Source organism: Geodermatophilus sabuli (genome assembly GCF_010686765.1).
Classification (GTDB): Bacteria; Actinomycetota; Actinomycetes; order Mycobacteriales; family Geodermatophilaceae; genus Geodermatophilus; species Geodermatophilus sabuli_A.
The window spans coordinates 56,911-113,890 of the sequence record NZ_JAAGWF010000007.1 but is presented as its reverse complement, the minus strand read 5'-3'; the positions used below and the strand labels follow the sequence as shown (position 1 = coordinate 113,890).

The 56,980-nt window shown below is 75.6% G+C and carries 54 protein-coding genes and 2 tRNA genes (2 of these 56 running past the window's edge); 20 read left to right on the top strand and 36 right to left on the bottom strand.

Annotated elements, in window-relative coordinates:
• The 3 genes from GCU56_RS05470 to GCU56_RS05460 form a co-directional block, all read left to right on the top strand.
• A protein-coding gene (locus tag GCU56_RS05470; protein ID WP_163480505.1) for an alcohol dehydrogenase catalytic domain-containing protein crosses the window boundary here: on the top strand, window positions 1–527 show its 3' portion. Its footprint begins 646 nt before the window's first position; 527 of the gene's 1,173 nt are visible here — the last part of the coding sequence; the start codon falls outside the window, past its left edge; the stop codon is at window positions 525–527.
• Between the two features lie 75 nt (window positions 528–602).
• Complete coding sequence (locus GCU56_RS05465) at window positions 603–1,997, top strand: cystathionine beta-synthase (protein ID WP_163480504.1); 1,395 nt, start codon at window positions 603–605, stop codon at window positions 1,995–1,997.
• Entirely contained in the window at window positions 1,994–3,217 is a 1,224-nt protein-coding gene (locus tag GCU56_RS05460) for a cystathionine gamma-synthase (protein ID WP_239521815.1), read from the top strand. Before GCU56_RS05465 ends, GCU56_RS05460 begins: the two co-directional genes overlap by 4 nt.
• 61 nt (window positions 3,218–3,278) lie before the next feature.
• On the opposite strand, the gene GCU56_RS05455 is transcribed toward GCU56_RS05460, so the two are convergent.
• Window positions 3,279–4,148, bottom strand: coding sequence for a polysaccharide pyruvyl transferase family protein (locus GCU56_RS05455; protein ID WP_163480503.1), 870 nt, complete (start codon window positions 4,146–4,148; stop codon window positions 3,279–3,281).
• Between the two features lie 104 nt (window positions 4,149–4,252).
• Between GCU56_RS05455 and GCU56_RS05450 the strand changes: the two genes are divergently transcribed.
• A complete protein-coding gene (locus GCU56_RS05450) occupies window positions 4,253–4,762 on the top strand; it encodes a VOC family protein (RefSeq protein ID WP_163480502.1) in 510 nt (169 codons plus the stop codon).
• Window positions 4,763–4,846: 84 nt separating this feature from the next.
• Here GCU56_RS05450 and GCU56_RS05445 read toward each other — a convergent pair whose 3' ends face one another.
• The 4 genes from GCU56_RS05445 to GCU56_RS05430 form a co-directional block, all read right to left on the bottom strand.
• Window positions 4,847–5,131 (bottom strand): GNAT family N-acetyltransferase, encoded by a 285-nt coding sequence (locus GCU56_RS05445; RefSeq protein WP_163480501.1) that lies wholly within the window; start codon window positions 5,129–5,131, stop codon window positions 4,847–4,849.
• A gap of 10 nt (window positions 5,132–5,141) precedes the next feature.
• On the bottom strand, window positions 5,142–5,354 hold the full coding sequence (locus tag GCU56_RS05440) for a ferredoxin (protein WP_163480500.1): 213 nt from the start codon (window positions 5,352–5,354) through the stop codon (window positions 5,142–5,144).
• Window positions 5,354–6,679 carry a cytochrome P450 gene (locus tag GCU56_RS25030; RefSeq protein ID WP_345771652.1) on the bottom strand — a complete coding sequence of 442 codons (1,326 nt, stop codon included), beginning with the start codon at window positions 6,677–6,679 and terminating at the stop codon, window positions 5,354–5,356. The genes GCU56_RS05440 and GCU56_RS25030 overlap by 1 nt, the downstream gene beginning before the upstream one ends.
• An 85-nt stretch (window positions 6,680–6,764) precedes the next feature.
• Window positions 6,765–6,841, bottom strand: a tRNA-Met gene (locus tag GCU56_RS05430).
• Between the two features lie 97 nt (window positions 6,842–6,938).
• Between GCU56_RS05430 and GCU56_RS05425 the strand changes: the two genes are divergently transcribed.
• Entirely contained in the window at window positions 6,939–7,277 is a 339-nt protein-coding gene (locus GCU56_RS05425) for a hypothetical protein (protein WP_163480499.1), read from the top strand.
• A 51-nt stretch (window positions 7,278–7,328) separates the two neighbouring features.
• Here the strand turns inward: GCU56_RS05425 and GCU56_RS05420 are convergent.
• The 3 genes from GCU56_RS05420 to GCU56_RS05410 form a co-directional block, all read right to left on the bottom strand.
• Window positions 7,329–7,405 (bottom strand) — tRNA-Met (locus tag GCU56_RS05420).
• Window positions 7,406–7,507: 102 nt separating this feature from the next.
• Window positions 7,508–10,438, bottom strand: coding sequence for a UPF0182 family membrane protein (locus tag GCU56_RS05415; RefSeq protein WP_204331534.1), 2,931 nt, complete (start codon window positions 10,436–10,438; stop codon window positions 7,508–7,510).
• Window positions 10,439–10,665: 227 nt separating this feature from the next.
• Window positions 10,666–11,688 (bottom strand): YlbL family protein, encoded by a 1,023-nt coding sequence (locus GCU56_RS05410; RefSeq protein ID WP_345771651.1) that lies wholly within the window; start codon window positions 11,686–11,688, stop codon window positions 10,666–10,668.
• A 98-nt stretch (window positions 11,689–11,786) separates the two neighbouring features.
• Here GCU56_RS05410 and GCU56_RS05405 point away from each other — a divergent pair, with 98 nt between their 5' ends.
• Window positions 11,787–13,136: a zinc-dependent metalloprotease gene (locus GCU56_RS05405; protein WP_163480497.1), complete on the top strand. Its 1,350-nt coding sequence runs from the start codon at window positions 11,787–11,789 to the stop codon at window positions 13,134–13,136.
• A gap of 2 nt (window positions 13,137–13,138) precedes the next feature.
• Here the strand turns inward: GCU56_RS05405 and GCU56_RS24445 are convergent, their stop codons facing one another.
• Entirely contained in the window at window positions 13,139–13,837 is a 699-nt protein-coding gene (locus GCU56_RS24445) for a M48 metallopeptidase family protein (protein ID WP_345771650.1), read from the bottom strand.
• Between the two features lie 389 nt (window positions 13,838–14,226).
• On the opposite strand from GCU56_RS24445, the gene GCU56_RS23360 reads away from it, so the two are divergent.
• The 3 genes from GCU56_RS23360 to GCU56_RS24440 all read left to right on the top strand — a co-directional run bounded on the left by GCU56_RS23360 (window position 14,227) and on the right by GCU56_RS24440 (window position 17,118).
• Window positions 14,227–14,379: a DUF5679 domain-containing protein gene (locus GCU56_RS23360; protein WP_012950213.1), complete on the top strand. Its 153-nt coding sequence runs from the start codon at window positions 14,227–14,229 to the stop codon at window positions 14,377–14,379.
• A 204-nt stretch (window positions 14,380–14,583) separates the two neighbouring features.
• Window positions 14,584–15,672 carry a ThiF family adenylyltransferase gene (locus GCU56_RS05395; protein WP_163480496.1) on the top strand — a complete coding sequence of 363 codons (1,089 nt, stop codon included), beginning with the start codon at window positions 14,584–14,586 and terminating at the stop codon, window positions 15,670–15,672.
• A gap of 123 nt (window positions 15,673–15,795) precedes the next feature.
• Window positions 15,796–17,118: an ABC1 kinase family protein gene (locus GCU56_RS24440; RefSeq protein ID WP_345771649.1), complete on the top strand. Its 1,323-nt coding sequence runs from the start codon at window positions 15,796–15,798 to the stop codon at window positions 17,116–17,118.
• A gap of 133 nt (window positions 17,119–17,251) precedes the next feature.
• Here the strand turns inward: GCU56_RS24440 and GCU56_RS23355 are convergent, their stop codons facing one another.
• The 4 genes from GCU56_RS23355 to GCU56_RS05375 form a co-directional block, all read right to left on the bottom strand.
• Window positions 17,252–17,416 carry a hypothetical protein gene (locus tag GCU56_RS23355; protein ID WP_204331633.1) on the bottom strand — a complete coding sequence of 55 codons (165 nt, stop codon included), beginning with the start codon at window positions 17,414–17,416 and terminating at the stop codon, window positions 17,252–17,254.
• 82 nt (window positions 17,417–17,498) lie between these two features.
• Complete coding sequence (locus tag GCU56_RS25025; RefSeq protein WP_440588732.1) at window positions 17,499–17,840, bottom strand: WhiB family transcriptional regulator; 342 nt, start codon at window positions 17,838–17,840, stop codon at window positions 17,499–17,501.
• A gap of 138 nt (window positions 17,841–17,978) precedes the next feature.
• Window positions 17,979–18,236 (bottom strand): hypothetical protein, encoded by a 258-nt coding sequence (locus tag GCU56_RS05380; protein WP_163480495.1) that lies wholly within the window; start codon window positions 18,234–18,236, stop codon window positions 17,979–17,981.
• 187 nt (window positions 18,237–18,423) lie between these two features.
• The gene (locus GCU56_RS05375) at window positions 18,424–20,448 is read right to left on the bottom strand and encodes an ATP-dependent helicase (RefSeq protein ID WP_163480494.1); all 2,025 of its coding nucleotides are present in this window, start codon (window positions 20,446–20,448) and stop codon (window positions 18,424–18,426) included.
• 150 nt (window positions 20,449–20,598) lie between these two features.
• Between GCU56_RS05375 and GCU56_RS05370 the strand changes: the two genes are divergently transcribed.
• From GCU56_RS05370 to GCU56_RS05360, 3 genes are all read left to right on the top strand, one after another.
• Window positions 20,599–20,862 (top strand): mycoredoxin, encoded by a 264-nt coding sequence (locus GCU56_RS05370; RefSeq protein WP_163480493.1) that lies wholly within the window; start codon window positions 20,599–20,601, stop codon window positions 20,860–20,862.
• 168 nt (window positions 20,863–21,030) lie between these two features.
• Complete coding sequence (locus tag GCU56_RS05365; protein WP_345771648.1) at window positions 21,031–21,663, top strand: ANTAR domain-containing protein; 633 nt, start codon at window positions 21,031–21,033, stop codon at window positions 21,661–21,663.
• 146 nt (window positions 21,664–21,809) lie between these two features.
• On the top strand, window positions 21,810–22,310 hold the full coding sequence (locus GCU56_RS05360) for a uridine kinase (protein WP_345771647.1): 501 nt from the start codon (window positions 21,810–21,812) through the stop codon (window positions 22,308–22,310).
• Between the two features lie 63 nt (window positions 22,311–22,373).
• Here GCU56_RS05360 and nudC read toward each other — a convergent pair whose 3' ends face one another.
• The 7 genes from nudC to GCU56_RS05325 form a co-directional block, all read right to left on the bottom strand.
• Window positions 22,374–23,339: an NAD(+) diphosphatase gene (nudC, locus tag GCU56_RS05355; RefSeq protein WP_163480492.1), complete on the bottom strand. Its 966-nt coding sequence runs from the start codon at window positions 23,337–23,339 to the stop codon at window positions 22,374–22,376.
• Complete coding sequence (locus tag GCU56_RS05350; protein WP_163480491.1) at window positions 23,336–24,706, bottom strand: M16 family metallopeptidase; 1,371 nt, start codon at window positions 24,704–24,706, stop codon at window positions 23,336–23,338. Before GCU56_RS05350 ends, nudC begins: the two co-directional genes overlap by 4 nt.
• Window positions 24,703–26,013 carry an insulinase family protein gene (locus GCU56_RS05345; RefSeq protein WP_163480490.1) on the bottom strand — a complete coding sequence of 437 codons (1,311 nt, stop codon included), beginning with the start codon at window positions 26,011–26,013 and terminating at the stop codon, window positions 24,703–24,705. Before GCU56_RS05345 ends, GCU56_RS05350 begins: the two co-directional genes overlap by 4 nt.
• A gap of 158 nt (window positions 26,014–26,171) precedes the next feature.
• On the bottom strand, window positions 26,172–26,816 hold the full coding sequence (locus GCU56_RS05340; protein ID WP_163480489.1) for a hypothetical protein: 645 nt from the start codon (window positions 26,814–26,816) through the stop codon (window positions 26,172–26,174).
• A 78-nt stretch (window positions 26,817–26,894) separates the two neighbouring features.
• Window positions 26,895–27,800 carry a DUF2510 domain-containing protein gene (locus GCU56_RS05335; RefSeq protein WP_163480488.1) on the bottom strand — a complete coding sequence of 302 codons (906 nt, stop codon included), beginning with the start codon at window positions 27,798–27,800 and terminating at the stop codon, window positions 26,895–26,897.
• A gap of 36 nt (window positions 27,801–27,836) precedes the next feature.
• The gene (locus GCU56_RS05330; RefSeq protein ID WP_204331487.1) at window positions 27,837–29,468 is read right to left on the bottom strand and encodes a protein kinase domain-containing protein; all 1,632 of its coding nucleotides are present in this window, start codon (window positions 29,466–29,468) and stop codon (window positions 27,837–27,839) included.
• Complete coding sequence (locus tag GCU56_RS05325) at window positions 29,465–30,883, bottom strand: M20/M25/M40 family metallo-hydrolase (RefSeq protein WP_163480487.1); 1,419 nt, start codon at window positions 30,881–30,883, stop codon at window positions 29,465–29,467. The genes GCU56_RS05330 and GCU56_RS05325 overlap by 4 nt, the downstream gene beginning before the upstream one ends.
• Before the next feature lie 56 nt (window positions 30,884–30,939).
• Here GCU56_RS05325 and GCU56_RS05320 point away from each other — a divergent pair, with 56 nt between their 5' ends.
• Window positions 30,940–31,776, top strand: coding sequence for an alpha/beta fold hydrolase (locus tag GCU56_RS05320; RefSeq protein WP_163480486.1), 837 nt, complete (start codon window positions 30,940–30,942; stop codon window positions 31,774–31,776).
• A 73-nt stretch (window positions 31,777–31,849) separates the two neighbouring features.
• Here GCU56_RS05320 and GCU56_RS05315 read toward each other — a convergent pair whose 3' ends face one another.
• From GCU56_RS05315 to GCU56_RS05275, 9 genes are all read right to left on the bottom strand, one after another.
• Window positions 31,850–35,161 (bottom strand): UvrD-helicase domain-containing protein, encoded by a 3,312-nt coding sequence (locus tag GCU56_RS05315; RefSeq protein WP_163480485.1) that lies wholly within the window; start codon window positions 35,159–35,161, stop codon window positions 31,850–31,852.
• Window positions 35,158–38,340 (bottom strand): UvrD-helicase domain-containing protein, encoded by a 3,183-nt coding sequence (locus tag GCU56_RS05310; protein ID WP_163480484.1) that lies wholly within the window; start codon window positions 38,338–38,340, stop codon window positions 35,158–35,160. Before GCU56_RS05310 ends, GCU56_RS05315 begins: the two co-directional genes overlap by 4 nt.
• A gap of 59 nt (window positions 38,341–38,399) precedes the next feature.
• Window positions 38,400–38,726, bottom strand: coding sequence for an MGMT family protein (locus tag GCU56_RS05305; RefSeq protein ID WP_163480483.1), 327 nt, complete (start codon window positions 38,724–38,726; stop codon window positions 38,400–38,402).
• Complete coding sequence (locus GCU56_RS05300) at window positions 38,726–39,730, bottom strand: collagen-like protein (RefSeq protein ID WP_163480482.1); 1,005 nt, start codon at window positions 39,728–39,730, stop codon at window positions 38,726–38,728. Before GCU56_RS05300 ends, GCU56_RS05305 begins: the two co-directional genes overlap by 1 nt.
• Before the next feature lie 95 nt (window positions 39,731–39,825).
• The gene (locus GCU56_RS05295; RefSeq protein ID WP_163480481.1) at window positions 39,826–40,410 is read right to left on the bottom strand and encodes a TIGR03086 family metal-binding protein; all 585 of its coding nucleotides are present in this window, start codon (window positions 40,408–40,410) and stop codon (window positions 39,826–39,828) included.
• Window positions 40,411–40,530: 120 nt separating this feature from the next.
• A complete protein-coding gene (gene moeZ / locus GCU56_RS05290; RefSeq protein ID WP_163480480.1) occupies window positions 40,531–41,691 on the bottom strand; it encodes an adenylyltransferase/sulfurtransferase MoeZ in 1,161 nt (386 codons plus the stop codon).
• A 100-nt stretch (window positions 41,692–41,791) separates the two neighbouring features.
• Window positions 41,792–43,129, bottom strand: a complete 1,338-nt coding sequence (locus GCU56_RS05285) for a hypothetical protein (RefSeq protein ID WP_163480479.1) — start codon at window positions 43,127–43,129, stop codon at window positions 41,792–41,794.
• A gap of 140 nt (window positions 43,130–43,269) precedes the next feature.
• On the bottom strand, window positions 43,270–44,058 hold the full coding sequence (locus GCU56_RS05280; RefSeq protein WP_345771646.1) for a DUF3152 domain-containing protein: 789 nt from the start codon (window positions 44,056–44,058) through the stop codon (window positions 43,270–43,272).
• Window positions 44,059–44,540: 482 nt separating this feature from the next.
• Window positions 44,541–45,587: an alpha/beta fold hydrolase gene (locus tag GCU56_RS05275; RefSeq protein WP_163480477.1), complete on the bottom strand. Its 1,047-nt coding sequence runs from the start codon at window positions 45,585–45,587 to the stop codon at window positions 44,541–44,543.
• 68 nt (window positions 45,588–45,655) lie between these two features.
• On the opposite strand from GCU56_RS05275, the gene GCU56_RS05270 reads away from it, so the two are divergent.
• Together GCU56_RS05270 and GCU56_RS24430 are read left to right on the top strand one after the other, a co-directional pair.
• Entirely contained in the window at window positions 45,656–46,282 is a 627-nt protein-coding gene (locus tag GCU56_RS05270; RefSeq protein WP_163480476.1) for a TetR/AcrR family transcriptional regulator, read from the top strand.
• 173 nt (window positions 46,283–46,455) lie between these two features.
• The gene (locus GCU56_RS24430; protein WP_012950239.1) at window positions 46,456–46,692 is read left to right on the top strand and encodes a DUF3107 domain-containing protein; all 237 of its coding nucleotides are present in this window, start codon (window positions 46,456–46,458) and stop codon (window positions 46,690–46,692) included.
• Window positions 46,693–46,781: 89 nt separating this feature from the next.
• On the opposite strand, the gene GCU56_RS05260 is transcribed toward GCU56_RS24430, so the two are convergent.
• Together GCU56_RS05260 and GCU56_RS05255 are read right to left on the bottom strand one after the other, a co-directional pair.
• Window positions 46,782–47,447: an SDR family NAD(P)-dependent oxidoreductase gene (locus tag GCU56_RS05260; RefSeq protein ID WP_163480475.1), complete on the bottom strand. Its 666-nt coding sequence runs from the start codon at window positions 47,445–47,447 to the stop codon at window positions 46,782–46,784.
• 11 nt (window positions 47,448–47,458) lie between these two features.
• Complete coding sequence (locus tag GCU56_RS05255) at window positions 47,459–48,133, bottom strand: ferritin-like fold-containing protein (protein ID WP_163480474.1); 675 nt, start codon at window positions 48,131–48,133, stop codon at window positions 47,459–47,461.
• A gap of 228 nt (window positions 48,134–48,361) precedes the next feature.
• Here GCU56_RS05255 and GCU56_RS05250 point away from each other — a divergent pair, with 228 nt between their 5' ends.
• The 4 genes from GCU56_RS05250 to GCU56_RS05235 all read left to right on the top strand — a co-directional run bounded on the left by GCU56_RS05250 (window position 48,362) and on the right by GCU56_RS05235 (window position 53,289).
• Complete coding sequence (locus GCU56_RS05250) at window positions 48,362–50,152, top strand: DEAD/DEAH box helicase (protein ID WP_239521814.1); 1,791 nt, start codon at window positions 48,362–48,364, stop codon at window positions 50,150–50,152.
• 114 nt (window positions 50,153–50,266) lie between these two features.
• A complete protein-coding gene (locus GCU56_RS05245) occupies window positions 50,267–51,400 on the top strand; it encodes an outer membrane protein assembly factor BamB family protein (protein ID WP_163480473.1) in 1,134 nt (377 codons plus the stop codon).
• A gap of 81 nt (window positions 51,401–51,481) precedes the next feature.
• Window positions 51,482–52,429, top strand: a complete 948-nt coding sequence (locus tag GCU56_RS05240) for an alpha/beta fold hydrolase (protein WP_204331485.1) — start codon at window positions 51,482–51,484, stop codon at window positions 52,427–52,429.
• A complete protein-coding gene (locus GCU56_RS05235) occupies window positions 52,426–53,289 on the top strand; it encodes an oxygenase MpaB family protein (RefSeq protein WP_163480472.1) in 864 nt (287 codons plus the stop codon). The genes GCU56_RS05240 and GCU56_RS05235 overlap by 4 nt, the downstream gene beginning before the upstream one ends.
• A gap of 11 nt (window positions 53,290–53,300) precedes the next feature.
• Here GCU56_RS05235 and GCU56_RS05230 read toward each other — a convergent pair whose 3' ends face one another.
• From GCU56_RS05230 to GCU56_RS05215, 5 genes are all read right to left on the bottom strand, one after another.
• Window positions 53,301–54,143 carry a RecB family exonuclease gene (locus GCU56_RS05230; RefSeq protein WP_163480471.1) on the bottom strand — a complete coding sequence of 281 codons (843 nt, stop codon included), beginning with the start codon at window positions 54,141–54,143 and terminating at the stop codon, window positions 53,301–53,303.
• 10 nt (window positions 54,144–54,153) lie between these two features.
• Window positions 54,154–55,038: a PHP domain-containing protein gene (locus tag GCU56_RS05225; RefSeq protein WP_163480470.1), complete on the bottom strand. Its 885-nt coding sequence runs from the start codon at window positions 55,036–55,038 to the stop codon at window positions 54,154–54,156.
• Complete coding sequence (locus tag GCU56_RS05220) at window positions 55,038–55,679, bottom strand: PH domain-containing protein (RefSeq protein ID WP_163480469.1); 642 nt, start codon at window positions 55,677–55,679, stop codon at window positions 55,038–55,040. The genes GCU56_RS05225 and GCU56_RS05220 overlap by 1 nt, the downstream gene beginning before the upstream one ends.
• 37 nt (window positions 55,680–55,716) lie before the next feature.
• Window positions 55,717–55,875, bottom strand: coding sequence for a hypothetical protein (locus GCU56_RS23350; protein ID WP_204331632.1), 159 nt, complete (start codon window positions 55,873–55,875; stop codon window positions 55,717–55,719).
• 133 nt (window positions 55,876–56,008) lie between these two features.
• Window positions 56,009–56,632, bottom strand: coding sequence for a DUF6758 family protein (locus tag GCU56_RS05215; protein WP_163480468.1), 624 nt, complete (start codon window positions 56,630–56,632; stop codon window positions 56,009–56,011).
• 75 nt (window positions 56,633–56,707) lie between these two features.
• On the opposite strand from GCU56_RS05215, the gene GCU56_RS05210 reads away from it, so the two are divergent.
• Window positions 56,708–56,980: the 5' portion of an NUDIX domain-containing protein gene (locus GCU56_RS05210; RefSeq protein ID WP_163480467.1), read on the top strand. It continues 213 nt past the right edge of the window; only the first 273 of its 486 coding nucleotides appear in the window; its start codon is at window positions 56,708–56,710; the stop codon falls past the right edge of the window.

Below are 56,980 nucleotides of genomic sequence, written 5' to 3'. Positions count from 1 at the left end.
TCGACCGGTTCGACTACCGGCTGGCGAAGGCCCGGGAGGCCGGCGCGACCGACGTCCTCGACTACGAGGAGGTCGACGTCACCGAGGCGCTCAAGGAGATGACGGCCGGACGGGGACCCGACGGCTGCATCGACGCCGTCGGCATGGAGGCCCACCACCCGACCACGGCGGTGCACGCCTACGACCGGGCCAAGCAGGCGACGATGTCGGAGACCGAGCGGCCGCACGCGCTGCGCGAGGCGATCACGTCGGTGGCGAACGGCGGCACCGTCTCCATCATCGGCGTCTACGGCGGGCTGATGGACAAGTTCCCGATCGGCTCGCTGATGAACCGGTCGATCACCGTGCGCACCGGTCAGACGCCGGTGCAGAAGTACATCCGGCCGCTGTACGAGCGCATCCGCAACGGGGACATCGACCCGAGCTTCGTCGTCTCGCACACGATGCCGCTGACGAAGGCACCGAAGGCCTACCGGATGTTCCGCGACAAGAAGGACGGCGCGAACAAGATCGTGCTCAAGCCCTGAGGGTGGGGCCCGCCCGTCTGGTGGGATGGGCGGGTCTTCGGGCGCCGGTGGTCGGCGCCCGCCGAGGAGGGCCCCGTGCAGTACGCCGAGTCCGTCGTCGACCTGGTCGGCAACACCCCGCTGGTGCGGCTGACCTCGGTCACCCGCGACCTGGGGCCGGACGCACCCCTGGTGCTGGCCAAGGTCGAGTACCTCAACCCGGGCGGCTCGGTGAAGGACCGGATCGCCGTGCGGATGGTCGACGCGGCCGAGGCCAGCGGGGCGCTGCGGCCCGGCGGCACCATCGTGGAGCCGACCAGCGGGAACACCGGCGTCGGGCTGGCCCTGGTCGCGCAGCAGCGCGGCTACCGGTGCGTCTTCGTCTGCCCCGACAAGGTGGGCCAGGACAAGGTCAACGTGCTGCGGGCGTACGGGGCGGAGGTCGTCGTCTGCCCCACGGCGGTCGACCCGGCCGACCCGCGCTCCTACTACTCGGTCTCCGACCGGCTGGCTCGCGAGCTCCCGGGTGGCTGGAAGCCCGACCAGTACTCCAACCCGGCCAACCCGCGATCGCACTACGAGACCACCGGCCCGGAGATCTGGGCGCAGACCGAGGGCCGGGTCACCTGCTTCGTGACCGGCGTGGGCACCGGCGGCACGATCAGTGGCACCGGCAGGTACCTCAAGGAGGCCTCGGGCGGGCGGGTCCGCGTCGTCGGCGCCGACCCGGAGGGCTCGGTGTACTCCGGCGGTACCGGCCGCCCCTACCTGGTCGAGGGCGTGGGCGAGGACTTCTGGCCGTCGGCCTACGACCGCTCCGTGGCCGACGACATCATCGCGGTCAGCGACGGCGACTCCTTCGCGATGACCCGGCGGCTGGCCCGCGAGGAGGGACTGCTGGTCGGCGGCTCCTGCGGGATGGCGGTGGCCGCCGCGCTGCGCGCCGCGGAGGGGCTGACCGCGGACGACGTCCTGGTGGTCCTGCTGCCCGACGGCGGCCGCGGCTACCTCGGCAAGATCTTCAACGACGACTGGATGGCCGACTACGGCTTCCTCGAGGAGAGCGCCGGGGAGACCGTCGCCGAGCTGCTCACCGCCAAGTTCGGGTCCACGCCCCAGCTGGTGCACGCGCACCCGAACGAGACCGTCCGCGAGGCGATCGACATCCTCCGCGAGTACGGCGTCAGCCAGCTGCCCGTCGTCCGTGCCGAGCCGCCCGTCACCGCCGGTGAGGTGGTCGGGTCGGTCGGCGAGAAGACGCTGCTGGACGCCCTGTTCGCCGGCCGGGCCAGCCTGGCCGACCGGCTGGAGGCGCACATGTCGCCGCCGCTGCCGATCATCGGCTCCGGCGAGCCGGTCAGCGCCGCGGTGGCGGCCCTCGGCTCGGCCGACGCACTCCTGGTGCACGAGGACGGCAAGCCCGCCGGCGTGGTCACCCGGCAGGACGTGCTGGGCCACCTGGTCGGCCGGCCGCCTACGGTCCAGGCATGACGCCCGCCGAAGACGACGCCCGAGCGACCATCGCAGCGAGCGCCAGCGAGCGGGGAGCGGAACGAGGTCGGAGTCGGGCCATGGATGGCGGCTTCAACACCCGGGCGATCCACGCCGGGCAGGACCCCGACCCGGCCACCGGCGCGGTGATCCCCCCGCTGCACCTCACGACGACCTACAAGCAGGACGGCGTCGGCGGTCTGCGCGGTGGCTACGAGTACAGCCGCAGCGGCAACCCCACCCGGACGGCACTCCAGGAGGCCCTGGCCGCGCTCGAGGAGGGCACCACCGGGCTGGCCTTCGCCTCCGGCCTGGCCGCGGAGGACACCCTGCTGCGGACCGTGTGCGAGCCGGGCAGCCACGTCGTCCTGGGCGGGGACGCCTACGGGGGCACCTTCCGCCTGATCTCGAGGGTCGCCGCCCCGTGGGGCGTCGAGCACTCCCCGGCCGACCTCAACGACCTCGACGCCCTGCGGTCGGTCATGCGGCCCACGACCCGCGTCATCTGGTGCGAGACGCCGACCAACCCGCTGCTCAACATCGCCGACATCGCCCGCCTGGCGGAGTTCGCGCACGAGCACGGCGCGCTGCTGGTCGTCGACAACACCTTCGCCTCGCCCTACCTGCAGCGGCCGCTCACCCTGGGCGCCGACGTGGTCGTGCACTCGACGACCAAGTACCTGGGCGGCCACTCCGACGTGGTGGGCGGCGCCCTCGTGGTCGGTGACGACGAGCTGGCCGACCGGCTGGCCTACCACCAGAACGCCATGGGCGCGGTGAACGGGCCGTTCGACGCCTGGCTCGTGCTGCGCGGGATCAAGACCCTCGGCGTCCGGATGGACCGGCACGGCGCGAACGCCGCCTGCATCGCCGAGTTCCTGCTCGGCCACCCCGCCGTCGGCTCGGTGCTCTACCCCGGCCTCCCCGACCACCCCGGCCACGACGTCGCCGCACGGCAGATGTCCGGCTTCGGCGGCATGCTCTCCTTCCGGCTGACCGGCGGGGAGGAGGCGGCGCTGCGGGTCTGCGAGCGGGCGCGGGTGTTCACCCTCGCCGAGTCCCTCGGCGGCGTGGAGTCGCTCATCGAGCACCCGGCGCGGATGACCCACGCCAGTGCCGCGGGCTCGCCGCTGGAGGTGCCGGCCGACCTCGTGCGGCTCTCGGTCGGCATCGAGGACGCCGAGGACCTGCTGGCCGACCTGGACCAGGCACTGGCCTGAACGGCCCCCTCCCGGGCACCGCCCCGAGCGTGCGAGGGGTGGGGAGGAGGGGGTCGTTGTCTCAGCCGGCGAGCTGCTCGGCGAACCAGGCCCGCGCCCGGGCGTTGCCGGCCGCGCCCCGGTCCGCGGCGGCGCCGACCCGGCCGGTCAGCAGGCCGGACAGGCACCGGTCCAGCGCCGCGTCCAGCGCCGCGGTGGTGACCTCCTCGGCGGACAGCACCTCCGGCCAGTCCAGCGCGGCCGCCTGCGCGGTGACCTTCGCTCCGCCGGCGATCGGGTCGCAGGCGATGACCGGCCGGCCGTGCCTGAGGCCCAGCACGAGGGCGTGCAGCCGCATGCTGACGACGACGTCCGCCCGGCGGAGCAGGGCCTCGACCTGCACCGGCCGCCGCGGGTGCGGCTTCTCGTAGAGGTCCATGTCCACCTCGAACCACGGCAGGGCGCGGACGGCGAGCCACTCCTCGATCGCCCCACGCACCCGGTCGGCCTCGCTCCGCTCCCCGTACTCCCCTTGGGCCGGGGTGAACGCCACGGCGATCACCGGCGCCTCGGGCACGGAGCCCTCGACCGCGAGGTCGGGGCGGGCGACCCCCGACGCGTCGCGCTCCCAGACGCGGTCGAACAGCGCCCGCGCGGTGTCCTCGACCACCGACACGTTGACCGCCCACCGCCGGCTCCCGGCGAAGGCCGCGCTCAGCTCCCGCAGCAGCGGCCGGTCGGCGAGCGGGCCGCTGACGAAGACCAGATGGGTGTACGCGGACGGGTCGACGTCGCGCCAGTGCACCCCCCGCTCGAGGTAGGGCGCCCAGGCCACGTCGTGGTCGACCCCCAGCTCGTGCAGCCAGCCGGTCACCACGTCGGCGCCCAGCTCGTCGCCGACGGTGGCGATCACCTCGTCGAAGCTGAACCACCCGGTCACGAGCACACGCACGGTCACCACCATCGCAGCCGCAGGTGGCCGGGACCTGGCCAGCAGGCGAGATCCTCGTCGCAGTGGGTGTGCCCTCCGCCGCCCGACCCGTGCAGGATGCGCTCATGAGCACCACCGACAGCGACACCGACCCGACCGCGATCGAGCGGGAGCGGGCCCGCATCCGGGAAGCGCACCTGCGCCCGGCCGGCGACCGGCCGGCCTCGACCGCCCGTGGCCTGCACCACACCGCGCTGATCAGCAGTGACGTCGAGCGGACCGTCCGCTTCTACCAGGACGTGCTGGGCTTCCCGCTGACCGAGCTGATCGAGAACCGCGACTACCCCGGCTCGTCGCACTTCTTCTTCGACATCGGCCACGGCAACCTGCTGGCCTTCTTCGACTTCCCCGGCCTGGACGTCGGCCCGTACGCCGAGGTGCTGGGCGGGCTGCACCACTGCGCGATCAGCGTCGACCCCGACCGCTGGGCCGAGCTGGTCGAGCGGCTCACCGACGCCGGCGTGGAGCACGCCGTGCACAGCGGCGTCTCCGTCTACTTCCGCGACCCCGACGGCGCCCGCATCGAGCTCATCGCCGACCCGCTCGGGGAGATGTACGGCCACCACGTGCTCTGAGAGAGGACCCCCTGCCCCACCGCTCGCAGGCTCGCGTCGGGACCCTGCAGGCGGTCGCACTGCCAGGTGGAACGGGGCCGCCCCTCAGCGGGCCTGGACGAGGTCGGCGTACTCCTCGTGCTTCTCGATGTAGCCGCGGACGAAGGAGCACTGCGGAACGACGGCCCCGCCGCGGGCGCGCACGTCGTCGAGGGCCGCGCGGACCAGCGTGCTGCCGAGCCCCGTACGGCCGGAGTCCTGGTCGACCTCGGTGTGCGTGAACACCACCGTGTCCCCCCGCCGCTGGTAGTCGGCGTGGCCGAGCAACTGCTCGCCGTCGCGGATCTCGTACCGGTTGGCCTCCGGGGCGTCGTGCACAGTGGGCTCCATGACCCGGGCCCTACCCCGCCGGGCCGTCCCCCTCACTCGCCAGTGCGAGCGCGCCGGTGGGGCACTGCGCGACGGCGTCACGGACCTCGTCCGCCACGTCCGGGTCCACCTCGGGCCGGAGCACGGTCACCACACCGTCGTCCCCCACCTCGAAGACGTCGGGCAGCAGCGCCTCGCAGGCGCCCGAACCGATGCAGAGCTCGCGGTCGACGGTGATGCGCATCAGCGGACGCCGGTCAGCCGGGCCGGCAGCCGCTTGATGCCGTTGACGAACGACGAGTGCAGCCGGTCGGGCTCGGCGGTCACCTCGAGGTCGGGCAGCTGGTCGAGCAGGGCCCGGAACGTCACGGCGATCTCCCGACGGGCGAGGTGCGCGCCCAGGCAGAAGTGCGGCCCCCGGGCGCCGAAGCCGACGTGCGGGTTGGGGTCGCGGCCGAGGTCGAACACCTCGGGGTCGCGGAACACCGCGGGGTCGCGGTTGGCCGACCCGTAGAGCAGCAGGAACTTGTCCCCCTCGGCGAACCGGTGGCCGTTCACCTCGCCGTCCCGGGTGGCGGTGCGCCGCATCCAGGTGACCGGACTGGCCCAGCGCACGACCTCCTCCACCGCGGTGCGGTCCAGGCCCGGGTCGCCGGCCCATCGCGCCCGCTGCTCCGGGTGCTCGGCCAGCGCGAGCACGCCCTGGGAGATCGCGTTCCGGGTCGTCTCGTTCCCGGCCACGAGCAGCAGGATGAAGAACGAGGCGATCTCCTGGTGGGAGAGCCGCTCCCCGTCGACGTCGGTCGTGACCAGCGCGGTCGTGAGGTCCTCGCGCGGCCGCTCCAGCCGCTCGGCGGCCAGCGCCTCCATCAGCGCGGCGAGCTCCATCCCCGCCTGCAGGAAGACGGTGAGCTGCTGCTCCTGGTCCTCGATGAGCTCCGGGTCCCCGCCGGACAGGATCACGGTCGAGTGCGCGAGCACCATCGCCCGGTGCTCCTCGGGGATGCCCATCATGTCGCAGATGACCCGCAGCGGGACGGGCGCGGCCAGGTCCGCCACGACGTCGACGTGCCCGCCCTGCGCCGCCGCCGTCTGCCGGGCCCGCGCCAGGACGTCGTCCACGACGGCTCGCACGGAGTCCACGGTCCGCTCGAGCATCCGCGGGGTGAAGGTCTTCGACACGATCCGGCGGATCTTGGCGTGCCGCGGGTCGTCCATGCTGATCAGCGAGCCGTAGAACTCGTTGAGGTCGGCCGGGATGTCCTGGATGGACACCGCGCCCCGCCCGGAGCAGAAGACGGCGGGCTGGGAGCTGATGGCCTCGACGTCCGCATAGCGGGTCACCGCCCAGTAGCCAGGCCCCGACGGCAACATCGGGATCTCGGGTTCGGCGTAGAAGGCGAACGGCCGCTCCTCCCGCAGCCGGGCGAAGGTCGCGTACCGCCGCGCGGGCGGGCCGGCCCACCAGTCGCGGTCGGAGAGGTCCACCGCGTCGAGGTCGATGCTGGCGGGTGGGAGCGCGTCGACGGTCACGATGGCCTCCGGACGGCAGTCAGCGGTGACCGTCACGCTAGAGAGGCGGAGCGTGCCGGACAACACACCGCTGCCCCGACGACGGAGGGCCCGGTCACCGTGGTGACCGGGCCCTCCGTGTTGGTAGCGGGGGCAGGATTCGAACCTGCGACCTCTGGGTTATGAGCCCAGCGAGCTACCGAGCTGCTCCACCCCGCGTTGCAGGTCCACCATACACGCCACCACGTCCGCCCCTCGCCCGCCCCGGACAGCGCGCCTCACTCAGCGTGCTTGTCACGGCACTTACAGTGCCCGCGTGCGAGCGGAGGTGGCGACGAGCAGCTTCGCCGGCCCGCCGCAGGCCGTGGAGGTGTTCCACGCGGGCCGCTGGTTCCCGGGCGAGCTGCTGGGCTGGCGGCACGACGAGGCCGGGTGCTGCCGCGTCCGGGTGCGCTGCGTCGTCGGCGGTCTGCGGCACACCGCCTGGACCGACCTCGCCCAGCTCCGGCTGCCCGCCCCGGTCCGCCCGCCCGTCCCCGACGTCGCGCGGGTCGCCGGCCCACCCCCGGCCCGGGACCGGCACGCCCTGGGCGCCCCGGCCGACCTCCCGCGGCCGCGCCGCGCCGGGCTCGTGGAGTGGCTCCGCAGCACCTGACCCAGGAACGCCGGAACCCCGGCCCTCCGAGGAGGACCGGGGTTCCGGTGGTGGTAGCGGGGGCAGGATTCGAACCTGCGACCTCTGGGTTATGAGCCCAGCGAGCTACCGAGCTGCTCCACCCCGCGCCGGTAGAGACCAGCCTACCCCGTCGCCGTGGCGGCGCGCACCCGGGTCGGGGTGCGCCCCGCCACACGGCGGGCCGGGACGTGCCCGGCCCGCCCGTGGCCTCAGCCGCCGGGGGACGCGGCGGCGGCCTGCGCCGCCTGGTAGGCCTCGACGGCCGCCTGCAGCTCCTCCAGCGCATCGCCCTGGGCGCCGAAGTCGCCACTGCGCTGGGCCTCGCTGAGCGCCTCGAGGGCGGCGTCCAGGTCGGTGACCGCCTGCTCCAGGGTGGGATCGCTCCCATCGCCGGCCGGGGGTGCCGGCGTCTCGCCCGACCCCTCCGGCGGCGTGGCCGGTTGCTCGGGGGCCGGCGTCCCGTCGCTGTCCGTGGCCGACTCCCCCGCCCCGGCGCCGAACACCTGGTCGAGCGCGTCGGCCAGCGTGTCGGCGTAGCCGACCCGCCCGCCGTAGTTGACCAGCACCTTGCGCAGCAGCGGGAAGGAGTTCTCGCCGGTGCCCTCGACGTACAGGGGCTGGACGTAGAGCAGCCCGTCGCCGCCGATCGGCAGGGTCAGCAGGTTGCCGAAGACCGCCTGGGACTCGGCGCTGTTGAACAGCGTCACGTCCGGCCGCACCTGGTCGTTGGTGTTGAACGACTGCTGCACCTGCTGGGGGCCGCGGAACGGCGTGTTCCCCGGCAGCTGCAGGACCTGGATCTCCCCGTAGGTCTCCGGGTCGCTGGACGCGGAGATGAAGGAGGACAGGTTCTCCCGCCGGAACGCGTTGAGCGCGCTGGTGAGCTGGAAGCTCGCCGCGGGGTCACCGGGGCGCTGCGCCAGGATGTAGTACGGCGGCTGCGCCTCCTGGGTGTCCAGGGTCGGGTCGGCCGGCACCTGCCAGCGGTCGTTCTGGTTGTAGAAGTCGACCGGGTTGCTGACGTGGTAGCGGGTGAGGATGTCGCGCTGCAGCTTGAACAGGTCCTCCGGGTACCGGACGTGCTGGACCAGCTCGTCCGACATCTCGCTGCGCGGCTCCACGGCATCCGGGAAGGCCTTCATGAAGGTCTCGAGGACCGGGTCCTCGGTGTCCCACTCGTACAGCCTCACCGTGCCGTCGTAGGCGTCGACGGTGGCCTTCACCGAGTTGCGGATGTAGTTGAACTGCTCGTTCGGCAGGGCCGTCGTCCCCGTGCCGGTGAGCGCGTCGGACGCCGCCTCGCCCAGCTCCATCGGCTCGGCGTAGGGGTAGGAGTCCGACGTCGTGTAGCCGTCGAGGATCCAGGTGACCCGGCCGTCGATGACCGCGGGGTACGGGTCGCCGTCGACGTCGAGGAACGGCGCGGCCTTCTCCACGCGGTCCCGGGGGTTGCGCACGTAGAGGACCTTGGACGCGTCGTTGACCGCGCTGGAGAGCAGGAAGTTCCGCTCCCGGTAGTAGATCGCGAACGTCAGCTGCCGGAAGAAGCTGCCGATCGCGACGCCGCCCTCACCGCCGTAGGTGTTGTTGATCTGCCCCTCGTCGGAGCCGTCCTCCGGCTGGTCGAACTCCCGGGGCGTCGCGTCCTCGGGCGCCCCGACGACGGAGTAGTCCTCGATCAGCTCCCCGTAGTAGATGCGCGGCTGCTCCACCTCGATGGTGCCGACGGTGGGGAGGTCACGGGTGGTGAAGTTCGGCTCGCCCCCCTCCTGGCCGGCGACCACCTGGTTGGCCGGGGCTGCGACGAAGCCGTTGCCGTGGGTGAAGACGGTGTGCCGGTTGATCCACGTCTGCTGGTTCTCGCTGAGCGCCTCGCTGTTGAGCTCGCGCACCGCGACGACGTAGTCACGGGTCTCGCCGTCGATCGTGTAGCGGTCGATGTCGAGCTTCTCCGGGAAGCCGTACACGTTGCGGATCTGCTGGCGCGCGGTGAACGTGTCGGCCAGGACGTTGGGGTCCAGCAGCCGCGCGTTCGGGATGGTCTCGGAGTCGTTGCGCAGCTCGGCCAGCACGGCGTCGGTGTCGACCTCGTCACCGGTGCTCTGCTGGGCGTAGTCGACGTACTCGACGTCGCTGAGCCCGTAGGCCTCGCGGGTGGACTCGATCGCCCGCTCGATGTAGTCGGCCTCGCGCTCGTTCGCACTGGGCCGGACGACGAACTGCTGCACGATGGCCGGGTAGGCGACCCCGATGACCAGGCTGGACAGCAGCAGCAGGACCAGCGCCGCGGCCGGCAGCCGGAAGTTGCGGACGACGACGTTGGCGAAGAAGGCGATCGCGCACACCGCCGCCGCGAACACCAGGATCGTCTTGGCCGGCAGCAGCGCGTTGACGTCGGTGTAGCTGGCACCGGTGAACAGCTCACCGCGGTCGGAGTAGACCAGCCCGTAGCGGTCCAGCCAGTAGGCCAGCGCCTTGAGCGCGACGAACGCGCCGAGCAGCACCGACAGCTGCACCATCGCCGCCGACGTCAACTTCTGCCCCGGCGTCTGCAGCCGCAGGCCGCCGAAGACGTAGTGGGTCAGCAGCGAGCCGATCAGCGCGAGCAGCACGATGGCGAAGCCGAAGCCCAGGAGCAGCCGGTAGAAGGGGTAGTCGAAGACGAAGAAGGACAGGTCGACGCCGAACTGGGGGTCGACCTGTCCGAAGTCGGTCGAGTTCCGGAAGCTCAGCCAGGTCTCCCAGTTGCTCTGGGCGGTGAACCCGGCGAACAGGCCCAGGACGACCCCGACGGCGGTGAGCACCAGGGTGCGCCGCGGCTCCAGGGACTGGCGGTAGCGCTCGAGGTTCTGCTGCTCCAGCGACATGGGCCGGAAGGTGGGACGGAACCGGTAGGCGAGGTGGATGGCGAGCGCCGTCAGGCCGCCGGTGGCGACCCCGGCGACGGCGAACAGCAGCGCGCGGGTCTGCAGTTCGGTCCAGAAGACCCCGGTGTAACCGGTCTCGTCGAACCACAGGTAGTCGACGTAGACGTTGGTCAAGGTCCCGATGGCCGTGAACAGCACCAGCAGCACGCCGATGGCCCCGATGACCACCTTCGCGCGCCGCGAGAGCGCGGGCACGGACACGGGGGGCCGCATGGCCACGAGCGGTCTCCTTCAGTTGCCTTCGTGGCGGGATGCCACGGACGTATCCGGCCGCGAGCGACCGGGCGGACCCGGTGGGGGCCGTCCGGCGCCGGACCGGTCACCCCAGACCAACGCGCGGGACGGCGCCGGGTTCCCCCGGCCACCGGCTCCGCCCGACAGCTTCCCCCACAGGGGGACCGGGGCGGTGGGTGGTGTGCCACGGCGAGCCGCGGCGGGGGTCAGCAGGGTTCGGGAGTGCGTCCCGCGCGGACGTCGGCCAGCGCCTCGAGGGCGTCGTCGAGGGTCGCCACCCGGGCCATGAGCAGGTCCGGCTGCGGCGCCCCCAGCGCGTCGGCGCAGTTGTCGGCCGGCACGAGGAAGAGCTCGGCACCGATGTCCGCGGCGGCCACCATCTTGAGCTGGATGCCGCCGATCGGGCCGACCTGGCCCTCGGGGTCGATCGTGCCGGTGCCCGCCACCAGCGCACCGCCGGTCAGGTCCGTGTCGCCGACGAGGTCGAGGATCCCGAGGGTGAGCATCAAGCCGGCCGAGGGGCCACCGACGTCCTCGACGCGGATGTCGACGTCGAAGGGCGCCGACGGCTGCTCCCGGATCAGCAACCCGAGCAGCGAGCCGTCGCGCTCCTCGGCCGGCCGGGTGGTCACCTGCGCCGTCCCGGGCTCGCCGAGCCGGGTGTAGCCGACGGTGACCGCCGTCCCACCGGGGATCGACGCCAGGACGTCGTCCAGGGTCGACGCGTCAGGTGTGGGCCGGCCCTCGACGGTGTCGATCGCGTCGCCCTCCTCCAGCCGCCCCTCGGAGGGCGAGTCCTCCCCCAGCCCGCGGACGACGACCTTCACCGGGTAGCCGAGCTGGGCGAGGGCCGCGGACTCGGCGGCCTCCTCGGAGGTGAGGAAGGCCTGCCGGTTGGCCTCGCGCGTCTCCTCCTCCGTGCGGTCCGGTGGGTACACCGTCTCCTCCGGGACGACGCTGACCTCGCTGTCGAACCAGCCCTGCACCGCCTCGACCAGGCTCAGCCCGGCGCGGCTGACCCCGACGGTGGTGAGCGTCAGCTCGCCGTCGACGTCGTTGCGGTCCCGGCCCTCGATGCTGATGATCGGCTCGCCGTCGATCTCCCCGAGGGTGTTGAAGGTCGGTCCCGGCACCTGCGCCACGTAGGGCACCGGCACCGCCGCACCGAGCACGCCGAAGACCACGAGCAGCACGACACCGACGCTGAGGACGGCGATCCGACGGGTCACGACCGGCCAGCTTACGAGCCCCGGCCCAGGACGCCGCCCGCGTTCCGCTGCCGGCGGACGAGCCTCCGGCGGGAAGATCACGCGTCTACGGTGGAGGGATGAGCGATCTCCCGTTCGGCTTCGGCCCCTCCGATCGCGACCCCGAGCGTCGCAACGAGCCCGGGTCCGACGCCGGCAACGACCCGTTCGGGTTCGGCGCGCTCTTCGGCGGCGGTGCCGGCGCGGGCACGCCGGAGGAGCTGCTGGGCAAGATGCCGCTGTTCGCCGAGCTGCAGAAGCTCATGAACTGGTCGGGCGGGCCGGTGAACTGGGACCTGGCCCGGCAGGGCGCGATCAGCTCGCTGGCCGCCGGCTCGCAGCCGACGTCCGACGCCGAGCGCACCGCCGTCGCGGAGGCACTGCGGCTGGCCGACCTGTGGCTGGACCAGGTGACCGACCTGCCCTCCGGCGTGGACCGGACGCTGGCCTGGTCGCGGGTCGAGTGGCTGGAGCAGACCCTGCCCGCCTGGGGCCGGCTGATCGACCCGCTGGCCGAGCGGGTGGTCGGGGCCATGACGAGTGCCCTGCCCGCCGAGGCCGCGGCGATGGCCGGCCCCCTCGCCGGGATCATGGGCCGCATGGGCGGGCTGATGTTCGGCGCCCAGATCGGCCAGGCGCTCGGCCGGCTCGCCGGCGAGGTGCTGACCAGCACCGAGATCGGCCTCCCGCTGGCGCCCGACGGTGCCGGCGTGCTCGTGCCGCAGAACGTGGCCGAGTTCGCCGCCGGTGTGGACCGTCCCGCCGAGGAGGTCCGGCTGTTCCTGGCGCTGCGCGAGGCGGCGTCCCTGCGGCTGTTCGCGCACGTGCCGTGGCTGCGCCAGCAGCTGCACGACGCGGTGCACGCCTACGCCCGGGGCATCCACGTCGACCGCGACGCGATCGAGCGGGGGATCACCGAGGCGATGGGGTCCATGGGCGGCATCGACCCGAGCAACCCCGAGAGCATCCAGGCCCTGCTCGGCAGCGGCGTGCTCGAGCCGGAGGAGACCCCCGAGCAGCAGATGGCGCTGCGCCGCCTGGAGACGCTGCTGGCCCTGGTCGAGGGCTGGGTGGACGCCGTCGTCGCCGCGGCCGCGGCGGACCGGCTCCCCGGGCACTCCGCGCTCGCCGAGACGATGCGCCGCCGGCGCGCCTCCGGCGGTCCGGCCGAGCAGACCTTCGCCACGCTGGTGGGGCTCGAGCTGCGCCCGCGGCGACTGCGCGACGCGGCCACCGTCTGGGGGGCCATGGGGCAGCGGCACGGCACCGCCGAGCGGGACCGGCTCTGGTCCCACCCGGACCTGCTGCCCACGTCCGACGACCTGGACGAGCCGCTGGACTTCGTGGCCCGCCAGGGGGCCGACGACGAGCTGCGGTCGCTGAGCGCCGACGACGCCGCCGACCGCCAGGACGACGACACCGAGGACTGAGCTCAGCCGGGGCTGGCCTCCGACCCCTGGTCGACGAGGTCGCCCGCCGGGGCCGCCCCGCCGTCGGCGCCCTCGGGGGTGGTCAGCTCCACGCCCTCCAGGAACCCCCGCGCGCGCTCGGCCCGCGGGTAGGCCGCCACCAGGGCCCAGAACCGCGCGTCGTGGCTGGGCTCGATCAGGTGCGCCAACTCGTGCACCAGCACGTAGTCGACGACGTACTCGGGCATCGCGCGCAACCGGCTGGAGAGCCTGATGGTGCCGTCGGCCGGGGTGCACGACCCCCAGCGCCGCTGCTGGTTGTCCACCCACCGGACGCTGGCCGGCTGGGGCACCCCCGCCAGGTGGGCCGCCGACAGCGCCCGCGCCCGGGCCATGAGTTCCTCGTCCCCGCCGAGGGACCGCCGGCGCCGCTCCTCGCGGGTCTGCAGCTTGGCCACCATCTGCGCCACCCACCGCCGCTCCTCGGCGGGACTGAACGCCGCCGGGATGAGCACGACCGTGCGCCCGGACTCGCGGTAGGCGGTCACCGTGCGGCGGCGCCGGGTGCTGCGCCGCACCTCGATCGCGCCGTCGGGCAGCACCGGCGCCGACGTGCCCCGGGCCGACCGGTTGGCGGGGACGGCTCGGGCGTCCCGGCGGCCCTCTCGCGGGAGGGCGGCCGGCACGGCGTCGTGCGGGGCGTCGGGGGTCGTTCCGGGCACGGGGGCACCGTAGCCACCGCCCGGCCGGCCCGCTCCCGCACCCCGCCCCCACACGGGTGCATGTCGCACGGACGGTGGACACCCGGGCGCCCGTCCCGGGGATCGACCGTCACGCCCGGCCGTCCACAGGGCTGGACGAGGCGTTCCTGCAGGTGGACGGCCGGTCCGGGGTCGGCGGGACCGGCCGGCGGTCGGGTCCGTCCCGGCGGCACGCACAGGGACACGCCGTCGGTTCCCCACACGCTCCACAGGTCTGTCCACAGGCTGTGGGGGAACCGGTCCGGGCGGCTCCCCCGCGGGCCGGGGGCGTGGACGCCGCACGGGTAGCGTTCCCCGGGTTGACGGCGCCCGGCCCCGGACGCCGGGTGGCGCGGAGAAGAGGAGGCACCGTGGCGGAGAGCTACAACGGCTACTGCGTGAAGTGCAAGGAGAAGCGCGACTTCGACGGCGAGGTCAAGGTCAGCGAGTCCGGCCGCCGCATGGCGCAGGGCACGTGCCCCGTCTGCGGCACCAAGATGAACCGGATCCTCGGCAAGGCCTGAGAGAGGGCCACCCCTCCCCGTCGCCTCGCAGGCTCGGCGCAGGTCCCTGACGGGTGGCGTTCCAGTGCGTCACCACGGCGGCGTCCCCCGGGGCGCCGCCGTCGTCGTCGGGGCCTGTGGACGGAGCCAGCGGGCCGTGGCCGCGCGCTGCGACGCTGCGGGGGTGAGGACGACCCCCGCGCCCGGCCGAACCGGGGCCGCGGCGTGAGCGACAGCGCGCACCCCTACCTGCCCACGAGCGTCCCGCTGCTCCGGCTGCCCGGCCCCGGCGGCACGGCCGAGGTCCAGGTGGGTGGCACCGACACCACCGACGGTCTGCGGGTCTCCCCCGGCCCGGCCGAGCTGACCGCCCTGCTGCGCGGCCTCGACGGACGCCGCGCCCAGCGGACCGTGGTCGCCGAGGCGGCCCGTGCCGGCCACGAGCCGGCCGCGGTCGCCGCACTGCTCGACGGGCTCCGCGCCACCGGCCTGCTGGTGGACCTCGAGGCCGCCGACCTGCTGTCCGCCGAGGCCGGACCGGCCGCCGTGGCGCGGACCCGCGCCGAACTGCCCGCCACGGTGCGGGCGCGTCACGACCTCGTCGGCGGGTCCGGCTGGCGCGCCCGCCGGACCGCGGTCGTGGTGGTCGAGGGGGCGAGCCGGGTGGGGGTGCCGCTCGCCGCGGTCCTGGCGGCCAGTGGCGTGGGCCGGATCAGCATCCGGGACCGGGGGCCGGTCACCGCCGGGGACGCCGTCGTGGGCGGGCTGGCCGCCGGGGACGAGGGCCGCCCGCGGGTCCTGGCCGCCGCCGACGCCGTCCGGCGGGCCAGCCCGCTGACCGACCTGCGGCCGCTGCCGGCCGGGGTGCGCAGCGACCTGGTCGTGCTCACCGAGCCGTGGGCGGCGTCCGACCCGCTGGCCGACGACCTGCGATCCCGCGGGCTGGCGCACCTGGTCGCGACCGTCCGGGGGGAGACCGGCGTGGTCGGCCCGCTCGTCGTGCCGGGGAGCACGAGCTGCCTGCGCTGCGCCGAGCTGCACCGGCGGGACGCCGATCCCCGGTGGCCGCTGCTGGCCGCTCAACTGACCGCCGGCGACCCCGCGCCCGGCGGCGCCACCGTGACCTGCCTGATGACCGCGGTCACGGCAGCGGTGCAGGTGCTCGCCTACCTGGACGGCGGTGCCGCGCCGGTGACCCTGGGCACCACCGTCGAGCTGCGTCCGCCCGACCTCACGCCCCGCACCCGCCGGTGGCCGGTGCACCGCGACTGCCCGTGCGGGGACGGCGCCTCGGGCGCCGCCGGGGGCCGGTGAGGCGCTCCCCCAGCGCTGCACCCGCCGATCGGGCGACAATGGCCGCAGAGTGCACATCCGGGTCCGTACGGTTCCGGGGACGCAGCCGCGAGCGCGGCCGACGAGCGCCAGCGAGGAGAGACCGTGACTGAGACGGGACGGGGGATGCCCCGGGGCTCGGTCTCGAGGACCGCACGCCTGGCGTCGCTGCCACTGGGCGCCGCGGGCCGGGCCACGCTGGGCATCGGCAAGCGGCTCTCGGGCCGGCCCGCCGACGCGGTGACCGCCGAGCTCCAGCAGCGCACCGCCGAGCAGCTGTTCGCCGTCCTGGGGCAGCTCAAGGGCGGGGCGATGAAGCTCGGGCAGACGCTGTCGGTGTTCGAGGCCGCGGTTCCCGAGGAGGTGGCCGCGCCGTACCGGGAGGCGCTGGTCAAGCTGCAGGAGGAGGCGCCGCCGATGCCGGCGCGCACCGTCCACGCGGTGCTCAGCCAGCAGCTCGGCGGCAGCTGGCGGAGCCGGTTCACCCACTTCGACGACGCCCCGGCGGCCGCGGCCAGCATCGGGCAGGTGCACAAGGCCACCTGGCGGGACGGCCGCGAGGTGGCCGTCAAGATCCAGTACCCCGGTGCGGCGACCGCCCTGATGGCCGACCTCAACCAGCTGGCCCGCTTCGCCCGGCTGTTCGCGGCCCTGTTCCCCGGCATGGACGTCAAGCCGCTGATCGCCGAGCTCAAGGCCCGGGTGGTCGAGGAGCTGGACTACGGACTCGAGGCCGACGCCCAGCGCGCCTTCGCCGCCGCCTACGCCGACGACCCGCAGATCGTCGTCCCCCGGGTGGTGGCCAGCGCCCCCAAGGTGATCGTGTCCGAGTGGCTCGACGGGACGCCGCTGTCCAGGGTCATCGCCTCGGGGACGCGGGAGCAGCGTGACCTCGCCGGCCACCTGATGGCGGTCCTGCACTTCTCGGCGCCCCAGCGGGCGCGCATGCTGCACGCCGACCCCCACCCGGGGAACTTCCGCCTGGTCGGTGACGGCCGGCTGGGCGTCATCGACTTCGGTGCCACCGCCCGGCTGCCCGACGGCCACCCCGAGCCGATCGGGCGGCTGCTGCGCTGGGCGCTGGAGGGGCGGGCGGCCGACGTGCTGGCCGACCTGCGCGCGGAGGGATTCGTCCGGCCCGGCATCGAGGTCGACGCGCAGGGCGTCCTGGACTACCTGCGCCCCCTGCTGGAACCGGTCGAGGGGCCGGAGTTCCACTTCACCCGCGCCTGGATGCAGGAACAGGCCGCCCGGATCGCCGACCCGCGGAGCGAGGCCAACCGGCTGGGCCGGATGCTGAACCTGCCCCCGGCGTACCTGCTCATCCACCGGGTGACGATCGGGTCGATCGGGGTGCTCTGCCAGCTCGACGCCGCCGGTGACTACCGCAGCGTGGTCGAGGAGTGGCTCCCCGGCTTCACGGGGTGAGGCCCGCGCTGCTGCGGCGGCGCTGACGACGGAGGAGGCCGGGTCCGGACGCACCGGGAGCGTCCGGACCCGGCCTCGATCGGGATGGCCCCGTGGCAGGCCCCGCCGCGAGCTCGCACGGGGCGGGGCTGCATCAGCGGACGGCGGCGCTCGCCCGCGCCGCCCGGCGCGTCGCGTACTCGGCGCGACGGGCCCAGCGACGGGCAGCCCGCACGCGGCGGGCGCGGGTGGCGGTGTCGGCCTCGGCGCGGAGTTCGCGCAGGCGGTCGACGGCCAGGTCGTACTCGTACGTGGTCACTTCGACTCCTCGAGTGCTTCGTGTGGCCCCGTCGGGACCACCGTTCCGAGCTCGTGCGGGATGAGGGGACGGTGTCCCCGGTTCATGCGGCGACCACCTTCCGCGGGCGCCCACGGGGACGCTTGCGGGCGATGACCACGCCGCGCTCGAAGATCTCGCCGCCCCAGACGCCCCAGGGCTCGCCGCGGTCGAGCGCGCCCGCCAGGCAGGCGTCCCGCACGGGGCACTCCGCGCAGAGCGTCTTGGCCTGCTCGAGCTGCGCCGGGCTCTCGGCGAACCACAGCTCCGGGTCGTCCCGGCACGGCAGCGGGCGCCGCACCGGAGCCGGCGACACCGGCGTCGCCGGCCGTCGGGGAAGGGAACCGCCGGTCCGGGGGAGCCCGGGTCGGCGGTGGGACGTCGGGCGGTCGATCGTCTGCTGCACTGCCGCTCCTCCTCGTACTCGTCGTCTACGACCGGCGGGGACCCGCCGACCGGGAGTCGGGGCCGGGTGTCGCGACAAAGAGAGAGGCCGCGGACCCGGGTTTCGGGTTCCGCGGCCTCGAGGAGGACCAGCTGAGCGTCAGCTCAGCGGTCTCCCCGGGGAGTGGATCCCGAGGGTGGGGACGTCGTTCTGGGGGTTGGACTGGTGGACGGCGCCGAACTGCTCGGCGGCGGGCACACTGGTGGCGTCGAGCCGGACGCGGGTGGGCGCGATGCCGAACACCTCGACGATCGGCAGCGCACGGAGACGGGCGGCGGCGCAATCGGCCGGACGCGCGGCGAGGAGCCCCGTGCCGGAGTCCCCGGCAGGGGCACTGGTCCACGTGGTGGTGATCACGGTGTCCCCTCCTCTCCGGGGTCGGATCGCGGCTGGTGAGCCGGTCTCGGTCTGGTGCGGCTCGCAAGCGGTGCTCCGAGCGCGCGAGATGGACAGTAGGACGCGCCCGCGGAGGGGGTCAACGCATTAAATCCGGCCGTTCCCCGTGACCGCACTCACTCGCCCTGCCGTGACGTCGTGCGGTCGGTCAGGGACCGACGGTCGCCAGCACGTCCTCGCCGTAGAGCTCCAGCTTGCGGGCCCCGATGCCGGGCAGGGCGGCCAGCTCGCGCAGGGTGGCCGGCCGGCTCTCCGCGATGGCCTGCAGGGTCGCGTCGGTGAAGACGACGTAGGCCGGGACGGACGCCTCGGCCGCTGCCCCGCTCCGCCACGCGCGGAGCCGCTCGAACAGCTCCCCCGCCTCGCCCTCCAGCACGACCTTGACCTTCTTCGCCTTGCGCGGCGGTGGCGCGGCGCTCGGCGTGGACTCGGGGACCAGCCCGGTGAGGAACCGGCTGCGCGGTCGGGATCGGCGGCCACCGGGATTGCGGGCCAGCGACCAGGAGAGCGTGAGCTGCTCCCGGGCGCGGGTGACCGCGACGTACAGCAGCCGCCGCTCCTCCTCCACCGCCTCGGGCCGGGACAGCGACTGGGCGATCGGCAGGACGCCGTCGACCAGGCCGACCACGAAGACGGCGTCCCACTCCAGGCCCTTGGCGGCGTGCATCGAGGCCAGCGTGACCCCCTGCACGGTGGGCGCGTGCTGGGCGTCGGCCCGCGCCGCGAGGTGGGCCACGAAGCCCGCGATGTCGATCGTCGCGTCCTCGGCAACCAGGTCGACGGCGAGGTCGACCAGGGCGGCGAGGGACTGCCAGCGGTCGCGGGCGGCCCCGCCGGGCGGTGGCCGGTGCTCGACCCAGCCGGTGGAGGCCAGCACGTCGCGCACGGCCGGGACCAGCGCGCCGGGCTCGGAGCCCCCGGCGGCGGCGCCCCGCAGCAGCAGCACCGCCTCCCGGACCTCGGGCCGCTCGAAGAAGCGCTCACCGCCCCGGAGCACGTAGGGCACGCCGACGTCGGCCAGCGCCGACTCGTAGACCTGGGACTGGGCGTTGATCCGGAACAGGACGGCGATCTCGGCCGCCGGCGTCCCGGCGTCGACCAGCGCCCGGCAGGCCGCCGCCACCGCGGCGGCCTCGGCGGGCTCGTCGGGGTGCTCCGCGAACCGGGGCGCCGGGCCCTCGGCACGCTGGCCGAGCAGCCGCAGGCCGGGCAGGCCCTTGCGCCGTGGGGCCTGGCCGATCAGCTTGTTGGCCAGGGCGACCACCTGGGGGGTGGACCGGTAGTCGCGCTCGAGCTTGACCACCTCGGCGTCGGTGTAACGGTCGGCGAACCCGAGCAGGTAGTCGGGGTCGGCGCCGGTGAACGAGTAGATGGTCTGGTTGGGGTCGCCGACGACGCACACGTCGGCCCGGCCACCCAGCCACGCGTCGAGCAGCCGCTGCTGCAGCGGGTTGACGTCCTGGTACTCGTCGACGACGAAGTGCCGGTACTGCGCCCGGACCTCGCGGGACACCTGGTCGTGCTCCTCGAGGGCGTAGGCGGTGACCAGCAGGAGGTCCTCGAAGTCCAGCGCGCCGTCGCGCTGCTTCGCCGACTCGTAGCTGGCGTAGACCTGCGCGACGGCGGCGGGCTCGAAGGGCGGCTCCCGCCCGGCGGCCTTCGCCCGGTCCGGGTAGTCCTCTGGCGTCGCCAGGGTGGTCTTGGCCCACTCGATCTCGCTGGCGAGGTCCCGGAGGCTGGTGCGGTCGGTGGACAGCCGGGCCCGGGAGGCGGCGGTGGCCACCAGCCGCAGCTTGTTCTCCACCAGGCCCGGCATCGGGCCGCCCAGCACCCGCGGGGCGAAGTACCGCAGCTGGCGCATCGCCGCGGCGTGGAAGGTCCGTGCCTGCACCCCGCCCACACCGAGGGCGGCCAGCCGCGAGCGCAGCTCGCCCGCGGCGCGCGCGGTGAACGTCACCGCCAGGACCTGCTCGGGGACGAAAGCGCCGGTGTGCACGCCGTAGGCGATCCGGTGGGTGATGGTGCGGGTCTTGCCCGTGCCGGCACCGGCGAGGATGCACACCGGACCGGACACCGCCTGGGCGGCGGCCCGCTGCTCGTCGTCCAGCTGCGCGAGCACCGCTTCGGCACCCGTTCCGCGGACGCGACCCGGCGCACCGGCGATCTGCGTCATCGACTCCCCGTCTCCCACCCCGTCGGCCAGTCCCCATCCTCCCAGCCGCCGGGGACGGGCGGGGGAAGCATCCCCAGGGGCGCGGCGTTGCCCTGTCCTGGTGGCCGGAGCTCCGGCCACCAGGACGCGAGAGACCGGAGGATCCCCTCGATGAGCGCTGCCACCGCCGCCGTGACCATGTACACCACCACCTGGTGCGGCTACTGCGTGCGGCTGAAGAAGCTCATGCAGCGGGAGGGCATCGAGTTCGCCGAGGTCGACATCGAGCGCGACGACGCCGCGGCCGGCGTCGTGATGCAGGCCAACGGTGGGAACCGCACCGTCCCCACCCTCGTCTTCGCCGACGGCAGTGCGCTGACCAACCCGAGCATCGACCAGGTCAAGGCCCAACTGGTCCAGGCGCAGGGCGCCTGACACCGCACGCCGGCCCCGCCCCAGCGGGCCGTGGGCGACCGTCGACGGCGAGTGCTCCGCCCACCCTCTCCGGCGAGAGGGCATGATCGGTGTCACGGAGGCCGTGACCGCGGCCCTCCCACGTCCCGGCCACCCGGGCCGGGCTGACCGCGCACGGAGGCCCTCGTCGTGAGCTCGAGCGTCGAGCACGCAGCCTCCGCGGCCGCCTGCGCTGACGATCCGCTCCCGTCGGACGAGCCGTCGGTGCTGGTGGTCCGCACCGGCCGCGGCTGGTCGGTGCTCTCTCCCGGCCGGGCGGAGGACGTCGGCGACCTGGTCGAGGGGATGACCCTCGCCGACCTCGTCGCCGCGGAGCTCGGCACCCTGGTCGAGCCCGACCGCACCGCGCGGCGCGCCGCCCGCGGACCGGCCCCGGACGACCATCCAGCCGCCGATCCGCGCGACGCGCGGCTGGCCGCGCTCGAGCGCACCGTCGCCCAGCTGGAGCACGCCCTGGCCGCCCGCGTGGCCACCGAGCGGGCGATCGGCGTGCTCGCCGAGCGGCACGGCACCACGCCGCGGTGCGCCTTCGAGCTGCTGCGCGGGGAGGCACGCTCGCAGGGGCGTCCCGTGCCGGAGCTGGCCCACGAGGTGCTCGACAGCCTCGAGGTGACCCAGGACCCGGTCGCCACGGACCTGCCGCGCCCGCCCGCGCCCCGGCCGGCCCCGCCCCGGCCGGCAGCGCCTCGGCCGGCCGCGTCCGCCGACGTCCGCACCCGCGCCCGCACCGACCGGCGGGCGGCCGTGGAGGGCCGGTCCTGAGCCGTCCGGAGCCGCTGACGCCCGAGGCGCTCGCCGACCGGCTCGCCGGCCTGCTGGCCGGTGCGGAGTGCCCTGCCGGGGCCGTCGCGCTCCGGGTCGCCGTCGACGGGCCGGACGTCGCCGCCCCCGCCGACCTCGCCGCCGCGGTGGCCGACCGGTTACCGGTCCTCGGCCGCCCCGCCGTCGTCGTCCCGGCGGCCGGCTTCCTCCGCCCGGCATCGCTGCGGCTGGAGCACGGCCGCACCGACCCCGACGCGCGCTACACCGACTGGCTCGATGCCGGAGCGCTGGCGCGGGAGGTCCTCGACCCGCTGGGGCCCGGTGGCTCCGGCGACTACCTGCCCGTGCTCTGGGACGTCGTCCGCGACCGGGCCGCCCGCGCCCGCCCGCGCCCGATGCCGCCGGGCGGAGTGTTGCTGGTCGCGGGCCCGCTGCTGCAGGGTCTCGGGCTGGCGTTCGACGTCGTCGTCCACCTGCGGGTCGCCGCGGCCGCGCGACGCCGGCGCACCCCTGCCGAGCAGGCCTGGGAGCTGCCTGCCTTCGACCGCTACGACGCGGAGGTGGACCCGACGTCGCTGGCCGACGCCGTCGTCCTGGCCGACTCCCCCGACCACCCCGCACTGCTGCTGCAGGGTCGCTTCAGCTGAAGGCCCGCCTGCAGGGGCCCGCCGCGAGCGGGCGGGTGGTGGGGGGCAGGTGGGTCCTCCTCTTCAGTCGCCGGCCAGCCAGCGGTCGATGATGTGCCGCGCGATCGAGACCGCCGGCGGCAGCGCCCGGGGGCCCGTGCCGGAGCGCAGCTCCTCGCGGGTGAACCAGCGGGCCTCCTCGATCTCGGTCGGGTCCAGGCGCAGCGTCGGATCACCGACCACCCGGGCGGTGTACCCGAGCATGAGCGACTGCGGGAAGGGCCAGGGCTGGCTGCCCACGTAGCGGATGTCGGTGACCGTGAGGCCCACCTCCTCGGCGACCTCGCGGGCCACCGCGCCCTCGGCCGACTCCCCCGGCTCGACGAACCCGGCGAGGATCGAGAAGCGGCCCGGCGGCCAGACCGCCTGCCGGCCCAGGACGCAGCGGTCGCCGCCGTCGTGGACCAGCATGATCACCGCCGGGTCGGTGCGGGGGAAGAGCTCGGCGCCGGTCTCCGGGTCCCGCCGGACCCAGCCGGCCCGCTCGACCGTCGTCGGGGCGCCGGACAGCGGGCTGAACCGGTGTCGCTCGTGCCACTCGATGATGCCGATCGCCTGGGCCAGGAGGCCGGCGTCGAGATCGCCGAGGTCGGCGCCCACCTCGCGCAACCCGGCCCAGGTGTCCACCGGCCGCCCACCGACCGACAGCCGCCGCTCCCCGAGCACGGCGGCGTACGGGACGCCGTCGGCCTCGCCGAGGAAGACCGCGTCGTCGGGCAGCTCCGCGCGCTCCTCCCACACCAGGCGGGGACCGCCCTCGGCCTCCTCGACCGGCACCGCGCGGCGGTCGTCCACGATGAGCAGCCGGACCGTGCGGCCCCCGGTGGGGTCGGGGAGCAGGCGGGCCAGGTGGCTGCGGTCGTGCGCCGAGCGCGACAGCACGGGGACCGGACCCGGTCCGGACGGCGAGCTCTCCGGCCAGGCGACCGGCGGGCTCGTGTCGGGCGGCGGGTTGTCGGCCGGGGTGCTGCCGCCGGCCGGGACGCTCACGCCGGCCCCGTCGCGGCCGCGCTGGCGGTGACGTCGACGGGACCGAGCGCGCGGAGCGGCCCGGTCACCCGTTCGGCGTCCCCGACCACGACGGCGGTCAGCCCCGCCGGCTGCAGGTAACGCCGGGCGGCGGCCTGCACCTCGTCGACGGTGACCCCGGCCAGCGCGCGCTGGTGCTCGGTCAGCCAGCCCGGTGGCAGCCCGGCGCCGACCAGCGCGGACAGCGTGCTGGCCAGCCCGGCGTGCGTGGCGGTGGACAGCGCCATGCTGCCCAGGACGTAGCGGCGGGCGGCGTCGAGCTCGTCGGCCCCGACCGGCACCAGCGCCATCCGGCCCAGCTCGTACCAGGTCTCCAGGAGGGCCGGTGCGGTGACCTCGGTCGCGACGTCGGCCTCCACGAGGAAGGACGACGCGGCCGCCAGGTGGTCGACCGAGCTGCGCGGGCTGTAGCTGTAGCCGCGCCGCTCGCGGATGTTCTCCACCAGCCGGGAGGAGAAGTAGCCGCCGTAGACCATGTTGGCCAGCCGGACCGCGGGGAGGTCGGGGTCGGTGCGGGCGGGGGCCGGCCCGCCGAGGCGGAGGTTGGACTGCACGGCCCCGGGCCGGTCGACCACCTCCAGGTGCCCCGGTGCCAGCTGCGGGGCCGGCGGCGCGGCGATCGCCGTGCCCTCCCCCGTCCAGCCGCCCAGCGCCGCCGCGGCCGCGTCGACGGCGGCGGCGGGGTCCAGGTCACCGACGAGGACGAGGGTGCTCCCGGCGGGCAGCACCCGGTCGCGGTGCAGCTTGCGCAGCGCCTGCCCGCGCACGCCGCCGACCAGTTCGGGGCTGGGCAGCTGCTCGGCGTAGGGGTGCGTGCCGTAGCGGCGCGCGGCCAGCGCGGTGCGCGCGATGACGCCCGGCTGCGAGCGGGCTATCGAGATCCGTTCGGCGACGCGGGCCCGCTCGCCCTCCACGAGGTCGGCCGGGTAGGTGGCGCTGGTGAGCACCTCGGCGAGCACGCCGAGGACCGGGGCGAGCCCCTCGGCCAGCAGCGTGGTCGCGAACAGCAGGCGGTCCGGGTCGGCGGAGACCGACAGCTCGCCGCCGTGGGTCTGCAGTGCCTGCGCGATGCCCGTGGCGTCGTGCGCGGTCGTGCCCAGCAGCACGGCACCGGAGAGCACCGAGGCGCGGGCGGCGTGCTGCGCGGCAGCGCGGGCCGTCGGGGCCGCGAACGGCACCCGCAGCCGCAGCTCGACGAGCGGGACGCCCGGGCGCGGGACGACGACCAGCCGCAGCCCCGTGGCCAGCGTGGCCTCGGTGACGGCGAGTTCCGGCTGGGGCCGCGGTTCGCCGAGCGGGGGGACCAGGCCCAGGTCGGGTGCGCTCATCGAGCACCTCCGGTGGCCCGCAGCTCCAGCACCGCGGCGGTGCCGGGGTCCAGGCCACGCGCGGCGACCTGCACCTGCTCCGGGGTGACCGACGCCAGCCGGGCGGCCAGCTCGCCGGCCAGTTCGGCGCGGCCGTGGATCAGCTCGGCCGTGGCGAAGGCGAGGGTGCGGCCGAGCACGGAGTCGGCCTGGCGCAGCAGCTGCGCCTCGGTGCGGGCCTGCACGCGGGCCAGCTCGGCGGCGCCGACGCCGTCCGCCGCGATCCGCGCCACCTCCTCGTGCACCGCGGTGAGGACCTGCTCGGCGCTCACCGCGGCCGGATGGTGCACCTGGGTGGTCAGCAGCGTGGCGTCCCGGACGTCGAACGGGTCGCCGAAGAGCCCGACGTAGCTGCTCTGCGCCACGGCGAGCTGGTCGTCGTGCACCAGCCGGCGCTCCAGGCGGGAGGCGTCGCCCTCGCTGAGCAGCTCGGCCAGCAGCACGGTGCCGAGGTAGGTGTCGAGGTCCCCGACCGGGTCGGGCACCCGCCAGCCGATCGCCACGGCGGGGGCCGGGGCCAGCCGGTCCTCCTCGACGCCGGACCGGGCGGCGGTCGGCGACGGCTCGCCGGTCGGTGGGGTGGGCGGCACGTCGCGGGCCTCGATGGGGCCGAACCAGCGGCGGACCAGCCGCTCGGTCTCCTCGACGTCGAGGTCACCACCGAGGCAGAGGACGGCGTTGCCCGGGGCGTAGTAGCGGTGGAAGAAGTCCAGCGCGTCGTCGACCGTGGAGGACTCCAGGTCGACGAAGGACCCGTAGCCGTCGTGGGTGTTCGCGAAGCTCTCGAAGGCGATCTGCGGCAGCTGCAACCACGGGAAGGCGCCGTAGGGCCGGTTGAGCACGTTGACCCGGATCTCCTCCTTGACCACGTCGATCTGGTTGCGGAGGTTCTCCGGGGTGATGGCCGGCGCCGCCATGCGGTCGGCCTCGAGGAACAGGGCCCGCTCGAGCGCCTCGGCGGGGAGCGCCTCGTAGTAGTTGGTGTAGTCCTGGTGGGTCGAGCCGTTGAACGTGCCGCCCGCGGCCTGCACCAGGCGGGCGTGCTCCATCTTCGGCACGTTGGCCGAGCCCTGGAACATCATGTGTTCGAAGAGGTGGGCGAATCCGGTGCGGCCCTGGGGCTCGTTGCGCATCCCGACGTCGTAGGAGACGGTCACCGCGACCACCGGCACGCTGCGGTCGGGTGCCAGGACGACCCGCAGGCCGTTCTCCAGTCGGAAACGCTGCACCGGGTGCCGGAGGGTGAGGTCGGCCCCAGCTGCTGTCACGTCCCGACACTAACCGCGCCCCTGATCCCGCTGCCCCGCCGGGCGGTGCGGAGCCCGCCGTGGAGGAGTCCGCTCCCCGGTCGACGGGGCGGGCACCGCGGGCAGGAGTGACCGCCGGGCCCGGGTGGCCCGGCGGTCACCGGGACGGAGGGGGCCGGTCAGTCGTCGCCGCCGCGCCCCCGGCCACGGCCGCGACCGGAGTCGTCGCCGTCGTCGGAGCCGTGACCGCCGCCCACCCGACCGGCGGAGTCGTCACCGGGGCCGTCGTCGGACCCGTGTCCGCCGCCGTGGCGGCCGTCGGAGTCGTCGTGGCCACGCCCGCTCGGTGAGGTGGACGCCGCCGGAGCCCCCGGTGAGTCGTCGCTCCCCCGTCCGCGGCCACGGTCGTCGTCGCGGGGACCCTCGACGGAGAACTGCGGGACCCCGGCCACGCAGCTGATCCTGATCTCGACCTTCTGGGTGCCGTTCTCGAACTCCACCTCGCCGGGGCGCGGGGAGTCGTCCGCCCACCACCCGGGCGCCGGCGTACCGGCGTAGGAGGGCACGCCCCCCTCACAGGTCGCGGAGACCGTGCCCCCGACGGTCACCTGCTCTCCCGGCGACGCCGCGGGTGGCAGGGGCGCGACCTCCGTGCCGGACGGCGTGGACGACGTGGACGACGTGGACGGCGCGGATGTGGCCGACGCGGGCTGCGGAGCCGGCGAGGCGCCGGCGTCGACCACGGCGACGGCCAGGACGACGAGGCCGACGGCGGCGGCCCCGGAGGCGGTGTACAGGACGCGGGGGGCGAGGGTTCGTGTCATGGGCAGACCATGTCGCCGGCCGGGTCAAGGCCGCCCTAAGGACAGTTCAAGGACAGGCACGGGTCGGGGAGAGCCCGGTCAGAGCACCTCGACGGCGTCGACGACCTGGTCGATGACGCCGTACAGCTCGGCGTGGGTGTTCGGGATGGACACGTAGAGCAGCGCCGGCGCGGGCCGGCCGACGTCGATGAGCAGGAGCGCCGCCCGCTCCCCGGTCGCGTCGTAGCCCTCCACCTCCCAGGACAGGTCGAACTCGACCAGGTGCGCCGCCGCGCCGTCGACCGTGCGCGCCTCGTCCCGCAGGACGCGGCGCTCGTTGGGCCACGGGTAGTAGTTGCCGCGGACGCTGTCGGCCACCTGGGCGAGGGTGCCCTGCAGGCCCTCTGGTCCGGCGGCGCCGAAGTCCGGCGACAGCGGTCCCGAGGTGCACTGGGCGATGAACGTGCCCCCGTCGGGGGTGAGGTCCTGGGTGGTGAAGAACTGGCCGGCGACGGACGTGGTCTCCCGCATGACTCCCTGGGCGTACTCGTACCAGCCCCCGCCCAGGTAGGGGTAGGAGATGCCGGCGGCCTCGTCGACGATCCGGACGGTGTCCGGCGGGAAGGTGGGGCCGGCAGGCACCGGAGGGTCGGCCGAGGCCGGGTCGTCGACGAGGCTCGGCGACGCCCGGCCGACCAGCAGCGCGATGACGACGACCAGCACCAGCCCGAGCACCGACAACCCGACCACCCACGCGGTGCGCCGCCCGCTCGGGGCCGGCGGCACGGCCGGGACGGCCGGGACGGCGTGCACGGTGGCCGGGCCGGTCGCGGCCGGCGGGTCCGGGGCCTGCACGAGCGTGGCCTGCACGGTCACGCCGGGACCCGCCGGGGTGGTGACGTCCGACCAGCTCGCCCCGCTCCACCAGCGCACCATGCCGGGCGCGCCGTCCGGGTCGGGGTACCAGCCCGCCGGTGCGCTCCCGCCCTGTCCTCCGCCGGTCACGGGCGCCACCTTAGGACGGCCGCCGCCCGTTGCCGGTCACTGACGGTCGGCCGCGCCGGACCACCACGACCGGAGGGTGGACAACCCGTTCTCGCCGCCACCACGCAGCTCCGCGAGGCCGACCGTGCCCAGGTCGTCCCAGGTCCAGCGCAGCTGGGCGTCACCGTCAGCGTCCACCGAACACGTCAGCCGGCCCACCGGGGCGTCGTCGAAGTCGGTCAGCTGCACCCAGCCCTGGGGTCCGTCGGAGACGCCGCAGTCGAAGACGTCCTCCAGCTCGGGCAGGCCCGCCTGTTCCACGTGCGCGGCGACGGCGGCGGACGCGCCGTCGCCGGCGTAGACCGTGTAGGTGCCGGCCGGGACGTCGACGTCCCCCTCGACGGCCGGGCAGCTCAGCCGACGCAGTTGCCCGTCGGCGGGGGCCTCGCCGGTGCACCGGGCCGGGTCGACGCCGTCGGGCAGGGCGAGGGCCAGCAACCGGTCCGCCGCCCCCGAGGCGTCGTCCGCGGCATCGTCGGCGCGGCCGTCGGTGACCACGAGCAGCACGGCCAGCGCCAGCGCCACCACACCGGCCACAGCCGCGACCACCCACGGCAGCCGGTCGGCGCGGGGTCCGGGGGCCGGCGTCCCGGCGGAGGACGGCGGCCCGATGTGAGGGGGCGGCCCGACGGCGGTCGGCGGGGCCGGCACCGGCGCGGCCGGCAGCTCCTGCCGGGTGACCGCCCGGCCCCCCTCGGCGGCCGACGCACCGACCGCGGTCGGTGCGTCGTCGGTCCGGGGCACCGGTACGCCGCTGGCAGCCAGCGCCGCGCGCGCCGCGGCGGCGAGCTGGCCCGCCGTCTGCCAGCGCTGCGCCGGGTCCTTCGCCAGCCCACGCAGCACGACGTCGTCCAGGGCCGGGGGCAGCCCCGGGCGGACCACCGAGGGACGCTCCGGCGGCTCGTGCAGGTGGGCCACCATCAGGCCCATGGGGTCGGCCGGCGCGAACGGCCGGCGGCCGGTGAGCAGCTCGAACAGCACACAGGCCAGGGAGTAGACGTCGCCCCGGGCGTCCGGCGGAGCCGAGCCGAAGCGCTCGGGCGCCATGTACTCGGTGCTGCCCACCGCGGTGCCCGTCGCGGTCAGCGCTGGTCCCGGGCCGTCGTCGGCGCCCCGGGCGATGCCGAAGTCGGCGAGGTAGGCGAAGTCCTCCCCCGCGGCGGAGGTGGCCAGGTCACGACCGTCGGCCCGGGCGACGAGCAGCACGTTGGAGGGCTTGACGTCGCGGTGCACCAGGCCGTCGGCGTGTGCGGCGTCCAGCGCCCGGGCGACCTGGCCGACCAGGTCGACGGCGCGGGCGGGGTCCACCGGGCCGCCCCGCCGGAGGAGGGAGTCCAGGTCCTCCCCCTCGACCAGCCGCATGTCGAGGAACAGCTGACCGTCGATCTCCCCGTACCGGTGGATGGGGATGACGTGCGGCTCGTTGAGCCGGGCCGCGATGCGCGCTTCCCGGCGGAACCGGCCGCGGAAGCCCTCGTCCTGCGCCCACTGGGGGTAGAGCACCTTGAGGGCGACGTCGCGCTCGTGTTCGGCGTCGTGGGCCCGGAGCACCTGGCCCATCCCGCCGCGGCCGAGCACTCCCAGCACCCGGTACGGGCCGAAGACCTCGCCGTCGGTGGGGCCCGTCACCGGGCGGGGAACGGCACGGCCGCCAGCTCGCGCCAGAGGTGGGCGGCCGCCTCGGCGCCGCGGTACAGCATCGGCAGCAGCACCCGCTCGTTCGGGGAGTGGATGCGGTCGGTCGGCAGTCCGGCGCCGAGGAACAGCAGCGGCGCGCCGAGGACGTCGACCAGGTCGGCCTCCGGGCCGCTGCCCCCCTCGCGCGTGAACAGCACGTCGCCGGGGTCGCGGTCGTTCGCCCGCCCGATCGCGGCCAGCAGGGCGGCCATCCCCGGGGAGTCCAGGTCGCTGGCGCACGGGGAGACCCCGCCCGGGGGGACGTGCACGTCGGCCACGATCCCCTCGGGGGTGTTCGCCGCGACCCAGGCGCGCACCTGGTCGGCGAGGTCCGCGGGGCGCTGGTCGGCGACGAGCCGGAAGGTCACCTTCGCGTGCGCCTCCGCCGGGATGATCGTCTTGTGGCCGGGCCCGGTGTACCCGCCCCACATGCCGTTGACCTCGGCGGTGGGCCGGGCGCCGATCCGCTCGAGGGTGGAGTAGCCGGTCTCACCGGCGGTGGTGCGGGAGGCGGCCGGGCCGGCCAGCCAGGCGGACTCGTCGAAGGGCACCCGGCGCATCAGCTCCCGCTCCCGGTCGGTGAGCGGGCGGACCGCGTCGTAGAAGCCGGGCAGGGTCACCCGCCCCTGCGCGTCGTGCAGGCTGGCGATGAGCGTCGCCATGGCGTGCAGCGGGTTGGGGACGCCGCCGCCGAAGGAGCCGGAGTGCAGGTCGACGTCCGGCCCGCGCAGGGTGATCTCGGCGTCGGCCAGGCCGCGCATGGCGACCACGGCGCTGGGGACGTCCGGCGCCGCCATCCCGGTGTCGCTGACGACGACGACGTCGCAGCGCAGCCGGTCCGCCCGCGCGCGCAGCAGGTCGGCGAAGTGCGGGGACCCCGACTCCTCCTCGCCCTCCACCAGCACCTTCACCGTCACCGCGGGGGTGTCGCGGCCCGTGGCCGCCAGGTGCGCGCGCATGCCCAGCAGGTGGAAGGCGACGTTGCCCTTGTCGTCGATGGCCCCGCGGGCGTGCAGCTCCGGCCCGTCGGGCCCCTCGACCCTGGTCGGCTCGAACGGCGGGTGCACCCACAGCTCGAGCGGGTCGACCGGCTGCACGTCGTGGTGGCCGTAGACCAGGGCGACGGGGGCACCGGGGTCGGCCGACGGCCACTCGGCGAAGACGGCCGGGGCACCCGGGGTCGGCCAGATCTCCACGGTGGGGAAGCCGGTGCGCCGCAGGGCGGCGGCCAGCCACTCCGCGCTCGCGGCGACGTCGGAGGCGTGCGCCGGGTCGGCGGAGATCGACGGGATCCGCAGCCAGGCGTCCAGGTCGCCGTGCAGGTCGTCGAGGTGCGCGGTGACGAATGCGCGTTCCGGGCTGTCCACGGGACTGACGGTAGCGGCGCGCGCGGCGGGGGCTCCGCGGGGCTAGCGTCGCGGCCATGCCCGGAGCGCTGCTGCAGGTGGACGTCGGCGACCTCACCTTCGACGTCCGGGCCGACGGCCCCGCCGACGGGCGGCCGGTGCTGCTGCTGCACGGCTTCCCCGAGACGTCGCTGTCCTGGTCCGCGGTCACCCCGCGGTTGACCGAGGCGGGCCTGCGCACCTACGCGGTCGACCAGCTCGGCTACTCCCCCGGCGCCCGCCCCGCCGAGGTGGGCGCCTACGCGCTGCCGGCCCTGACCCAGGTCACCGCCGACCTGATGACGGCGCTGGAGGTGCCGCGGGCCGACGTCGTCGGGCACGACTGGGGCGCCAACGTGGCCTGGGCACTGGCTGCCTGGCACGAGGACCGGGTGCGCTCGCTGACCGCCGTCTCGGTGCCGCACCCGACGGCGTTCACCACGGCCTGGCGGTCCGATCCCGAGCAGCAGGAGCGGTCGGCCTACATCCGGCTGTTCTGGCAGGAGGGCAGGGCCGAGGAGCTGCTGCTGGCCGACGACGCCCGCCGGCTGCGGCGGATGTTCGGCGACGCCGTCCCGCGCGAGGCGGTCGACGAGTACGTCGCCGTCCTGTCGGCTCCCGGCGCGCTGCGCGCGGCGCTGAACTGGTACCGGGCGATGAGCTCGGCCACCCCGGTCGACCAGGTCGCCGTGCCGACGTCCTACGTGTGGAGCGACGGGGACGTCGCCGTCGGCCGCACCGCCGCGGACGGGTGCGCCGCCTGCGTCACCGGCGACTACCGCTTCGTGGAGCTGGCCGGGACCAGCCACTGGATCCCCGAGCAGGCGCCCGAGGCCCTGGCCGCCGCCGTCCTGGACCGGATCGCCTCCAGCTGAGGACCCCGTCCTCCCCACCGCTCGCCAGCTCGCGGCGGTGCCCTGGACGGGACCACCCTGCCGGGGGCCGTCCTCAGGTCTCGGTGCCGGTGACCAGGGCGACCAGGCCGGACTCGTCGAGCAGGTCGACCGGGCGGACGGTCACCCCGGCGGCGACGTGGTGGAAGCCGGCGCTGACCCGGTCGACCGGGACGCCGGTCAGCCGGGCCCAGCCGAGCCGGTAGGCCGCCAGCTGCACACCGGCGGCGGCCAGGTCGCCGGCCGACGGCGGCGGGCCGGTCTTCCAGTCGATGACCTCGAAGCCGCCGTCGGTGCCGGCGAAGACCGCGTCGATGCGGCCGCGCAGGGTGAGCGGACCCAGCGGGGTCTCGAACGGCACCTCCACCTCGACCGGCTGCCGGTCGGCCCACTCGCTGGCCAGGAACGCCTCCTGCAGCTGCGCCAGCGAGCTGTCGGGGACGGCGAACTCGTCCCCGGAGCCGGGCAGCTCGTCGAGGTCGAGCAGCCGGGCCGCGCCGAAACGCTCCTCCAGCCAGGTGTGGAAGGCGGTTCCGCGCCGGGCCTGCGGCGCCGGGGCCGCGGGCATCGGCCGGCGCAGCCGCCGGGCGAGCTCCCCCGGGTCACGGCGGAGGGTCACCAGCGCCGACACCGACAGGTGAGAGGGCAGCGGGACGTCGACGGCGGGCCGGGCCGCCCGGGCCCGCTCCCGCAGCAGCAGGTCGGCGTCGCGGACCCACTGGTCGACCAGGGGGTCGGCCTCCCCCAGCCGCTCGGTGTCCAGCGGGTGCGGGGCCGAGCCGGTGACCAGCTCGGCGGCGGCGGTCAGCGCGCGTCGCCGGCCGGCCGAGAGCGGATCGGCCGGCCAGACCCCGATCGGCCACTCGGCCAGCGCGGGGTTCTCGGCGCCGTCCTCCGGGGCGGGGGCCCAGTGCACCACCGCGCCCGCGCCGGCCTCGCACGCCTCCCGCACGGTGTGCAGCAGCGACGAGGGGCCGCACGGCTTGATCCCGTCCCGCCACCAGCTGCCCGAGCACAGCAGCAGGTGCCGGGCGCGGGTGACCGCGACGTACCCCAGCCGGACCTCCTCACCGGTGCCGAAGTCCTTCCAGTCCTGCACGTACCGGTCCAGCGCCTGGCGCACCACGGCCTGGTCGCCCGAGCCGGGCACCGGCAGCCGGAGCCGGGGCAGGTCCTCCCGGTCGACGGGGCGCAGGTCCACCGGGACGGCGCCCGGGTCCTTGATCCAGGAGTCGCTGACGCCCGGCCGGGCCGGGAACTGGTCGGCGGTCATGCCGGGGACGGCGACCACGTCCCACTCCAGTCCCTTGGCGGAGTGGCCGGTGAGCAGCTGGACGGCCTCGGGGTTGACCGCGACCTCACCCGGTTCCAGCCCCCGCTCGCGCTCCTCGGCGTCGCGCAGGTACCCGAGGAAGGCCGGCAGCGAGGGCAGGTCGGCCAGCTCGGTGAACTCGGCGGCGACCGCGTGCAGGGCGTCCAGGTGCGCGCGGGCGGCGGCGGGGCTGACCCCGGGCGCGCTGGCCAGTTCGGTCTGCAGGCCCAGGGTGCGGGCCACCTCGTCGACGAGGTCGGGCAGCGACTCGCCCAGCCGCCCCCGCAGCGCGGTGAGCTCGCCGCCGAGCCGGCGCAGCCGGCGGTGACCGGCGGCGGAGTAGGCGCCGGGATCCCCGAGGTCGTCGAGCGCCTCGACGATGCTGCCGCGCTCCTGCGGCGGCTCCGGCGCGCCCTCCTCGCCTCCGTCGCGGCCGGGACGCCGCGAGTGCACCAGCGCCCGGGCCCGGGACTCGAGCGCGGCCAGGTCACGGGGACCGATCCGCCACCGGGCACCGGTGAGCAGCCGGCCCAGCGCGTCGCCGGCGGTCGGGTCGACGAGCACGGTGAGGGTGGCGACCACGTCGGACACCTCGGGCACCTCGAGCAGGCCACCCAGGCCCACGACCTCCACCGGCAGGCCGCGCTCCCGCAGCGCCGCGGCGATGCCCGGCAGCTGCTTGCGGGTGCGGGCCAGCACCGCGACCGTCGGCGGCCGGCCGTCGGGACGGCGCGGGAGCACGGGGTCGGTGCCGTGCCAGCAGGCGGCGAGGCGATCGGCCAGAGCGGCGGTCTCGTCGGCCACGGTGGCGTACAACCCGGCGGTGACCGCCCCGCGCCCGGCCGTGGGCGCCGCAGCCAGGTCGGGCAGGGGTGCGTCCGGGGGCGGCAGCATGGCCGAGACGGCGTTGGCGACGGCGAGGACGGCCTCGTCGTTGCGCCAGCTGGTGGCCAGGGTGAGCCGCTGCGCCGGGCGTCCCCGCACCCCCGGGAAGGTGCGGGCGAAGCGCTCGATGGTGCCGGCGGACGCGCCCCGCCAGCCGTAGATGGACTGCCGGGGGTCGCCCACGGCGAGCACCGGGTGGCCGGTCTCCCGGCCGAACAGCGCCTCGAGCATGCGCAGCTGACCGACGCTGGTGTCCTGGTACTCGTCGAGCAGCACGACCGCCCATCGGGCCCGCTCGCGGCGGCCCACCTCCGGCGCGGAGACGGTGATGCGCGCGGCGGAGGCGACCTGGTCGGCGTAGTCGATGGCGCCCATGACCCGCTTGCGGGCCTCGAACGCCTCCACCAGCGGCAGCAGCGCGACCCGGGCCCGCTGGCGCGCCAGCACGTCCAGGACGTCCTTGTACGGCCCCCGCTTCTTCGGGGCGTCGGCACAGCCGGTGATCTGCGCCTCGAACCGTGCCGTCCAGGCGCGCAGCGCGGCCGGGGTGACGTCGTGCTCGCCCATCTCCGCGGCGAGGGCCAGCACGTCCTCGACCGTGGTCAGCAGGGACAGCGGGACGTCGTCCATGTCGCCGGTGTAGGCGCTCACGACCTGGGTGGCCTGCCCCCAGCACATGGCCGGGCCGAGCACGCCGGCGCCGGGCTCGACGCCGATCCGCAGACCGTGCTCGGCGACCAGCGCCGCGGCGTAGCCGTGGTACGTGGCGACCGTCGGCGCGCCGATGTCCAGTCGTTCCCGCAGGTCGCGATCGGTCTCGGGGTGCCGGGCCAGCGCGCCCAGCCGGAGGTGGATCCGCTCGTTGAGCTCGCTGGCCGCCTTGCGGGTGAACGTGAGCCCGAGGACAGCCTCGGGGGCGACGATCCGGTTGGCCACCAGCCACGACACCCGGGCGGCCATCGTCTCCGTCTTGCCCGACCCGGCGCCCGCGACCACGACCAGGGGCCGGTCGGCGGGGGCGGCCACAACCCGGGCCTGCTCCTCCGACGGCGCGTAGGACAGGCCACAGCGGGCGGCCACCTCGGCGGGGGTGAGCAGGGCCCGGGCGGCCGGCGCCGCAACGGGCTCCTCGGCGAACAGCTCGTCGAAGGACAGCTGCTCGGCGCTCACGCGGTCACCTGCCGGCCGCGCTCGTGCAGCGGGCAGCTGCGGCGGGCCGGGCAGCGCTGGCAGTGGCTGCCGGTGCGCACCTCGAAGGCCGCACCGCCCATCCCCTCCCCCACCTCGGCGACCAGCTCACCGGCCGGCGTCCGCTCCAGCGGGACGGCGGCGGGGAGCGGCTCCTGGCGCTGCTCCTTGGCCTTGGCGCCGGTGCCCACCTGCAGCAGCGCAGCACCCCCGGGGACCGTGCCGTGGTCGGGAAAGGCCCCCGCTGCGACGGCCACCTGGTAGGCGGCCAGCTGCCCGTGCTCCTCGACGTCGCGCGGCGCGGTCTTCCCGGTCTTGAGGTCGACGACGACCAGCCGCCCCTCGGCGTCCCGCTCCAGCCGGTCGACCTGGCCGCGCAGCCGGGCGCGCCCCACGACCACGTCGAAGTCCTCCTCGGCGGCGATGAGCTCCCGCCGGTTGGCCGCGTGCCAGCCCAGGAACCGGTCGAGCATCTCCTGCGCCGCGTCCCGCTGCCGCTGGTCGGACCAGCCCGGCCCGAGGTCGAGCTGGTCGAGTTCGGCAGCCAGGGCGGCGGGCGCCTGCGCGGACGGGAGGCCGTCGGCGACCCGCTGGGCGACCGCGTGGACCGCCGATCCCACCGTCCGCGTGGCGTCCGGCGAGGCCTCGGCGCCGACCGCGCCGAGCACCCAGCGCAGCGGGCAGCGCTGGAAGGTCTCGATGGCCGAGGGCCGCACCCGGACCGGGTCCTCCGCCGGCACCAGCGGAGCGTCGTCGGAGAGCGGCGCCAGGCCCCACCAGTGCTCCGGGGCTGCCCCTGTCACGTGCTCGTCGGCCAGCCGGCGCAGCACGCCCGCCGCCGCGGCCCGCCGCGGGGCGGGGGTGTGCGGGTCGGTCACGGCGCGGCGCAGGTCGGCCACCAGGGCGGGCAGGGTCAGCGACCGGGGCAGCTCGGTCAGCGGCCGCCCCTCCGCCGGGGCAGGGACGACGAGATCGAGGAAGCGGGAGGCGGTCGCGCCGGCCTCGGCGCCGTCGAGCGCGCCCTGGACGGCGGTGACCACCAGACGCCGGCGCGCCCGGGTGCAGGCGACGTAGAACAGCCGCCGCTCCTCGGCCAGCGCCAGGACCCGCCGGTCGACGACGGTGCCGTCGATGCCCGCGGCGCGCTCGACCAGCTCCTCGGTGGCCAGCAGCGAAGAACGGTCCCGCAGGTCGGGCCAGACGCCCTCCTGCACGCCGGCGACACAGACCAGGTCCCACTCGAGGCCCTTGGCGGCGTGCGCGGTCAGCAGCCGGACGGTCTCGTCGGCCGCCGCGCGGGCCGCCCCGCCGTCCCCGGGCAGTTCCTGGGCGGCCAGGTGCGCCACGAACGCCCGGACGTCGGCCGAGGGCAGCCGGTCGACGAACCCGGCGGCGGCGTCGAACAGCGCGACGACCGCGTCCAGGTCGCGGTCGGCGACGGCCCCGGCAGCTCCGCCGGCGGCGCTGGCCCGCGCCCACCGACCGGACAGCCCGCTGCGCTGCCACATCGCCCACAGCACGTCTTCCGCGGTGCCGTCGGCGACCAGCGCCACCCGGCCGGCCGCCAGCACGTCGGCGACCCTGCGGGCCGGGCGCGCGACGTGCTCGGGCAGCGTCTCCAGCAGCAGCTCGTCGGACAGCGCGGCGGCCAGCGGTGCCCCCCGCTCGGCCGCGTCGACTCCCTGGCGCGCGAGCGCGATCCGGACCGCTCGTCGCAACCGGCGCAGGTCGAGCACGGTCGCGCCGCCGAGCGGTGAGCTCAGCAGCGCCTCGGCCGCGGGCTCGTCCAGACCGGCCGGCGCGCCGTCGTCACCGGGCAGGAGAGCCGCCAGGACCCCGAGGAACGGCGCGACGGCCGGCTGCGCCGCCAGGGGGAGGTCGTCGGAGGAGACGGTCGCGGGCACCCCGGCCGAGGTCAGCGCCCGGCGCAGCGGCCCCAGCGCGAGGGTCGAGCGCACCACGACGGCCATCTGCGACCACGGCACCCGGTCGAGCAGGTGCGCCCGGCGGAGCAGGTCGGCGAGGTACGCGGCCTCGATGGCGGCGGCGCCGAAGACGTGCACCTCCGCGGTGCCGTCGTCGCTGCCCTCGACCGGCTGCAGCCGCCGGTGCTCCCACGGGCCCGGCAGCCCCTCGGCGACCGTCCGGCTGATCCGCAGCAGCTCGGCGCCGGACCGGCGGCACACGCCGAGGGAGAGCCGTCCGGCGGGCCGGCCGTCGGCGTGCCGGAAGCGGGTGGGGAACTCGACGATGCCGCGCGGCTCGGCGCCGCGGAAGGCGTAGATCGCCTGGTCGGGGTCACCGACGGCGACGAGGTCTCCCCCGCCGCCGGCGAGCAGTTCCAGCAGCTCCACCTGGGCCGGGTCGGTGTCCTGGTACTCGTCGACGAACAGCCAGCGGGCCCGCTCGCGTTCCTGGCGCAGCAGCTCGGGGTCCCCGGCCAGCTCCGCGATGGCCTCGCGGACCAGCTCGGCCGGGTCGTACCCCGAGGCGTCGCCCCGGCCGGCGGTCGCGAACGCGGTCACCGCCTCGTACTGCTCCTGGAAGGCCGCGGCGTGCACCCACGCGTCGTGCCCGGACTCGCGGCCCCACGCGGCGAGCTGGTCGGGACCCACGCCGCGCTCGGTGGCGCGCAGCAGCAGCTCGCGCAGTTCGGTGCGGAAGCCCGCCGTGGCCAGTGCGGGCGCCAGGGCCGGGGGCCAGCGGACCGCCCCCTCCTCCTCGACGTCACCGCGCAGCAGCGACGCGACGACGGCGTCCTGCTCGGCGGCGGTCAGCAGCCGCGGCGGGGCCTCGCCACGCAGCAGCGCCGCGCGGCGCAGGACCCCGTAGGCGTAGGAGTGGAACGTGCGGGCCAGCGGCTCGCGGATGGTGCGCGCCACGCGCCCGGTGACACGGGTGCGCAGCTCGGCAGCGGCCTTGCGGCTGAAGGTGAGGACGAGGATCTGCTCGGGGTCCACCCCCCGGTCGATGCGGGCGGCGACGGCCTCGACGATGGTCGTCGTCTTGCCGGTGCCCGGTCCGGCCAGCACCAGCAGCGGACCACCGGGGTGGTCGACCACCGTCTGCTGCGTCGGGTCCAGCCGCGGTCGGGCGGCCGGCTCCGGATCGGTCTGCACGAGCCGGTAGACCGGCGCGCTCGATTCCCCCCGCTGTGCCACCTCCCGATTGGAGCACGGGTCGCCGACGGTCCCGGGACGCCCGGGTCGTGTGCGTGGTCTCAGGGCCAGCCGACGGCGGCCAGGTCGACGCGGCCGTCCCGGACCGGCACCCCCTCGCCGGCCAGCAGTTCCAGCTGTCGCACCCGCACCGGCTCGGCCACGGTGCCGTCCGCGCGCACCACCCGGTACCACGGGACGACGCCGCCGCCCTGGGACAGGGCGCGGGCGACCCGACGCGGTCCGACGCCGACCAGCCGGCCGATCGCGCCGTACGTGCTCACCCGACCGGGCGGGATCGCCTCGACCGCGTCGTACACCGCCTCGTCGACGTCCTGCGGGGACGCGGCGGCGCCCGGGGACGGCGGTCCTCCGGGCGCCGCCGGCATCACAGCACGTAGTCGCTGTGGTTGCGCCACCAGTCGTACAGCGTGGCCAGGTCGGCCTGGGTGGCCCCGGGCGCGGCGACGAAGCCCTGCACCAGCGCCGCGTCGTCGGTCCAGGCGATGACCACCGCACCGTTGGCCGTGTCGATGGTGCAGGCGACCAGCCCGGTGTTGGCGCCGGCGTTCCACGGGCCGATGCCGGGCGTGGTGCTGCAGTCCTCGCCGGCCGGGATGTCGCCGAGTCCGAGGCCGCTGACCTCGTTGGTGAAGGTCGAGTCGAGCAGCGCCTGGTCGGGGTACTGGTAGAACTCGGCCGTCACCGGGCCGGGCTGGGTCGTGCTGGCGCCGCACGTGGCGTGCGCCACGTCGCCGTCCCCGCCCAGCGGCGACTCCGTGCAGTCGGTGAAGTCGGTCGGCAGGATCGACAGCAGGTCCCCGGCCGGCGCCGGTGCACTCGCCGTCGGCGGCGGCGGGCTGCTGGTGGTCGAGCGCGAGGACGAACTGGACGAGGCGCTCGACGAGCTCGCGGAGGACGAGCCGCTCGCCGCGGGCGCCGGGTCGTCGTCGCCACCGAGGACGACGACGAGGACGACGGCGAGGGCGATGAGCGCGACCAGGCCGGCGACCAGGCCGATGACCAGCCCCCGCTTGCTCCTTGCCGGTCCCTGCCCCGGCTGACCGTAGGGACCGGGCTGCCCGTACTGACCCGGCTGGCCGTAGGACCCGGGCTGCCCGTACTGGCCGGGCGGCCCGTACTGACCCGGCTGGCCGTACGGCCCGGGCTGGCCGTACTGACCCGGCTGACCCGGCTGGCCGTAAGGCCCGGGCTGACCGAACTGACCGGGCTGGCCGTACTGGCCCGGCGGCTGGCCGGGGGCCGCGCCCTGGCCCTCCGGGGGCTGACCCCAGCCACCCTGCCCCTGCGGCTGTCCCCACCCGCCCTGGCCCGGCGGTTGACCCGTGCTGCCGGGACCGTGCGGATCCTGGCCCGAAGGCGGCTGACTCATGCGGATGACCTCCCGGGACGCGGCGAACGCCCGAGCCTAGAGGTGACCGCCCGGGCTCCCGGGGGCGCGACCCGCCGGAGCGGCGGGTGGCGCCCTCACGCCCGCCGGCCGAAGCGGGCCAGCAGCCGGGTCTGGGGCGGGGCGGTGGCGGGCACGTCGAGCGGGGCGGCGTACCGGCCGGCGACCCCGTCGGCGGGGACCCGGTCGGCGATCACGAGCGCGGCGGTGACCAACTGCGGGTCCAGTGCGGTGTCCCCCGCCGTCGCCCGGGCCAGGTCCCAGGAGTGCACCGTCAGGTCGACGGTCAGCTCCTCGACGTACTCCGCCGCCGGGATCGGCCCCCGGGTCAGGTGCACGGTCCGGCGCAGGGCGGAGTCCTCGGCGAACGCCGCCAGCGCGGCATCGGCGGCGGTCTCCCAGCCCGTGAGCGGGTCGTCGCCCAGCAGGTCCTCGGTGTCCTCGGGGAAGCGACCGTCCACGAGGTCGACCGGTTCGCCGGCGAGCAGCGGAGGCACCCACAGCGCCTCCTTCACCAGGTGGGCGACGAGGTCGGCGACGGTCCACCCGGGCAGCGCCTCGTCGTCCCACTGCCCTGGCTCGATCGCGTCCACCCGGTCGGTGAAGGACGCCTGCGCGCGCTGGAAGAGCTCGAGCAGCTCCACCGGCGAGAAGTCGGCCATGCCGGACAGTCAAGACGACGACGGCGCGCCGCGCTCCTCAGGGGAGCGCAGCGCGCCGTGAGGCTCCGTCGCAGGGACCGCGCCGAGCGTGCGAGGTGCGGGGGGCGACGGGGTCCTTCGTCAGTAGGTGGGGAGGGCCTTGTCGATCCGGGTGGCCCACGCCGTCACGCCGCCCTGCACGTGGACGGCGTCCTTGAAGCCGGCGTTCTTGACGGCGGCGAGCACCTCGGCCGAGCGCACACCGGTCTTGCAGTGCAGCACGATCGGCCGGTCGTTCGGCAGCTCGGACAGCGCGCGGCCGGAGAGGATCTCGTCCTTCGGGATCAGCCGGGCGCCCGGGATGGAGACGATCTCGTACTCGTTGGGCTCCCGGACGTCGATCAGGTCGAAGTCCTTGCCGGCGTCCATCATGTCCTTGAGCTCGTCGACGGTGATCGTCGAGCCCGCGGCCGCCTCCTGGGCCTCGACCGAGACGACGCCGCAGAAGGCCTCGTAGTCGATGAGCCCGGTGATCGGCTCGCCCTCGGGGTCCTTGCGCACCTTGATCGTGCGGAAGGTCATCTCCAGGGCGTCGTAGACCATCAGCCGGCCGAGCAGAGTCTCGCCGATGCCGGTGATCAGCTTGACCGCCTCGGTGGCCTGGATGGCGCCGACCGTCGCGCACAGGACGCCGAGGACGCCGCCCTCGGCGCAGCTCGGGACCATGCCGGGCGGCGGGGGCACCGGGTACAGGTCGCGGTAGTTCGGCCCGTGCTCGTTCCAGAAGACCGAGACCTGGCCGTCGAAGCGGTAGATCGAGCCCCACACGTAGGGCTTGTCGAGCAGCACGCACGCGTCGTTGACCAGGTAGCGCGTGGCGAAGTTGTCGGTGCCGTCGACGATCAGGTCGTACTGGCTGAAGATGTCCAGCACGTTCTCGCTGTCCAGCCGCGTCTCGTGCAGGCGGACGTCGATGAGCGGGTTGATCTCCTTGATGGAGTCGCGCGCGCTCTCGGCCTTGGACCGGCCGACGTCGGACTGCCCGTGGATGATCTGGCGCTGCAGGTTGGACTCGTCGACGGTGTCGAACTCGACGATGCCGAGGGTGCCGACACCGGCCGCGGCGAGGTACATCAGCACGGGCGACCCGAGGCCACCGGCGCCGACGGCGAGCACCTTGGCGTTCTTGAGACGCTTCTGCCCGTCCATCCCGACGTCCGGGATGATCAGGTGGCGGCTGTAGCGGCGGACCTCCTCGATGGAGAGGTCGGCGGCGGGCTCCACCAGGGGTGGCAAGGACACTGCTGCTCCTCAGATGCTCGACAGCGGCCCTCGTCGGGCCGGCGTTCGTCGGGACAACAGCGCGGCACGTCCCCCTCTTCCCGCAGCCGGCCGGATCAGGTCAGCCCGTGCTGAGGACGACGAAGTCGCCGTGCGTGCCGTAGCCGAGCTGGTCCTCGTGCCAGCCCGTCCCGTCGAAGGTCAGCAACCACCACGGCGCCCGGCGATGAGTGCCGGCGCGCACGACCATCGGATGCGGGATGTTCGTCCCGTACGGCGCCCGCAGGGACCCCCGGTGCCGCAGGTCGAGGTCGTAGACGGGGTACTCGGCGGCGTCGCGGTCGCTGGCCAGCAGGTACCAGCGGCGGCCGAACCGCTCGAGGATCGTGCCCTCGGTCTGCTCTCGACCGCTGTCGGCACCGACCAGCGTCAGCCCGTCGGCGTAGTCGGCACCGGGGGCGGCGACGGCCAGTGCCGGGTGGAAGACGTAGCGGGGCGGGCCGAACGAGACGCACTCGGTGAAGGCGATGTGCCACCGGTCGCCGACCCGCACGAGGGACGGGTCCCAGGCGCTCTCCGCCGTCGGCAACGCCAGCCGTTCCGTCGCGAGGACGTGCACGCCGGTCAGCAGGTCCACGCCGTCCGTCACGAGGTGCCGGACGTGCACGCCGGTGTCCGGGTCGTGGTCGCCCCAGGAGGACACCAGCACGATGGTCCGGCCGGTGACCTCGTCCACCACCAGTTGCCCGGCGTGGTCGCCGAGGACGAGCCCGTCGCGCGCGGAGAACAAGGCCGCGACCTGCGTCAACCGGCGGGGGTCGGCGAGGTCCAGGGTCCACACCCCCCAGTGGGCCTGCTGGAAGAACCCGAGCCCCGCGTTGGTGAGCGTCAGGTAGAGCTTGCCGTCCCGCACCAGCGGGCTCCCGTCGGGACGCCGGACCACCTGCGGGTCGCGGACCCCCACTCCGCCGGAGTAGCCGGCCCGCACCGCCGACAGCTCCACAGAGCCGGTGCCCGTGGCGCCGTAGCCGTACTCCAGGCCCTCGAGCACCGTGGGGTCCCGGAGGTCGATCCGCCGGCGGACGCCGTCCCGCTCGGTGAGCACCGGCCGCAGGTCGCCCTCCGCCGGCCCCATCAGCACGGTCACCTGGTTCTCGTTCAGGACCAGGGCGATCGTGGCGGCCGGGGCCGCCGGCACAGTCGTGCCGGCCACGACGTGCGGGCCGCCGGCACCGGTGACCTCGATCGTGACGCTCCCCTCGGCCGGCACGTGGCGCGCCCGCACCCCGCCGCGCGGACCGTCCAGGCCGAGTTCGATCCCGGTGCCCTCGTCCGCGTGACCGACGTCGAGGACCAGCGAACAGAAGGGCGCCCGCGGACCGGCGCCCAGCCGCGTGAAGCCGGTCGGGGCGACGCGGAGGGGGCCGGTCCGGTCGACGTCCACGAAGGGGGACGTCAACGCGACGGGACGGTGCCGGCACACCTCGGAGAAGGACAGGGAGAGCGGATCGCCCCGACGCCGGCCGAGCACCCGGTGAGGTGACGGACGTGCGACTGCCCGCAGCAGACGGCGGCGGTGCGGTCCGGAGGACGTCGACGTCACGGATGGGGCCAGGCGTTCTTCGCGCAGCCGTCGAGGCCCAGGGTCTGCTGCTGCATCACCGGCGCGAGCTGCCCGGCGCCCGGGCATCGCTGGTGGCCGTTGCCCAGGGCGTGCCCGACCTCGTGGTTGACCACGTACTGCCGATAGGTCGGGACGTCGCCCTCGTAGTCGGGGACGGCGGTCTCCCAGCGCGCGAGGTTGATCACCGCGCGGTCGCCGTAGCGGCAGGACGTGTAGCCCCCGGTCCCCACGCCCGGGCAGTAGGCCTCCATGTTGCCCGGGCTGATCAGCGTCACCTTGAACGCGTAGTCACCGGCGGCCTCCTCGGCGACCCCGACCCGCTGGAAGGACATCTGGCCGCCGCTCCCCCAGGACCGCGGGTCGCCGAGCGTCGCCTCCACGGCGGCGGCGAACGCGCCGCCGTCCACGCCGATGCCGTCCTCGACCTCCACCACGAAGCGCTGCAGGGGGCCGCTGCCGTAGACCGGGGACGCCCCGTCCACGATCGTCACGGTGCCCGCGCCCCGCTGGACGAAGCCCGTCGACCCCGCGGGCGGCGGCGCGGTCTCGGTGGGTCCCGCGTCCCCCTGCGCGGGAGCCGGAGGCTCCTCGCTCACCGCGGCGTCCGGAGCGCTCGACGGCGCGGGAGTCGGAGCGGTGGAGGCCGCCGGACTGGCCGACGTCGGCGTGGTGCCGGAGCCACCGAGCAGGAGGTCCCCGAACGTCAGCAGGGTGGCCAGCGTGAGCAGGGGGATGGCGTAGGCCCGCCAGCCCCAGCGGGCCACGAAGCGCCGGATGCGGCCGCCCGGCGGACGGCGCCCGACGAGCGGTCGCCGGTCGACCGGCTCCCGGCCGGCCAGGCGATGATCGGCGAGGCGAGGGCCGGCTGTGCGGGGGTCGGTCAGGCGGGGGCCGGTCGGGTGGAGGCCGGCCGGGCGGGGTTGGGCGTCGGGGAGGCGACGCCTGGGAGGCGGCGAGGCCGGACGGCCGGCAGCCGGCTCGCGCCCCTGGGGGACGGGCCGGGGCGCCGGGGACCCGGCAGTCCGCGCGCTCGCCGGGTCGCGTGGCCGGCCGCGGGCGTCCGGGAGCGGGGGCACGCGGGGCAGGCCACGGACCGGGTCGCCCGGGAGCGGTGGACGCCGCCCCGGCCCGCGGCCGGGAGGTGCGTCCGCGGGGCTCACCCCGCCAGGCTCTCACGCACCCGAGGGTCAGGGGCAGACCCCACGACCGCGGCGTGTGCTGGACCGAACCGTCTCGGTGATGACCCTCAGGAGACGGCGGCGGGCACCGCGCCCGCGGCGTCCTCGGCCAGGGCCAGCACCGCCCGGGCCGTCGGCTCGGCCGCCTCCAGCATCGCGACGTGCCCCACCCCCTCGAGCACGAGCAGCCGGGCGTCCGGGACGGCGGCGGCCAGCCGCGGGGCGAGCGCCGGATCGACCAGGCGGTCGCGGTCGCCCCAGAGGACGAGGGTCGGCATCCGCAGCGAGCGCGCCATCCGCCACGCGTTGGCCGGGCCGACCCGCAGGTAGGAGGTGATCAGCCCGCGCATGCTGCGGGTCAGCGCGCGCACCGCCCACGGCTGCCCCGCCCGCTCCCGCATCTCCTCGAGCGCCTGGTCCAGTCGCGCCCGCGGCACCCGCCGGGGGTCGCCGAAGCACATCTGCACCATGCCGCGGACCTGCTGCTCCGGTGTCACGGCGGAGAGCCGGCGCTCGGCGAGCGCGGGCACCCCGGGCAGCAGGAGGAGCAGCAGTTGCCGGCTGAACGCGGCCGGCACCCGGTAGACCGGCATCGCCGGGGAGACGAGGGTCAGCGAGGCGACCAGGTCGGGACGGCGTGCGGCGACGACCACGCAGACCAGGCCGCCCAGGGAGTTGCCCAGCAGGTGCACCGGCCGCCCGGCGCCCTCGCCCGGCTCGGCCACGATCCGCTCGAGCAGGTCGACGACGGCCGCCACGTGCCCCCGGACGGAGTAGGACCCGCGTGCCGGCGGGTGCGATCGGCCGAAGCCGGGGAGGTCGATCGCCCAGCCGTCGAAGCGGACGGCCAGCAGGGCGGCGAGGTCGGTCCAGTTCGTCGACGCCCCGCCCAGGCCGTGCACGTACAGCGCGCGTTCCCGGGGCGCGCCGTCGGCCGCGCCGTCCACCGGGCCGGTCCACGGAGTGCGGCGGACGAAGACCTCACCGCCGCGCACCAGCACCGGTCCGCCCGGCCACGGCGGGGGCAGGACGTCGCTCGAAGGCAGCGGCACCGTCGACAGCCGGGCCGGGACGGCGCTGGTCGGGCCGGGGGTGGTCGCGGGCGCCGAGGTCACCCGCCGACGGTAGGTCAGCGTCCGCCACGGCGCGCAGTCCGGTGACCCGTCGGTAACATCCGTGCGTCATGCACCTGCCCCGGCCCGCCTCCGCCACCCGCCGCTCCGCCCGCCTGCCGCGCGGCGCGCGGCGGCTGCAACTGCTGCAGGCGGCCCAGGAGGTGTTCGTCGCGCAGGGCTTCCACGCCGCCGCGATGGACGACATCGCCGACCGGGCCGGGGTCAGCAAACCCGTGCTGTACCAGCACTTCCCCGGCAAGCGGGAGCTGTACCTGGCGCTGCTCGACCAGCAGGTCACCGCGCTCACCGACCGGGTGCGCGAGGCGATGGAGGGCACGGACGACAACCGGACGCGGGTCGACGGCGCCGTCGGTGCGTACTTCGACTTCGTCAACGCCGAGGGTGCGGCCTTCCGGTTGGTGTTCGAGTCCGACCTGCGCAACGACGACGAGGTGCGCGACCTGGCCGACCGCGGTCACCGCGCCTGCGTCGAGGCGATCGCCGAGGTCATCGCGGCCGACACCGGGGTCGACCGGGAGCGGGCCCTGCTGCTGGCCTCCGGCATGACGGGGCTGGCCGAGACCAGCGCCCGCTGGTGGCTGCCGCGCAAGGGCACCGTGTCGCGCGACGAGGCCGTGTCCCTGATGACCGCGCTGTCCTGGCGGGGCATCTCGGGCTTCCCACGCGTCGAGTAGCAGGAGGACCCCGTCCTCCTGCTACTCGACGCACGCTCGGGGCGAGCCTCGGGACGGGGCCGCGGGACGGGGTCCTGCTGCCCGTTCGCTGTCGGCGCACCTGCACCGCAGGTCGGCGTCCCGATCGCTGCACTAGCGTGGGGTGCAGCCCGCAACTCGAGGAGGCATCCCCCGTGGAAGTCAAGATCGGTGTCCAACACTCCCCCCGGGAGCTGGTCATCGACAGCCCCAAGACCCCCGACGAGATCGCGGCCGAGGTGGCGAAGGCCATGTCCGGCGCGACGAAGGACGGCCTGCTCACGCTGGTCGACGACCGTGGCCGGCGGGTCCTGGTCCCCGTCGACCGGATCGCCTACGTGGAGATCGCCCAGGCCGACCAGCGCCGGGTGGGCTTCATCGCCGGGGCATGAGCTCCCGGCACAGCTGACCGCCTCCCGGCACGGCTGACCGGCACGGCCCGAGGGGGCGTCTCCGCACCGCGGAGGCGCCCCCTCGGCCGTCAGGAGGTGAGGTCGACGACGGTGCGCCAGTCCTCCCGGGGACCGGCGGTCTCGGCGACCAGGTCGGCGTAGAGCGCGGCCACGCGGTCGGGCTCGATCTTCTTCCCCGGACCGACCAGGCCCCGGATGGTCACGGTCGCCACGTGCACGCCGCGGGGGGCGAGGTCGGCGGCGAGGGCCACGGCCAGCGCGCGCAGGGCCGACTTCTGTGCCCCCAGGGTGGGCAGGGACGCCATCGGCCGGTCGGCGACCGAGCTGCCGGTCGCCAGGACGGTGCCGCTGCCCCGCTCGGTCATGCCCGGGAGCACGGCGCGCACCGCCGTCTGCAGGGCGACGACCCCGGCGGCGAGGTCGGCGGTCAGCTGGTCGGGGGTGAGGTCGGCGGCGGCGACCTCCCGGCCGACCGAGACGTTGTGCAGCAGGGCGTCGACCGGCCCGCCGGTGTCGACGAGGGTGCCGATCGCGGCGGTGAGCCCGGCGCCGTCCCCGGCGTCGGCGGCGGCGGACGCCGCGTCGATCCCCTCCGCGGCCAGCTGGTCGCGCAGCCCGGCCACCGCCTCGGCGTCCCGGGCGACGAGGGAGACCGACCAGCCCTCGTGGCCGAACCGGCGGGCGGTGGCCGCCGCGATGCCCGGACCGGCACCGACGACGAGCAGGTGCGGCACGAGGACCTCCGTCAGGGGTTGAGACCGAGCGCGCGCATGCGCTCGGTGTGGGCGTCGGTGATCCGGTCGATCAGCCGGCCGATGCCGGCCAGGTCCCCGGTGCCCTCCATGATCAGCTGGGCGAGCTCGTCGCGCTCGGCGATGACCGCCTGCGACTGGGTGATCGCCTCGCCCACCAGCCGCCGTCCCCAGAGGGCCAGCCGGCCGGCGACGGTGCGGTGCGCGGCGATCGCGGCCCGCACCTCGCGGACGGCGAAGTCCGCGTGCCCGGTGTCGGCGAGCACGTCGAGGATCAGCGCCCGGTCCGGATCGGGGAGGAACCCGGCGATCTCGCGGTAGAAGTCGGCAGCCAGCCCGTCACCGACGTAGGCCTTGACCAGTCCCTCCAGCCACGTGCGGGGGCGGGTGCTGCCGTGGAAGGCGTCGAGGGCGGCCACGAACGGGGTCATCGCGGTGGTGGGGTCGGCGCCGAGCTCGACGAGCCGGGCGGTCAGCCGGGTGTGGTGGTCGATCTCGGCCGCCGCCATCCGCGCCAGCGCCGCCCGTCCGGCGAGCGTGGGGGCCAGCCGGGCGTCCTCGGCGAGCCGGTCGAACGCGGTGAGCTCGGCATAGGCCAGGACGCCGAGGAGGTCGACGACGGCACGGGTGTCCACCGTGTCGCCGCGGGAGCCCGCGGGCTCGGTCACGTGCCCTCCCCCGGCGTCGGTCGAACGGTCCCGCCACTGACCCCGGCGGGTGGTCCCCGGCGGCCGGGCAGCGCGGCGCCAGGGAGGCTAACCGCTGCGCAGGCTAGGATGGGAATCGGCGTGCCCTTCGGCGCGCTGGTACATCTGTGCGCTGACGACCGCTGGACGACGCTCCTCGAGAGCCGTCTCCCGGGCCGATCACCAGGACGCCCGGTTCTGCTGGCTGCGTTGGCGCTGGAACCGATCCCCGCGACCACGACCGGGGCGGGCTCCGACGCAGCGGGCCACCGCCGTCGAGCGCCGCTCCCCAGCAGACCAGAGGCGAGAGCACTGACCTCCATCGAGAACCCCGTCCCCACCACCCCCGACCTCGAGCATGCCGAGACCGGCGCGCCGGCTCCCGAGCAGCTGGAGCAGACCGTCGAGGAGCTCGGCGGCGCGCCCGTCGCCGAGGACAGTCCGCTGTTCAGCGACTTCGACGTGCACCCCGACGTCGTCGCGGCCCTGGCCGAGGTCGGCATCACCCGCACCTTCGCCATCCAGGAGCTCACCCTCCCGCTGGCCCTGGCCGGCAACGACCTCATCGGCCAGGCGCGCACCGGCACCGGCAAGACGCTGGGGTTCGGCGTCCCCATGCTGCAGCGCGTCGTGCCCCCCGCCGAGGGCGGCGACGGGGTGCCGCAGGCGCTGGTCGTCGTCCCCACCCGTGAGCTGTGCGTGCAGGTGTCGCGCGACCTGGCCACCGCCGGGGCACGGCGGGGCATCCGCGTCCAGGCCATCTACGGCGGCCGCGCCTACGAGCCGCAGGTCCAGTCGCTGCAGGGCGGCGTCGAGATCGTCGTCGGGACCCCGGGCCGGCTGCTCGACCTGGCCCAGCAGGGCCACCTGATCCTCGGCAAGGTCAAGGTGCTGGTCCTCGACGAGGCCGACGAGATGCTGGACCTCGGCTTCCTGCCCGACATCGAGCGGGTGCTGACGATGGTCCCGGAGCAGCGGCAGACGATGCTGTTCTCCGCGACGATGCCCGGGCCGATCGTGAACCTGGCCCGCCAGTTCATGACCCAGCCGACGCACATCCGGGCGCACGGCAACGACGAGGGCTCGACCGTCCCGCAGACGACGCAGTTCATCTACCGGGCGCACAACCTGGACAAGCCCGAGCTGCTCGCTCGCGTGCTGCAGTCCCGCGACCGCGGCCTGGTGATGGTGTTCTGCCGCACCAAGCGGACCGCGCAGAAGGTCGCCGACGACCTCGTCGAGCGCGGGTTCGCGGCCGCCGCCGTGCACGGCGACCTCGGCCAGGGCGCCCGTGAGCAGGCGCTGCGCGCCTTCCGCAGCGGCAAGGTCGACGTCCTGGTCGCCACGGACGTCGCCGCCCGTGGCATCGACGTCACCGGCGTGAGCCACGTCGTCAACTACCAGTGCCCCGAGGACGAGAAGACCTACGTGCACCGGATCGGCCGCACCGGCCGCGCCGGGCAGACCGGCGTCGCGGTGACCCTGGTCGACTGGGACGACATCCCGCGCTGGCAGCTGATCAACAAGGCGCTCGACCTGGACTTCGCCGACCCGCCGGAGACCTACTCCACCTCGCCGTGGGTCTACAGCGACCTCGACGTCCCCGAGAGCGCCAAGGGCCGGCTGCCCCGCTCGCAGCGGACCCGCGAGGGCCTGGCCGCCGAGACCCTCGAGGACCTCGGCGAGACCGGCAAGAAGAACCGCCCCGCCGGCCGCTCCGGCGGCCGGGACGCCGGACGGGACAGCGGACCGGGCCGGGACGCCGGACGCGACAGCGGACCGGGTCGGGACGCCGCCGACCAGCCGGCCGGTGAGCGCAGCAGCCGCCCGCGCCGTCGCCGCACCCGTGGCACCGGCGACGCCGCAGCCGCCGTCGACAGCGCGACCGCCGCGCCCGCGGCGCCGGGCGCCGACGCCGGGGAGGGTGGCACCGCCACGCCGCGGCGCCGCCGTCGTCGCCGGGGCGGGTCGGGGCGCGGCGGCTCCGAGTCCGCCGCCTGAGAGAGGACCCCCCTGCCCCCCCACCCCTCGCGAGCCCGCGGCGGGACCCTGCAGGGGGGCCGGTCGCGCCCAGCCCTGGCCGCCCGTTCGATGCGGAGTCCTCGGAGGTGGTCGGTGACGCGGCCTCCGCTGCGGGTCTGGGTGTGGACGGCGGCCGTCATCGCGCTGGCCGTCGTGGCCGCCCTGCTGTGGGCCGGCTCCGACGCCGCGGCCACCGAGAGCACCACGGCAGCACCGGCCGGTGTCCCCGACGGGACACCGGCCGGCACCGTCTCCGCCGCCTGGGACGCCCCGACGTCGACCACCGGGCCACGCCCCGCCGTGCACGCCGGACGGGTGGTCGTCGCCGGTGAGCACGGCGTGCGCGCCCTGGACGTCGAGACCGGCGACGAGGCCTGGCGCTACACCCGCGCGAACGCCGTCCTGTGCGACTGGACCCTCGTCGGCAGCCTGGTCGTCGCCGTCTTCCGCACCGAGGACCGGTGCGACGAGGCCCTCGCGCTGGCCGCGGACACCGGGGTGCGCGCCTGGACGCGGAACGTCGACCTGCGCAGCGACATGACGCTGTCCAGCACCGACGGCATCGTGCTGGCCGCCGCGCCCACCGGCATCGTGACGATCGACCCGGTCGGGGACGCCATCCGGTGGCGCCAGGCCGCCCCCGAGGGCTGCCGGCTGGACGGCGCCGACGTCGGCGCCGCCGGTGTCGTCGTCCTGCAGCGCTGCCGCGGCACGGACGCGCCGCAGCTGCGGCTCTTCGACGGGTACGGGGGCAGCGCCCTCTGGACGCGGGACGTCCTGGACGACTCCGCGGTGCTGGCCGACGTCGACCGTGCCGTCACCGTCGCCGGGGACGCCGGCGTGCAGCTGTTCGCCGGTGCGGACGGGGCGCCGCTGGGCACGCCGGCTCTGTCCGCCGGGGAGGACCCCGTCCTCGTCACCGGCGTCGGCGACACCGCCCTCGTCCTGGCCGACGGCGAGCTCGGGGCGCTGGACCAGACCAGCGGCACGGTGCGCTGGCAGGTGCCCGCCACGGGCCTGCCGACCGGACCGGCCGACGCCAAGACCCTGGCCACCGGGACGACGGTGCCGGTCGCCGAGGGGGACGCGGTCGTGCTGCGCGACCTCGGGACGGGGGTGGAGCAGAGCCGGTCGCGGGCGCCGGAGCTGCCGCCCGACGCGCTGGTCACGGTCGCCGGACCCGTCGTCGTCCTCCAGCTGCCCGACCGGGTGGTCGCGCACCGCTGAGAGAGGCCCCCCTGCCCCCGCCACTCGCGAGCTCGCGGCGGGACCCTGCAGACGGGCCGGGGCCGAGGTTGACTGGACGGCATGGTGATGCCCGGCGGACCCGACGACCGCGCTCCGCTCTCCATCGCGCCCGACGACCTCCGCCAGCTGGCCGACCACGACGCCCGGCACCGCAGCTTCGCCGGCGGCGCCGGACCGCTGACCGCGTTGGACACCGGAGGCGCGGCCGAGCGCGGGACGGTCCTCATGGTGGCCGGCTACACCGGCACCAAGGAGGACTTCGCGCCGCTGCTCGCGCCCCTGTGCGCCGCCGGCCACCGCGTCGTCGCCCTCGACCAGCGCGGGCAGTTCGAGTCCCCCGGACCCGACGACCCGGCTCGGTACGGCGTCCCCGAGCTGGGCGCCGACCTGGTCGCCGTCGCCCGGCAGCTGCTCGACGAGACGCCGGGCGGGTTGCACCTGGTCGGTCACAGCTTCGGGGGGCTGGTCAGCCGCGCGGCCGTCCTGGCCGACCCGGCCGTGTTCACATCGCTGACCCTGCTCGGCTCGGGCCCGTCCCGGCTGGTCGGGCCGCGTGCGCAGCTGTTGGAGCACCTCGCCCCGCTGCTGGACGCCGGCGGTGTGCAACTGGTGCACGAGACGCTCGAGCAGCTGGCGATGACCGACCCCCAGGCCCAGGAGGTGCCCGCGCCCACCCGGGAGTTCCTGACCCGGCGGTTCCTGCGCAACAACGAGGCCGCGCTGCGCGGCATGGCGGACGCGATGACCAGCGAGCCCGACCGGGTCGCCGAGCTGGCCGCCACCGGCGTCCCGGTGCTCGTGGCGCACGGCGCCGCGGACGATGCGTGGACGCCGGCTGCGCAGGCGGACATGGCGGCACGGCTGGGTGCCCGGTACGAGGTCATCCCCGGATCCATCCACTCGCCCTCCATCGAGAACCCGGTGCGGACGCTGGAGGTGCTCGTCGACTTCTGGGCGTCGGTCACGGTGTCGGCCGCAGACGACCGGGACGCCTCGGTGCGGTCGTGATCCCCTCCGCGCGCGCCTGGACGCCGGAGGAGGACCTGGTCGGCTTCTTCGGGCCCGAGAGCGTCACCTGGCTGGTGCACGCCGATCCGGTGTTCTCCGTCGGCGGCCTGCGCGCGCTGCTGCTGCAGGCGCTGCACCCGGTGGCGATGGACGGCGTCGCCACCTTCTCGGAGGGCTTCCGCACCGACCCCTGGCCCCGCCTGGCCCGCACGGCGGCCTACGTCGACACGCTGACCTTCGGCACCCGCCGGGAGGCGCTGCGGGCGGTGCGCCGGGTGCGCGGGCTGCACCGGCGGCTGGCCGGGGTCGAGGCGGCGAGCGGCCGGGCCTACCGCGTCGACGACCCCGACCTGCTGCTGTGGGTGCACTGCTGCGAGGTCGACTCACTGCTGGACGTCGCCCGCCGGGCCGGGGTGGTCACCGACGCCGACGGCGACCGCTACGTCGCCGAGCAGGTCACCGCGGCGGTGCTGGTCGGCTGCACCGAGGCCGACGTGCCGGCCACGACCGGCGAGCTGGCCGACTACTTCGCGCGCGTCCGCCCGCAGCTGCGGCTGACCCCCGCGGCCCGCGACGCGATGCGCCTGGTGGTCACCCCGCCGATGCCCGCGTGGGTCCGGTTCCTGACCCCGGCACGACCGGCGTGGGGGTCGCTGGCGTCGCTCGCGGTGGCCACGCTCCCGCAGTGGGCCCGCCGGATGTACTCGCTGCCCGGCTTCGGGCTGACCGACGCGGCGGCGACGGCGACGCTGCGCGGCTTCCGCCAGGGCATGCTCGCGCTGCCCGCCCGGGCCCGCCGGTCACCGATCGTCCGGGCGGGCTTCGCGCGGGTCGCTCGCGCCGAGCCGGCCAGCGCCTGAGGGGCGGAGGGTCAGTCCTCCTCGGCGAGGAAGCTCCACGTCTCCCGCGGTGGGGTCGCGGCCTGGCCGGGCGGGCAGCTGGGCCGGAAGTCGCACCAGCCGCACTGCCGGCCGGGGACGGCGGGGAAGGCCGCGTCGGCGTCCTGGCCGTCCTGCAGCGCCGCGGCGGCGGCACCGATGTCGGCGGCGACGTCCTCCGCCCGGCGCACGTGGTTGGCCAGCGATCGGTCGGTGTGCTCGAAGGCGGCGACCGTGCCGCTGGGCAGGTGGTGCAGCTCCACCCGGCTGCAGGGCCGGCGCAGGGTGCGGCGCACACCGAGCACGTACGCCGCCAGGGCCGGTGACCCGCGGGCCTCGTCGTCGGTGCACACCGCACGGCCGGTCTTGTAGTCGACGACCACCAGCTCGTCGCCGCGCTGGTCGATGCGGTCCACCCGGCCCGACAGCGCCAGCCGCTCGGTGGTGGCGGCCACCTGACGCTCGGTGCCCACCGGCTCGTCCACCGGGTCCAGCCCGGTCACGTAGTCGGTGAGCCAGCCGGCGGCCCGCGCCCGCCACCGCTCCGCCTGCTCGCCGTCGCGGAAGCCCGCCGGCGACCAGACGGAGTAGAGCAGCTGCCGGGCGGCGCCGGCGGTGCGCCGCGCGACCGGCAGCTCCCACCAGGAGCGCAGCGCGGCGTGCACCGCCGAGCCGACCGAGTTGTGCGCCCAGGCCGGCCCCTTCGGCGGTGTCGGCCGGTCGACGTAGGCGTGCCGGTAGCGGCGCGGGCAGTCGGCGAAGGCGGCCAGCTTGCTGGGGGTGGCCGCGAACAGCCGGCGCGGCATGCCCGGCATCTCCAGCTGCGCGCCTCCCATGGCCCCGACGTTAACCCGGGGTCCCGACGGTCCCGGGCCGGTCCGCGAAGGGCGCGGCGCCGCTGCCCGCGGCGAGCAGGGCCTCGAGCTGGTCGGGAGCGGTGGTGCAGGCCGCGATCGGCGTCGTCTTGTTGGACCCGTGGTAGTCGCTGGAGCCGGTGACCAGCAGCCCCAGGTCGCCGGCCAGGCCGCGCAGGTGCGCCCGCTCCTGCGGGTCGTGGTCGGGGTGGTCGACCTCGAGGCCGAGCAGCCCGGCGCCGACCATCGCGGCGATCGCCTCGTCGCCGACCACCCGGCCGCGCTTGGTGGCCAGCCCGTGCGCGAAGACGGGCACGCCCCCCGCCGCCCGGACCAGCGCGATGCCGTCGAGCACGTCGGTGTCGGCCTTGGCGACGTAGTACGGGCTGCGGTGGTGCAGCAGGGTGGCGAACGCGTGGTCGACCGACTCGACGACGCCCGCCTCCACCAGCGCCCGCGCCACGTGCGGACGGCCGACCACACCACCCTCGGAGCGCTCGACGATCGCCGTCCACGTCACCGGGTAGCCGGCCGCGGCCAGCGCGGTCACGATGCGCTCACCCCGGCCCAGCCGCTCGGCGCGCAACCGCATCCGCTCCTGCGCCAGACCCGGGTGCTCGGGATCGAAGAGGTAGGCCAGCAGGTGCACGCTGATCGGGGGCGACCCGGCCGGGAACCAGCGGCAGCTCAGCTCCATGCCCGGGACGACGGTGAGCCCGGCCGGCCGCGCCTGCTCGGCGGCCGCCCACCCCGCCGTCGTGTCGTGGTCGGTCAGCGCGACGACGTCGAGGCCGGCCGCGGCCGCGGTCGCCACCAGCTCCGCCGGGCTCTGCGTGCCGTCGGAGACCGACGAGTGGGTGTGCAGGTCGATCCGCATCAGCGGTCCGCCTGCCCCGGGAACGGCTCGGTGTCCTGCTGTCCGGCGGTGGGTCGCGGGGGCGGCGACTGGTCGACGTTGCCCTCGTCGTCTCCGGAGTCGGCGCTGCCCCCGTCGCTGCCGAACAGCAGCGCGCTGACCTTGCGGTAGAGGAGGTCGGCCCGCGGCAGGTAGGTGATCTCGGACAGCGCCTGCTGCTGTCCGGCGGACTCGAAGCGGAAGGTGCCGTAACCCAGCACCTGGCCGACGAGGGTCTCCTTGTAGGTCAGGTCGGTGATGCGGCGCAGCGGCAGCAGCGCCACCGTCCGGACGATGATCCCGCTGATGAGCAGCACCCGGCGGTTGGTGACGATGAAGCGCCGCATCCACCACTCGCCGATCCGCAGGGCGAGGAAGCCGAACGTGACCCCGAGGACCAGGAAACCGACCGTCGTGGAGACCTCGTTGTCCGGATCGAGCAGCAGCAGCCACCCGCCGACGACGAGGGCGGGCAACGACGTGGTCACCGGCGCGATGAGCTCCGCCCAGTGCCGCCGGACGGCGATGACGGGCGGGTGCTCCTGCGGCAGCAAGTACTTCTCGGCGTCCTTGCTCCACCGGGGCTGGCGGCCTGGAGACGAGCGACCCGCCGGGGCACTCACGGCGTCGCCACCGAGGGCGCGGCGTCCACGCGCAGGGTCAGACCAGGGAGCCGACGAACGAGGCCAGGGACGACGCCGCGTCGCCGAGCGCCTCGCCGGCGCTGCGGACGATCTCGGCCGAGCTCTCCGGCGCCTGGATGACGTAGAAGATGACGAAGGCGACGACCAGCCAGGTGAGGACCTTCTTGAGGTTCACCGTCACCTCCGCGGGTGCGTGTCGATGCGCGTGCGGACCCGACGTCCCCACGGCGAGCACCATGGGTAACACAGGTCCCAGGGCTCTCTCCTGGGACACGCCGCCGGAGTTGCGGGTCGACCCGGTCCGCTCGTCAGCGCCCGGGCAGCAGGTGCTCGCTGGGCGGCCCCAGCGGCAGATCGGGGTAGAGACGCTCGCGCAGGTCGAGCAGCTCCAGCTGCTCGGCGAGCAGCCAGGCGGCCGACATGGGCCACATGACCAGCCACAGCCACACGCCGTAGGACTCCCCGACGAAGGCCGCGCGGTCGTCGGTCGTCGGCACCGCCCACAGCGGCGCGTGCTGTCCCGCGGCCTCGACGGCGACCGAGCTCGGACCGGAGATCACGTCACCGGGGTCGAGACCCGGCAGCCCGGCGTACCCGCAGCCCACGCCGGTCCCCGGTTCCTCGGCGACGAGCACCAGCTCCGCCGATCCACCCAGGGGTGCGGGCCCCGCGCAGTCGACGACGATCGCGCGGGCGCCCGGTTCACCGCCCCAGGCCAGGCCGGTCACCGACCAGCCCGGCGGCATGGGATCGGGCACCCAGGCCGGCACCCGGGCGTCGGCGGTGACCGCGGCGATCGCGTCGTGCGCGATCAGCAGGGTGTGGTGCAGGGGGGTCACCGCGCCGTGCACGTGACACCAGGCCTGGGCGGAGTTCCCCGGGCGCACGACCAGCTGCTCGCCGCAACGGGGGCAGACCGCGGTGGCTGTCATCGGGCATCACCGTGCTGTGACCGGGGGTGTTCGTCAAGCGCTGCCCCGCGTCGGTCGCGTGCGTACCGTGCCGGCGTGCACCCCGATCCCGCCGCCCCCGTCCCGGCCGTCGTCGTGGCCTGCGTCGGTGCCGTCGTGCTCGACGACCAGGGCCGGCTGCTGCTCATCCGCCGGGGCACCGAACCCAGCCGGGGGGCGTGGTCGGTGCCCGGTGGCCGGATCGAGCCGGGCGAGTCACCCGCCGAGGCCGTCGTGCGCGAGGTCCGGGAGGAGACCGGGCTGACCGTGCGGGCCGGCCGCGAGGTGGGGCGGGTGCAGATCCCCGGGCCTGACGTCGTGTACGACGTC

Coding starts and splice junctions, on each gene's coding strand:
- GCU56_RS05460 (WP_239521815.1), top strand. CDS start 1,994: ATGACGCCCGCCGAAGACGACGCCCGAGCGACCATCGCAGCGAGCGCC.
- GCU56_RS05450 (WP_163480502.1), top strand. CDS start 4,253: ATGAGCACCACCGACAGCGACACCGACCCGACCGCGATCGAGCGGGAG.
- GCU56_RS05445 (WP_163480501.1), bottom strand. CDS start 5,131: ATGGAGCCCACTGTGCACGACGCCCCGGAGGCCAACCGGTACGAGATC.
- GCU56_RS05440 (WP_163480500.1), bottom strand. CDS start 5,354: ATGCGCATCACCGTCGACCGCGAGCTCTGCATCGGTTCGGGCGCCTGC.
- GCU56_RS05415 (WP_204331534.1), bottom strand. CDS start 10,438: ATGCGGCCCCCCGTGTCCGTGCCCGCGCTCTCGCGGCGCGCGAAGGTG.
- GCU56_RS05405 (WP_163480497.1), top strand. CDS start 11,787: ATGAGCGATCTCCCGTTCGGCTTCGGCCCCTCCGATCGCGACCCCGAG.
- GCU56_RS05375 (WP_163480494.1), bottom strand. CDS start 20,448: ATGACGCAGATCGCCGGTGCGCCGGGTCGCGTCCGCGGAACGGGTGCC.
- GCU56_RS05370 (WP_163480493.1), top strand. CDS start 20,599: ATGAGCGCTGCCACCGCCGCCGTGACCATGTACACCACCACCTGGTGC.
- GCU56_RS05350 (WP_163480491.1), bottom strand. CDS start 24,706: ATGAGCGCACCCGACCTGGGCCTGGTCCCCCCGCTCGGCGAACCGCGG.
- GCU56_RS05340 (WP_163480489.1), bottom strand. CDS start 26,816: ATGACACGAACCCTCGCCCCCCGCGTCCTGTACACCGCCTCCGGGGCC.
- GCU56_RS05320 (WP_163480486.1), top strand. CDS start 30,940: ATGCCCGGAGCGCTGCTGCAGGTGGACGTCGGCGACCTCACCTTCGAC.
- GCU56_RS05305 (WP_163480483.1), bottom strand. CDS start 38,726: ATGCCGGCGGCGCCCGGAGGACCGCCGTCCCCGGGCGCCGCCGCGTCC.
- GCU56_RS05300 (WP_163480482.1), bottom strand. CDS start 39,730: ATGAGTCAGCCGCCTTCGGGCCAGGATCCGCACGGTCCCGGCAGCACG.
- GCU56_RS05295 (WP_163480481.1), bottom strand. CDS start 40,410: ATGGCCGACTTCTCGCCGGTGGAGCTGCTCGAGCTCTTCCAGCGCGCG.
- GCU56_RS05270 (WP_163480476.1), top strand. CDS start 45,656: ATGCACCTGCCCCGGCCCGCCTCCGCCACCCGCCGCTCCGCCCGCCTG.
- GCU56_RS05240 (WP_204331485.1), top strand. CDS start 51,482: ATGGTGATGCCCGGCGGACCCGACGACCGCGCTCCGCTCTCCATCGCG.
- GCU56_RS05230 (WP_163480471.1), bottom strand. CDS start 54,143: ATGGGAGGCGCGCAGCTGGAGATGCCGGGCATGCCGCGCCGGCTGTTC.
- GCU56_RS05225 (WP_163480470.1), bottom strand. CDS start 55,038: ATGCGGATCGACCTGCACACCCACTCGTCGGTCTCCGACGGCACGCAG.
- GCU56_RS05215 (WP_163480468.1), bottom strand. CDS start 56,632: ATGACAGCCACCGCGGTCTGCCCCCGTTGCGGCGAGCAGCTGGTCGTG.